The sequence below is a fragment of the Pelagibius sp. genome, assembly GCF_028289705.1.
GTDB lineage: Bacteria > Pseudomonadota > Alphaproteobacteria > Kiloniellales > Kiloniellaceae > Pelagibius.
This window is the reverse complement of the sequence record NZ_JANQOI010000104.1, coordinates 1-54,134: the sequence shown is the minus strand read 5'-3', so window position 1 is coordinate 54,134 and position 54,134 is coordinate 1. Positions and strand designations below refer to the sequence as shown.

At 65.3% G+C, this 54,134-nt stretch carries 60 protein-coding genes and 1 tRNA gene (1 of these 61 running past the window's edge); 26 read left to right on the top strand and 35 right to left on the bottom strand.

Annotated elements, in window-relative coordinates:
* Positions 1-745, top strand: the 3' portion of a protein-coding gene (locus tag Q0996_RS14225) for an MBL fold metallo-hydrolase (RefSeq protein WP_299620834.1). The gene continues 119 nt to the left of window position 1, outside the view; the window shows 745 of its 864 coding nt (coding positions 120-864); the start codon falls outside the window, past its left edge; it ends in the stop codon at positions 743-745.
* A gap of 166 nt (positions 746-911) precedes the next feature.
* Here Q0996_RS14225 and Q0996_RS14220 read toward each other — a convergent pair whose 3' ends face one another.
* Complete coding sequence (locus tag Q0996_RS14220; protein ID WP_299620831.1) at positions 912-1,682, bottom strand: class I SAM-dependent methyltransferase; 771 nt, start codon at positions 1,680-1,682, stop codon at positions 912-914.
* Positions 1,683-1,807: 125 nt separating this feature from the next.
* Here Q0996_RS14220 and Q0996_RS14215 point away from each other — a divergent pair, with 125 nt between their 5' ends.
* Both Q0996_RS14215 and Q0996_RS14210 read left to right on the top strand, forming a co-directional pair.
* Positions 1,808-2,713: a LysR family transcriptional regulator gene (locus Q0996_RS14215; RefSeq protein ID WP_299620829.1), complete on the top strand. Its 906-nt coding sequence runs from the start codon at positions 1,808-1,810 to the stop codon at positions 2,711-2,713.
* 155 nt (positions 2,714-2,868) lie between these two features.
* Complete coding sequence (locus tag Q0996_RS14210; protein ID WP_299620827.1) at positions 2,869-3,606, top strand: hypothetical protein; 738 nt, start codon at positions 2,869-2,871, stop codon at positions 3,604-3,606.
* Between the two features lie 118 nt (positions 3,607-3,724).
* Here the strand turns inward: Q0996_RS14210 and Q0996_RS14205 are convergent, their stop codons facing one another.
* Positions 3,725-5,026 carry a pentapeptide repeat-containing protein gene (locus Q0996_RS14205; RefSeq protein WP_299620825.1) on the bottom strand — a complete coding sequence of 434 codons (1,302 nt, stop codon included), beginning with the start codon at positions 5,024-5,026 and terminating at the stop codon, positions 3,725-3,727.
* Between the two features lie 167 nt (positions 5,027-5,193).
* Positions 5,194-5,373 carry a hypothetical protein gene (locus Q0996_RS14200; RefSeq protein WP_299620821.1) on the bottom strand — a complete coding sequence of 60 codons (180 nt, stop codon included), beginning with the start codon at positions 5,371-5,373 and terminating at the stop codon, positions 5,194-5,196.
* Between the two features lie 415 nt (positions 5,374-5,788).
* Between Q0996_RS14200 and Q0996_RS14195 the strand changes: the two genes are divergently transcribed.
* The gene (locus Q0996_RS14195; RefSeq protein WP_299620818.1) at positions 5,789-7,141 is read left to right on the top strand and encodes a tetratricopeptide repeat protein; all 1,353 of its coding nucleotides are present in this window, start codon (positions 5,789-5,791) and stop codon (positions 7,139-7,141) included.
* A gap of 372 nt (positions 7,142-7,513) precedes the next feature.
* Here the strand turns inward: Q0996_RS14195 and grxD are convergent, their stop codons facing one another.
* The 9 genes from grxD to Q0996_RS14150 form a co-directional block, all read right to left on the bottom strand.
* Positions 7,514-7,852: a Grx4 family monothiol glutaredoxin gene (grxD, locus tag Q0996_RS14190; RefSeq protein ID WP_299620815.1), complete on the bottom strand. Its 339-nt coding sequence runs from the start codon at positions 7,850-7,852 to the stop codon at positions 7,514-7,516.
* 105 nt (positions 7,853-7,957) lie between these two features.
* Entirely contained in the window at positions 7,958-8,197 is a 240-nt protein-coding gene (locus Q0996_RS14185; RefSeq protein WP_299620812.1) for a BolA family protein, read from the bottom strand.
* A 68-nt stretch (positions 8,198-8,265) separates the two neighbouring features.
* Positions 8,266-10,479 carry a phosphoribosylformylglycinamidine synthase subunit PurL gene (gene purL / locus Q0996_RS14180; protein WP_299620809.1) on the bottom strand — a complete coding sequence of 738 codons (2,214 nt, stop codon included), beginning with the start codon at positions 10,477-10,479 and terminating at the stop codon, positions 8,266-8,268.
* A complete protein-coding gene (gene purQ, locus Q0996_RS14175; protein WP_299620806.1) occupies positions 10,476-11,165 on the bottom strand; it encodes a phosphoribosylformylglycinamidine synthase subunit PurQ in 690 nt (229 codons plus the stop codon). Before purQ ends, purL begins: the two co-directional genes overlap by 4 nt.
* Before the next feature lie 58 nt (positions 11,166-11,223).
* The gene (locus tag Q0996_RS14170) at positions 11,224-11,871 is read right to left on the bottom strand and encodes a putative glycolipid-binding domain-containing protein (protein WP_299620803.1); all 648 of its coding nucleotides are present in this window, start codon (positions 11,869-11,871) and stop codon (positions 11,224-11,226) included.
* Complete coding sequence (gene purS, locus Q0996_RS14165; RefSeq protein ID WP_299620800.1) at positions 11,864-12,106, bottom strand: phosphoribosylformylglycinamidine synthase subunit PurS; 243 nt, start codon at positions 12,104-12,106, stop codon at positions 11,864-11,866. Before purS ends, Q0996_RS14170 begins: the two co-directional genes overlap by 8 nt.
* 139 nt (positions 12,107-12,245) lie before the next feature.
* Entirely contained in the window at positions 12,246-12,803 is a 558-nt protein-coding gene (locus tag Q0996_RS14160) for a lipid-binding SYLF domain-containing protein (RefSeq protein WP_299620797.1), read from the bottom strand.
* A gap of 103 nt (positions 12,804-12,906) precedes the next feature.
* A complete protein-coding gene (locus Q0996_RS14155) occupies positions 12,907-13,461 on the bottom strand; it encodes a YSC84-related protein (RefSeq protein WP_299620794.1) in 555 nt (184 codons plus the stop codon).
* Between the two features lie 266 nt (positions 13,462-13,727).
* Positions 13,728-14,231 (bottom strand): isoprenylcysteine carboxylmethyltransferase family protein, encoded by a 504-nt coding sequence (locus Q0996_RS14150; RefSeq protein WP_299620792.1) that lies wholly within the window; start codon positions 14,229-14,231, stop codon positions 13,728-13,730.
* 329 nt (positions 14,232-14,560) lie between these two features.
* On the opposite strand from Q0996_RS14150, the gene Q0996_RS14145 reads away from it, so the two are divergent.
* A complete protein-coding gene (locus tag Q0996_RS14145) occupies positions 14,561-15,724 on the top strand; it encodes an IS110 family transposase (protein WP_299620789.1) in 1,164 nt (387 codons plus the stop codon).
* 470 nt (positions 15,725-16,194) lie between these two features.
* On the opposite strand, the gene purC is transcribed toward Q0996_RS14145, so the two are convergent.
* Entirely contained in the window at positions 16,195-16,956 is a 762-nt protein-coding gene (gene purC, locus Q0996_RS14140) for a phosphoribosylaminoimidazolesuccinocarboxamide synthase (protein WP_299620786.1), read from the bottom strand.
* A gap of 167 nt (positions 16,957-17,123) precedes the next feature.
* Entirely contained in the window at positions 17,124-17,960 is an 837-nt protein-coding gene (locus Q0996_RS14135; RefSeq protein ID WP_299620783.1) for an NRDE family protein, read from the bottom strand.
* 236 nt (positions 17,961-18,196) lie between these two features.
* Here Q0996_RS14135 and Q0996_RS14130 point away from each other — a divergent pair, with 236 nt between their 5' ends.
* The gene (locus Q0996_RS14130) at positions 18,197-18,520 is read left to right on the top strand and encodes a DUF1476 domain-containing protein (protein ID WP_299620780.1); all 324 of its coding nucleotides are present in this window, start codon (positions 18,197-18,199) and stop codon (positions 18,518-18,520) included.
* Positions 18,521-18,602: 82 nt separating this feature from the next.
* Here the strand turns inward: Q0996_RS14130 and Q0996_RS14125 are convergent, their stop codons facing one another.
* The 3 genes from Q0996_RS14125 to radC all read right to left on the bottom strand — a co-directional run bounded on the left by Q0996_RS14125 (position 18,603) and on the right by radC (position 21,167).
* A complete protein-coding gene (locus Q0996_RS14125) occupies positions 18,603-18,995 on the bottom strand; it encodes a GFA family protein (RefSeq protein WP_299620777.1) in 393 nt (130 codons plus the stop codon).
* 44 nt (positions 18,996-19,039) lie between these two features.
* Positions 19,040-20,359: an adenylosuccinate lyase gene (purB, locus tag Q0996_RS14120; RefSeq protein WP_299620774.1), complete on the bottom strand. Its 1,320-nt coding sequence runs from the start codon at positions 20,357-20,359 to the stop codon at positions 19,040-19,042.
* A 112-nt stretch (positions 20,360-20,471) separates the two neighbouring features.
* Positions 20,472-21,167 carry a DNA repair protein RadC gene (gene radC / locus Q0996_RS14115; RefSeq protein WP_299620772.1) on the bottom strand — a complete coding sequence of 232 codons (696 nt, stop codon included), beginning with the start codon at positions 21,165-21,167 and terminating at the stop codon, positions 20,472-20,474.
* A 159-nt stretch (positions 21,168-21,326) separates the two neighbouring features.
* On the opposite strand from radC, the gene Q0996_RS14110 reads away from it, so the two are divergent.
* From Q0996_RS14110 to Q0996_RS14100, 3 genes are all read left to right on the top strand, one after another.
* Complete coding sequence (locus tag Q0996_RS14110) at positions 21,327-21,542, top strand: hypothetical protein (protein ID WP_299620769.1); 216 nt, start codon at positions 21,327-21,329, stop codon at positions 21,540-21,542.
* A gap of 699 nt (positions 21,543-22,241) precedes the next feature.
* Entirely contained in the window at positions 22,242-22,472 is a 231-nt protein-coding gene (locus Q0996_RS14105; RefSeq protein ID WP_299620766.1) for a hypothetical protein, read from the top strand.
* A gap of 26 nt (positions 22,473-22,498) precedes the next feature.
* Complete coding sequence (locus Q0996_RS14100; RefSeq protein ID WP_299620763.1) at positions 22,499-23,518, top strand: hypothetical protein; 1,020 nt, start codon at positions 22,499-22,501, stop codon at positions 23,516-23,518.
* Between the two features lie 79 nt (positions 23,519-23,597).
* Here the strand turns inward: Q0996_RS14100 and map are convergent, their stop codons facing one another.
* Positions 23,598-24,425, bottom strand: a complete 828-nt coding sequence (map, locus tag Q0996_RS14095) for a type I methionyl aminopeptidase (RefSeq protein ID WP_299620760.1) — start codon at positions 24,423-24,425, stop codon at positions 23,598-23,600.
* Positions 24,426-24,511: 86 nt separating this feature from the next.
* Complete coding sequence (sfsA, locus tag Q0996_RS14090; protein WP_299620757.1) at positions 24,512-25,213, bottom strand: DNA/RNA nuclease SfsA; 702 nt, start codon at positions 25,211-25,213, stop codon at positions 24,512-24,514.
* A 225-nt stretch (positions 25,214-25,438) separates the two neighbouring features.
* Between sfsA and Q0996_RS14085 the strand changes: the two genes are divergently transcribed.
* The 6 genes from Q0996_RS14085 (at position 25,439) to Q0996_RS14060 (ending at position 31,682) form a co-directional block, all read left to right on the top strand.
* Positions 25,439-26,029, top strand: a complete 591-nt coding sequence (locus tag Q0996_RS14085; protein WP_299620754.1) for a hypothetical protein — start codon at positions 25,439-25,441, stop codon at positions 26,027-26,029.
* A 5-nt stretch (positions 26,030-26,034) separates the two neighbouring features.
* Positions 26,035-26,871, top strand: coding sequence for a molybdopterin-binding protein (locus Q0996_RS14080; protein WP_299620751.1), 837 nt, complete (start codon positions 26,035-26,037; stop codon positions 26,869-26,871).
* Between the two features lie 100 nt (positions 26,872-26,971).
* Positions 26,972-27,310 (top strand): hypothetical protein, encoded by a 339-nt coding sequence (locus Q0996_RS14075; RefSeq protein ID WP_299620748.1) that lies wholly within the window; start codon positions 26,972-26,974, stop codon positions 27,308-27,310.
* 22 nt (positions 27,311-27,332) lie between these two features.
* Positions 27,333-28,229 (top strand): pirin family protein, encoded by an 897-nt coding sequence (locus tag Q0996_RS14070; RefSeq protein WP_299620746.1) that lies wholly within the window; start codon positions 27,333-27,335, stop codon positions 28,227-28,229.
* Positions 28,230-28,351: 122 nt separating this feature from the next.
* Complete coding sequence (locus Q0996_RS14065) at positions 28,352-29,905, top strand: hypothetical protein (protein WP_299620743.1); 1,554 nt, start codon at positions 28,352-28,354, stop codon at positions 29,903-29,905.
* Positions 29,906-30,134: 229 nt separating this feature from the next.
* Entirely contained in the window at positions 30,135-31,682 is a 1,548-nt protein-coding gene (locus Q0996_RS14060; RefSeq protein ID WP_299620740.1) for a hypothetical protein, read from the top strand.
* A 3-nt stretch (positions 31,683-31,685) separates the two neighbouring features.
* Here Q0996_RS14060 and Q0996_RS14055 read toward each other — a convergent pair whose 3' ends face one another.
* Complete coding sequence (locus Q0996_RS14055) at positions 31,686-32,312, bottom strand: glutaredoxin domain-containing protein (protein WP_299620737.1); 627 nt, start codon at positions 32,310-32,312, stop codon at positions 31,686-31,688.
* Between the two features lie 921 nt (positions 32,313-33,233).
* On the opposite strand from Q0996_RS14055, the gene Q0996_RS14050 reads away from it, so the two are divergent.
* On the top strand, positions 33,234-33,449 hold the full coding sequence (locus Q0996_RS14050) for a hypothetical protein (RefSeq protein ID WP_299620734.1): 216 nt from the start codon (positions 33,234-33,236) through the stop codon (positions 33,447-33,449).
* Between the two features lie 48 nt (positions 33,450-33,497).
* A complete protein-coding gene (locus tag Q0996_RS14045) occupies positions 33,498-34,193 on the top strand; it encodes a hypothetical protein (protein ID WP_299620731.1) in 696 nt (231 codons plus the stop codon).
* 30 nt (positions 34,194-34,223) lie between these two features.
* Here Q0996_RS14045 and Q0996_RS14040 read toward each other — a convergent pair.
* A tRNA-Leu gene (locus Q0996_RS14040) sits at positions 34,224-34,310 on the bottom strand.
* Positions 34,311-34,784: 474 nt separating this feature from the next.
* Here Q0996_RS14040 and Q0996_RS14035 point away from each other — a divergent pair.
* Entirely contained in the window at positions 34,785-35,597 is an 813-nt protein-coding gene (locus Q0996_RS14035) for an SDR family oxidoreductase (protein ID WP_322096714.1), read from the top strand.
* A gap of 85 nt (positions 35,598-35,682) precedes the next feature.
* Here the strand turns inward: Q0996_RS14035 and Q0996_RS14030 are convergent, their stop codons facing one another.
* From Q0996_RS14030 to Q0996_RS14005, 6 genes are all read right to left on the bottom strand, one after another.
* Positions 35,683-37,788 carry a methyl-accepting chemotaxis protein gene (locus Q0996_RS14030; RefSeq protein WP_299620728.1) on the bottom strand — a complete coding sequence of 702 codons (2,106 nt, stop codon included), beginning with the start codon at positions 37,786-37,788 and terminating at the stop codon, positions 35,683-35,685.
* Between the two features lie 292 nt (positions 37,789-38,080).
* A complete protein-coding gene (locus Q0996_RS14025) occupies positions 38,081-38,392 on the bottom strand; it encodes a hypothetical protein (RefSeq protein WP_299620725.1) in 312 nt (103 codons plus the stop codon).
* A 95-nt stretch (positions 38,393-38,487) separates the two neighbouring features.
* A complete protein-coding gene (locus Q0996_RS14020) occupies positions 38,488-39,657 on the bottom strand; it encodes an AbrB family transcriptional regulator (protein ID WP_299620722.1) in 1,170 nt (389 codons plus the stop codon).
* A 64-nt stretch (positions 39,658-39,721) separates the two neighbouring features.
* Positions 39,722-40,351, bottom strand: coding sequence for an HAD family phosphatase (locus tag Q0996_RS14015; RefSeq protein WP_299620719.1), 630 nt, complete (start codon positions 40,349-40,351; stop codon positions 39,722-39,724).
* The gene (gene argE, locus Q0996_RS14010) at positions 40,344-41,567 is read right to left on the bottom strand and encodes an acetylornithine deacetylase (RefSeq protein WP_299620715.1); all 1,224 of its coding nucleotides are present in this window, start codon (positions 41,565-41,567) and stop codon (positions 40,344-40,346) included. Before argE ends, Q0996_RS14015 begins: the two co-directional genes overlap by 8 nt.
* Positions 41,568-41,592: 25 nt before the next feature.
* The gene (locus Q0996_RS14005; RefSeq protein ID WP_299620712.1) at positions 41,593-42,567 is read right to left on the bottom strand and encodes a transcriptional regulator GcvA; all 975 of its coding nucleotides are present in this window, start codon (positions 42,565-42,567) and stop codon (positions 41,593-41,595) included.
* Positions 42,568-42,727: 160 nt separating this feature from the next.
* Between Q0996_RS14005 and Q0996_RS14000 the strand changes: the two genes are divergently transcribed.
* Positions 42,728-42,970 carry a DUF1127 domain-containing protein gene (locus Q0996_RS14000; protein WP_299620709.1) on the top strand — a complete coding sequence of 81 codons (243 nt, stop codon included), beginning with the start codon at positions 42,728-42,730 and terminating at the stop codon, positions 42,968-42,970.
* Positions 42,971-43,049: 79 nt separating this feature from the next.
* Here the strand turns inward: Q0996_RS14000 and Q0996_RS13995 are convergent, their stop codons facing one another.
* Positions 43,050-43,511 carry a hypothetical protein gene (locus Q0996_RS13995; RefSeq protein ID WP_299620706.1) on the bottom strand — a complete coding sequence of 154 codons (462 nt, stop codon included), beginning with the start codon at positions 43,509-43,511 and terminating at the stop codon, positions 43,050-43,052.
* 251 nt (positions 43,512-43,762) lie between these two features.
* Here Q0996_RS13995 and Q0996_RS13990 point away from each other — a divergent pair, with 251 nt between their 5' ends.
* From Q0996_RS13990 to Q0996_RS13980, 3 genes are read left to right on the top strand one after another with little or no spacing between them, the layout of a single operon-like run.
* Positions 43,763-44,206: a hypothetical protein gene (locus tag Q0996_RS13990; protein WP_299620703.1), complete on the top strand. Its 444-nt coding sequence runs from the start codon at positions 43,763-43,765 to the stop codon at positions 44,204-44,206.
* Positions 44,207-44,265: 59 nt separating this feature from the next.
* The gene (locus tag Q0996_RS13985; protein ID WP_299620700.1) at positions 44,266-44,733 is read left to right on the top strand and encodes a flavodoxin family protein; all 468 of its coding nucleotides are present in this window, start codon (positions 44,266-44,268) and stop codon (positions 44,731-44,733) included.
* Between the two features lie 16 nt (positions 44,734-44,749).
* Positions 44,750-45,103, top strand: a complete 354-nt coding sequence (locus tag Q0996_RS13980) for an MmcQ/YjbR family DNA-binding protein (protein WP_299620696.1) — start codon at positions 44,750-44,752, stop codon at positions 45,101-45,103.
* On the opposite strand, the gene Q0996_RS13975 is transcribed toward Q0996_RS13980, so the two are convergent.
* Together Q0996_RS13975 and Q0996_RS13970 are read right to left on the bottom strand one after the other, a co-directional pair.
* Positions 45,100-46,503: an amidohydrolase family protein gene (locus Q0996_RS13975; RefSeq protein WP_299620693.1), complete on the bottom strand. Its 1,404-nt coding sequence runs from the start codon at positions 46,501-46,503 to the stop codon at positions 45,100-45,102. The two genes, Q0996_RS13980 and Q0996_RS13975, sit on opposite strands and share 4 nt — an antisense overlap.
* A 90-nt stretch (positions 46,504-46,593) precedes the next feature.
* Positions 46,594-47,085, bottom strand: coding sequence for a DUF523 domain-containing protein (locus Q0996_RS13970; RefSeq protein WP_299620690.1), 492 nt, complete (start codon positions 47,083-47,085; stop codon positions 46,594-46,596).
* A gap of 128 nt (positions 47,086-47,213) precedes the next feature.
* Here Q0996_RS13970 and Q0996_RS13965 point away from each other — a divergent pair, with 128 nt between their 5' ends.
* Positions 47,214-47,567 carry a VOC family protein gene (locus Q0996_RS13965; RefSeq protein WP_299620687.1) on the top strand — a complete coding sequence of 118 codons (354 nt, stop codon included), beginning with the start codon at positions 47,214-47,216 and terminating at the stop codon, positions 47,565-47,567.
* A gap of 28 nt (positions 47,568-47,595) precedes the next feature.
* Here the strand turns inward: Q0996_RS13965 and Q0996_RS13960 are convergent, their stop codons facing one another.
* Entirely contained in the window at positions 47,596-47,892 is a 297-nt protein-coding gene (locus tag Q0996_RS13960; RefSeq protein WP_299620684.1) for a YciI family protein, read from the bottom strand.
* 101 nt (positions 47,893-47,993) lie between these two features.
* On the opposite strand from Q0996_RS13960, the gene Q0996_RS13955 reads away from it, so the two are divergent.
* Positions 47,994-48,860 carry a LysR family transcriptional regulator gene (locus Q0996_RS13955; RefSeq protein ID WP_299620681.1) on the top strand — a complete coding sequence of 289 codons (867 nt, stop codon included), beginning with the start codon at positions 47,994-47,996 and terminating at the stop codon, positions 48,858-48,860.
* Here the strand turns inward: Q0996_RS13955 and Q0996_RS13950 are convergent.
* A complete protein-coding gene (locus tag Q0996_RS13950) occupies positions 48,857-49,624 on the bottom strand; it encodes an NAD kinase (RefSeq protein WP_299620678.1) in 768 nt (255 codons plus the stop codon). The genes Q0996_RS13955 and Q0996_RS13950 overlap by 4 nt on opposite strands.
* Positions 49,625-49,879: 255 nt before the next feature.
* On the opposite strand from Q0996_RS13950, the gene Q0996_RS13945 reads away from it, so the two are divergent.
* On the top strand, positions 49,880-50,395 hold the full coding sequence (locus tag Q0996_RS13945; RefSeq protein ID WP_299620675.1) for a hypothetical protein: 516 nt from the start codon (positions 49,880-49,882) through the stop codon (positions 50,393-50,395).
* A 52-nt stretch (positions 50,396-50,447) separates the two neighbouring features.
* Here the strand turns inward: Q0996_RS13945 and moaA are convergent, their stop codons facing one another.
* On the bottom strand, positions 50,448-51,440 hold the full coding sequence (gene moaA / locus Q0996_RS13940) for a GTP 3',8-cyclase MoaA (protein WP_322096716.1): 993 nt from the start codon (positions 51,438-51,440) through the stop codon (positions 50,448-50,450).
* 219 nt (positions 51,441-51,659) lie between these two features.
* Here moaA and Q0996_RS13935 point away from each other — a divergent pair, with 219 nt between their 5' ends.
* Entirely contained in the window at positions 51,660-51,977 is a 318-nt protein-coding gene (locus tag Q0996_RS13935) for a hypothetical protein (protein ID WP_299620669.1), read from the top strand.
* A gap of 5 nt (positions 51,978-51,982) precedes the next feature.
* On the opposite strand, the gene Q0996_RS13930 is transcribed toward Q0996_RS13935, so the two are convergent.
* Both Q0996_RS13930 and Q0996_RS13925 read right to left on the bottom strand, forming a co-directional pair.
* Positions 51,983-52,846 carry a C40 family peptidase gene (locus tag Q0996_RS13930; RefSeq protein WP_299620666.1) on the bottom strand — a complete coding sequence of 288 codons (864 nt, stop codon included), beginning with the start codon at positions 52,844-52,846 and terminating at the stop codon, positions 51,983-51,985.
* A gap of 43 nt (positions 52,847-52,889) precedes the next feature.
* The coding region (locus Q0996_RS13925) for a 4Fe-4S binding protein (protein WP_299620663.1) at positions 52,890-54,134 on the bottom strand (1,245 nt) is incomplete at its 5' end.

Sequence of the window (54,134 nt, the reverse complement as noted above, 5' to 3'; positions counted from 1 at the left end):
TCGCTTCCAGAACAACTTTCACTTTTCGGTCTTTCTGGTGACCGAGGAGGGGGTGATCGTCACCGATCCCATCAACGCCGAGGCCGCCCGCTGGCTGAAGGACCAGATCGCCGAGCGCTTCGGCAAGCCGATCCGCTATTTGGTCTACAGCCACGATCACCGCGATCACATCGCCGGCGGCGAGGTCTTCGCCGAGGCCGGCGCGGTCGTCGTCGCCCATGAGCGGGCCAAGGAGGTGATCATCGGCGAGCAGCGGCCGACGGCGGTGCCGGACCTGACCTTCAGCGACCGCATGACCCTCACCCTGGGCGGCAAGACGGTGGAACTGATCTATGTCGGGCCGGGTCACTCCGACAACTCCGTCGTCATGCTGTTCCCCGATGAGCAGGCGCTCTTCGCGGTCGACTTCATCACCGTGAAGCGGCTGCCGTTCCGCACCCTCTCCGATTCCTACTTCCCGCAGTGGATCGATGCGATCCGCCTGGTCGAGACCATCGACTTCGACATCCTGGTTCCCGGCCACGGGCCGGTGGGGGTCAAGGCCGATGCCGCCGACCACCGCGCCTATCTCGAAGCGCTCTACACGGAGGTGCTGGCGGCTCTGCGCGCCGGCAAGACGGTGGCGGAGATGAAGACCGCCATCACCCTCGACGCCTTCAAGGACCTGGGCCAGTACGAAGCCTGGCGCGAGGAGAATATCGAGGGCATGGCCGCCAACATCTCCCTGCACCGGCGCGGGAACTGACGGCTCTGATTGTCCGAGTCTGGGGCCTCATGCTTCGAGACGACCGCTGCGCGGTCTCCTCAGCATGAGGTCAACCAGTCAAACACGCTGCCTCGTCCTGAGGAAGCCCGAAGGGCTGTCTCGAAGGGCGAGCCAAGCGCCTTCGGAGATGTCCTTTACCAGCGTCCTAAGACGCGGCCGCCGCGAAGCCGGCGACGTCCAGGGTGTAGCTGCCGTCTTCGCCGATCTCGAAGTGGGCGGCGACCTCCTGCGGGGCTTGGCGCTGGAGGGAGCGGATGGCCTCGACATGCTCCGGCGCGGTCTGCATGCGCTCGATCCAGGGGGCGAAGTCGATGCGGATGCGAAAGCGCTGCACGTTCTGGACCGTGAAGCCGGCGGCCTGCAGGGCTGCCACCCACTCCTCGATGGCGTAGTCGCGCACGTGGGAGGGATCGCGCAACAGCTCGATGGTCTGCAGGTGGGTGTCCAGAAGTGCCGAACCCGGAGAGACGGCATCGGCGAAAACCGCCGTGGCGCCGTCCTTCAGCACGCGCCGGCACTCGCGCAGCGCGGCGCCGAGATCGCCCCAGTGATGGGCGCTGAAGCGGCTGGCCGCGCAGTCGGCGCTGGCGTCGTCGAAGGGCAGGGCCTGGATGTCGCAGACCTGGGTTTCGATATTCGCCAACCCACGCGCTTCGGCCGTTGCGGCGACGGCGGCCAGCATCTCCGCTGAAAGATCGCAGGCGATCACCCGTTCGGCCTGGGCTGCCAGGGCGTAGCTGACATGCCCGCCGCCGGCCCCCAAATCCAGGGCGAGGTCTGGCCGCGTTCCGGCGACCTGTTCGGCGATCCACTGCAGGTCCGGCCCCCGGCTGTGCACGGGGCTGCCGACGTAGGCGGCGGCCCGCGGCCCGAACTGGCGCTCCACCAGGCCGCTGAGGTTGCTCTGGCGAACCATGTCTGTCTGTTCCTTCCGGTCCTTGATGAAATGAGTTGAACTCTTTAAGAGACCCCAATCTCCACTGTAGGCTATAATTTCCCTCAGCTTAAATGAACAGTTGTGCAGAAACTTGAGTTTATCTCATGTATGAGCGCCCCAGCCTGAAGTCCCTGCGGGTGCTGCTGGAGGTCCACCGGGCCGGCGGCTATGCCGCCGCCGCCCGGCGCCTGGGCGTCACCCCCTCGGCGGTCTCTCATCTGGTGGCTGCCCTGGACCGGGAGCTGGGCGGGGACCTCTTCGAGGACCGCCGGCGCGCCCGGCTCGGCCCCCGGGGCCTGCGGCTGGTGGAGAGCCTGGAGCCGGCCTTTCAGGCCGTCGACCACGCCGTCGGCCAATATCGCGCCCAGCGCGCCAGCATCCGCGTTTCCACCCTCTCGTCCTTTGCCGTGCTGTGGCTGATCCCGCGCCTGGGGCGTCTGCGTGCCCGCCTGCCCAAGGTGGACATCCTGGTCTCCACCGACCTGCGGGCCGTGGACCTGCAGGCCGAGCCCTTCGACTGCGCCATCCGCTGGTCCGAGCGCGAGACGCCGCCGCCGGGCCTGGACGCGCTGCCGCTGTTCAAGGAACGCCTCGCTGTCGTCGCCAGCCCGCGCCTGCTCGACAGCGGCGCGGCGGTCGAGATCGCAAAGCTGCCGCGCCTCATGGCGCAAGCGCGCCTGCAGGACTGGTCTCACTTCCTCGGCGCCGAGGAACTGGCGGCACCCTCTGCAGCGGTCACGGTCTTCGAGACCCGCAGCCAGATGCTGGAAGCGGCGGTGGCGGGCCTCGGCGCCGCGGTCATCGACCTCCATCTCGCCCAACAGAGCCTCGCCGCCGGCCACCTCGTACAGGTTGGCGCGCGCGAGGTGGAGCAGGCCGTCGGCTACACCTTCCTCTGCCGCCGCACCGCCCTGGACGACCGCCCGATCCGCATCTTCCGCGCCTGGCTGGCGGAGGAGACGCAGACCCGGGCTGTGGATGTGGGGTCGGCGCGCCGTCCGGCCGATTAGCGGGCGTCCCCACTGCTGTGGCGCCGCCGCACCAGATCAGGCGGCTGCACCTTCTTCCGGCCAACAATTCTCTTTACGGTTGATAGAAAAAACTGTTCGATTATGCGCGTTTGCGTCTCGGGGTTGTATCAAGAAGCACAGGGAGAAACTTGATCATGCATTGCTTTCGCGCCCTCGCCATGGGGGCGGCTCTGGTTGCCTTGGGCAGTTGCTCTTCCATCGTTCAAGGAACCGACCAGAGCATTGTCGTGAATACGAACCCTCCGGAAGCAACCTGCAAGCTGGAGCGCGAGGGTCAGCAAATCGGCGCCGTGCTGGCCACGCCGGCGTCCGTGACAGTCAGCAAGACCAAGCACGACATCACGATCACCTGCGAGAAGGACGGGCACAATCCTGCCACCTTCGTCGCCGACAGCGGCTGGGAGAGTGGCTCGGGCGCGGCTGGGATCGCGCTCGATGTCGTCCTCACGCTTGGCATCAGCAGTGTCATCGATTCGGCAACCGGCGCGGACAACAGATATCAGAGCCCGATCAACATCACTTTGGTGCCGGCGAACGTCCAAGGATCGGTTGGCGTGGATGAGACAAGGCCTCTGTCCGATGGCGAATGGTTCGGCCAAGACGGGGACTGGCAGCTCTCCCTCACAGTGCAAGGCGACCAGGTGACTGGCGAGGCGAGCGGGGGAGATACCGAAGCGCTCGCGGTAAATGGCAGAGTGCTTCTGGACAACGTGGTGGATGCCCGCGTTAAGAGAAACAAGGATGCGGCCTGGGCCACGCTGAGCGGTTTCTTTCCGAGGGTTTTGCTAATACGCAACGGACAGATCGAGGCCACTTTCGAGCTCGAAGAGAAGGCTTCGGGCAGCGCCGAGGATGCGGCGCCGGCAAGTTGATTGGGGAGAGGGGATCCGCCGCTCTGCTTTCCGCAGCGATGCGCACTGGTGACCCTGGACGACGGCCACGATGGCAAAGGATGGCGACCGCTTCCCTGGGCTATCGCTCAAGGCAGGGTCATTCGAAGGGACGGCCGAAGTAGGTGAGCACCCACAAGGCCAGAAGGTAGACGCTGATCAGCGATTGAACGCCGGAGACGACGCGGACCCAGCCCTGGCCGCGCAGCGCATAGTCGCGGGGCTGAAGGCGCGCCAGCCATGAACCGACGTTCAGATCCCGCCAGCCCAGGTGAAAGGCCGAGAGCAGACTGAAGTAGAGCGCCAGCCCCAGAGCCGGGAGGCCGCGCGGGCTCAGCCGCTCCACGATCACGTCCTCGGCAGCGGCCGGCGCCGGGCCGCTTTGCGTGATGCGGCCGGCCGGCCAGATGCGGTAGATGCCGCTGCCGTCTGGTCCCGCCGGCGTGATCAGGAGCACCGGCAGATAGACCAGGGCGAAAACCAAAACGAGACCCAGGAGGATCAGGATCGGCCGCCCATAGGCGAGGCCATAGCCGCTCGTCCACTCGAAGAGCAGGAGACGGAACGCGCCTTCGACCGCCGCCCAGCGGTCCTGCCTCAGACGGCCGCAGGAGTTCTCCAGGTCGGGGTCCCAACGGGCCAGGGCATAGGCCGTCCGGTGCCGTTCGATGGCGAAGGTCGCCTCGCGCTCCAGCGCTCTGAGGCCGCCGTCCCTGAACAGGGCGCGCAGGCGTACCATGGCGCCCTCCTCGTCCTCACAGAACCAGACGCGCGAGACGCCGTTCAAAGCGACCAGCCATTCCGAGGCGGGCTGGCCTCTGGGTTCGAACTGCGCGCCCGCCAGCCGCGCGTTTTCGAGCTTCGCATCCGTCAGCACGGTCCGGAAAAGGATCGCGCCTTCCAGGTTCGCGCCCTGAAGGTTGGCGCCGGTGAGGTCGGCCCCGGTCAGGTTGGCGTCCCGGAAATCCACGTTGATGAGATCGGCGCCGCGAAACCGCGCCGCCACGAGGAAGGTTCGGTCAAGCTTCGCATAGGACAGCTTTGCACCCGTCAGGTCCGCGCCTTCCAGGACCGCCCCGCTGAGATCGGACCGCGTCAGCAACGCGCCGCGGAGGTTTGCGTAGGCGAGGTTGGCACCGCGCAGGTCCGCGCGCGCCAGATCCGCATTGCAGAGCCCGGATGCGCCGCCGATGAGCAGTTGATCACCGCGGTCCCTGGCCCCCAGGAGTTCGTCGTAGCGCTCGCTTACGCGTTCCGCGTGCTTCGCCAGGGCCGCCGGCAGGTCCTCGATGACCGCGCCCCTTTCGCGCGGACAGGTGTCAACGCCGTCTTGGCCGTAGCCGGGCGCCACCACCAGAAGCGTCGGCAGGGCAACCCATAGAACGAGTCTCAGGAACGGCATGGCCTCTGCCTTTCCGATAGGGCTCAGCCAACACTACCGCGTTCCGTCCGAGACTCTATACCCACTACCCCTAATGAACATCCGGCGGTTGCCGCCCTACACCGTGAAGGCAGTTGGGCAGCGTCCCGAAGAGGTGGCCCCTTGTTGTCGCTGTCCGGCGCTTCGGCTTACGCCGCCGGCTTCGCGTCGATGCCGTTGGTTTGGCGGAACTCGGAGAGTTCGCCAGTCTGGAACATCTCACGGACGATGCCGTGGTCGCCAGCCACCTGGTTCGCGTAGAGCCCAAAGCGGCGGGGCGGGCCGTAGGCTCGTCTTCCTCTGTCACTGTCCGCCCTGGACGACCTCATTGTCCGCATCTTCCGGAAATGGATTCCCGAGGAAACGCGTACTCAGGCGACGGCAGGCTAAACGACCCGTTACGATCAGGCCAGATTTCGCTTTGAAGACGCGAATTCAAGCGACTTCCAGCCACACGACATAACCTGACCAACATGAAGCCACAGCAACCGTATTGGTTGGTTATGGACGACGATAAACACACCAAGGATTGAAGACCATAACATGCCAGCAATTCAAGATATGCCGGCAGAAAGCAGCTAGTAATCCTTCAAATAATGGTGGTTCGCTGTGTAGTGGGAGAGCGCTATAGGTGTTCTAATGCGTTACTGATTCAAGAAAGTTTTGTGAATACCCAAGAGTTCTTGTTTGTGGCATAATCGTTAATCCCATAGTGATCAATTTGATGATGCAGGAGGAGGAGTGATGAGTGACCATCTCCGTTCTATGGGTCGTAGGACTATTCAAGATCCGCTTATCGCATTGATTGGAATTGTTACAATCATAGTTGTCGGAGGTCTCGGGCTTATTCTCATATCCATTTCCGCAAGCGAGCTCTCTGAGGCTCCTGGCACATTTGTACGGGTGCTGGGATCTTGTATCCTTTTAGCAACTGCGGTTCACCTAGCAGGAGGGCTTTTAGGTTTCTTATTTGGCATTCCCCGAAGCGTTCAATATCCTGAAGAGTCGGAAGTTCGTGATCGACAGAACGATTCTATTGAATCAGAACAAGCCATACGGTCGGTGAGAATCAAGGGTGGCGTAAACACGAATCTCGAGCAGATTTCAGATTGGCTGACGAAGATTCTGGTTGGTGTCGGCTTGACTCAAATCAGAGAGCTCATAGATCTGTTCGGTAATCTAAGTACATATGGGGCGTCATCTTTTCGAGATCTCGAAGGTAGTCAAACGATATCGGCGTCGATCATTGCTTTGTTTGGGATCACTGGTTTCCTGGCGGGCTACTTACTGACCCGTCTCTATCTCCAAGGCGCTCTCATTAGAGCCGATACCGTTGTATTCGGAGCCGACGAGGCTCATGGTATTGACGTGATTTATGACTTGCGGCTTGATGACCAGTTTCCGGGACAATCTATTGTTCCAGAGTCACTTTCACGCGAAGCACGGGCCGTTAGGAATCTGCCGTTTTCCACGCTGTCCACTGTTCCAGAACTCATTGCTTGGGCAAGGGCCCAGGTTCAAGCAGGAAATTTCAGCAAGGCAAGAGATGCGTATGACAAAGCCCTATCAGTTGATTCGGGCAACGTTGAACTAAGGCAAGAGTATGCGCGTATGTTGATAAAGGCAGGAGACCCAGATGCGGCAATAATTCAATTGACCATCGCGACCAGATCGGAATCAGCAAAGAAGCAAGATAACCTGGGGCGTTCTGTATCTTTGGAGTTAATGAATGCTTACCTTTACGATAGCTATCCGGGGGGATTTGAGAGGGCGATAGAAGCAGGTGAAGAACTAAGACGAGACCCAGAAATGGGATCCAATCCAACGTACTGGCTCATTAGGTGTGCTGCATTCGGTCAGAAGTACTCGTGGTATCGGGATAAGGGGAAGTCGGTCGATGAACTGAAACCGACGAGAGATGAGGCTTTTGAGGCTGTGAAGAAGACCCTTCAGCTTAGGCCATCATGGCGGAAACACCTCCAAATGCTCTGGGACCCAAATCATCCCCGCAAGGTTCCAGGGGAAGATGATTTGGAGGGATTCTTCGAGGATAAAGATGAGGAGTTCTCGCAACTATTGGGCAATGATATCAAGTAACACTAATGATTCAGACAAAGGAACGCTAGATTACTTTCTTGCTCACGTAATAACCGTTCACGTGAAGTGTTGATTGTAATTCAACTATGTTGACGCCAAGAGGTGGTCTCTAGGCTCCCATCCGTTTCTTGCGATATACGAGCATCTTTGTATATGACTCTTGGTGAATTTCGTGACGGGAGAAATGGTTTGCTGAACTGTTTTGTCTAGATCTTATTCGTGATGTCAGTGGTACGAAAAGTAGAGGCCGCGCCTGCAGGTAGCGAATGTTCAGTATCTCTCTGGCCAGAACTCGCTATTCGTTATGAAAAAAACGAAAGGGCCGCGTCCCGGAGGAGGCGGCCCTTTGTTTGCGCTATCCGGCGCGCCGGCTTACGCCGCGGGCTTTGCGTCGATGCCGTTGGTTTGGAGGAACTCGGAGAGTTCGCCGGTCTGGAACATCTCGCGGACGATGTCGCAGCCGCCGACGAACTCGCCCTTCACGTAGAGCTGGGGGATGGTCGGCCAGTTGCTGAAGTCCTTGATGCCCTGGCGGATGCCCGGGTCCTGCAGCACGTCGACACCTTTGAACTTCACATTGAGGTGCGAGAGGATCTGCACCACCGCGGCGGAGAAGCCGCACTGCGGGAACACCGGCGTGCCCTTCATGAACAGCACGATCTGGTTGTCGTCGATCTCCTGCTGGATCCTTGCGGCTACGGTTTCGTCCATAACCTTCACTCCTTTCTTTGCGGCGCCCCCGCTTCGGGGCGCCCGGTTCTCTGGGCGCTCACGCGCCGCTTCGTCTCGTTGCCGCGCCGACGGCTCAAGCCACGCTCAAGCCTCGGGCGGGGTCGAGGTCTGCAGCGCCAGCGCGTGGAGCTCGTTGCCCATGCGCCCCTGCAGGGCCTCATAGACCATCTGATGTTGCTGCACCCGGGTCTTGCCGCGGAAGGCCGCGGACACGATGTAGGCGGCGTAGTGGTCGCCGTCGCCGCGCAGGTCCTCGATGCGGACCTCCGCGTCCGGCATGGCCGTCTTGATCATGCCCTCGATTTCCGCCGGATTCATCGGCATGCTCGGTTTCCTTCCCCGGCCCGCTCACCCGGGCCTCTCGTTGATCTCTCCAGGGAAGAGGCCGCGCCTCAGCCCTGCCCCTCCATGTAGGCCCCCAGCCAGCCCTCGTGCGCCTGGCGCAGCTCCGCAAGGGATATGGCCTCCCCCGGCGCCAGGATCAAGCGATCCCCGCCGCTGGTGCCCAGAGCCCGCGCCGGCACCCCGGCCTCCTCGGCCGCTGTCAGCAGGGCCTCGGGCGCCCGGGTGGTCACAAGATAGCGTGCCTGGTCTTCCCCAAACAACCATGCGGCAAGAGGGGGATTGTCCGGCACGGCACCCGCGATATCGGCGCCGCAGCCCCCGGCCAGGGCCATTTCCGCCAGGCCCACCGCCAGGCCGCCGTCGGAAAGGTCGTGGCAGGCCGTGACGGCGCCGGCCCGGATCTGGGCCCTTACGAAGTCGCCGTTACGGCGCTCGGCCGCCAGATCCACCGGCGGGGGCGGGCCCTCGCCGCGGCCCTCGATATCGCGCAGATAGACCGAGGCGCCGAGATGCCCCCGGGTCTCGCCGATCAGGACGATGGTCTCGCCCGCGCCCGGCAGGCCGGTACCGACGGTCCGGTCCAGATCGTCGATCAGGCCGACGCCGCCGATCACCGGGGTGGGCAGGATCGCCTGGCCGTTGGTCTCGTTGTAGAGTGAGACGTTGCCGGAGACAACGGGGTAGTCCAGGGCATCGCAGGCGGCCTTCATGCCGGCGATGCAGCCGACGAACTGGCCCATGATCTCCGGGCGCTCCGGATTGCCGAAGTTCATGTTGTCGGTGACGGCGAGGGGCCGGGCGCCGCTGGCGGTGAGGTTGCGCCAGCTCTCCGCCACCGCCTGGGCGCCGCCGCGCTCCGGGTCGGCCTCGCAGTAGCGCGGCGTGCAGTCGCTGGCCATGGCAAGACCCCGGTTGGAGCCGTGGATGCGCACCACCGCGGCATCGCCGCCGGGCCGGGCCACGGTGTCGGCCATGACCATGTGGTCGTACTGCTCCCAGACCCAGCGCTTGGAGCAGAGGTCTGGGGTGGCCATGAGCCGCTTCAGTGCCTCGGCGGCACCGAGCGCGGGCGTGAAGTTCGGATCGACGTCGGCACGCGGCGGGGTCGGCTGCCAAGGCCGGTCGTATTCGGGGGAGGCCTCGGCCAGGGGGTCGATGGGCAGTTCGCCGACGACGGCGCCGTGCATCTTCAGCACCATGCGGCCGGTATCGGTGAGCCGGCCGATGACCGCGAAGTCGAGGTCCCACTTCTCGAAGATGCCGCGGGCCAGGTCCTCCTTGCCGGGCTGGAGCACCATCAGCATGCGCTCCTGGCTCTCGGAGAGCATCATCTCGTAGGGCGTCATGCCGTCCTCGCGGCAGGGCACCTTGTCGAGGTCCAGTTCGACGCCGGAGCCGCCCTTGGAGGCCATCTCGAACGACGATGAGGTGAGGCCGGCGGCGCCCATGTCCTGGATGGCGACGATGGCATCGGTGGCCATCAACTCCAGGCAGGCCTCGATCAGCAGTTTCTCGGTGAAGGGATCGCCCACCTGCACCGTGGGGCGCTTCTCCTCCGAGTCCTCGGCGAACTCCGCCGAGGCCATGGTGGCGCCGTGAATGCCGTCGCGCCCGGTCTTGGAGCCGACGTAGACGACTGGTTTGCCGACGCCGGCGGCGGCGGAATAGAAGATGCGGTCGGCCGGGGCGATGCCCACGGTCATGGCGTTGACCAGGATGTTGCCGTTGTAGCGGGCGTCGAAGTTCACCTCGCCGCCGACGGTGGGCACGCCCACGCAGTTGCCGTAGCCGCCGATGCCGGCCACCACGCCGGCCAGCAGGTGGCGGGTCTTGGGATGGTCGGGCGCGCCGAAGCGCAGGGCGTTGAGGTTGGCGACCGGCCGCGCACCCATGGTGAAGACATCGCGCAGAATGCCGCCCACGCCGGTGGCCGCGCCCTGATAGGGCTCGATGAAGGAGGGGTGGTTGTGGCTTTCCATCTTGAAGATGGCGGCCAGGCCCTCGCCGATGTCGACCACACCGGCGTTCTCGCCCGGCCCCTTGATCACCTGAGGGCCCTTCGTGGGCAGGGTTTTCAGCCATTTCTTGGAGGACTTGTAGGAGCAGTGCTCCGACCACATCACCGAGAAGATGCCGAGCTCCAGCAGGTTCGGCTCGCGGCCCATGATATCGAGGATCAGGTCGTACTCGGCATCGGAGAGGCCGTGCTCGCGGACGACGTCCGGCGTCACCGGGCGCTCGTTGGCCATGGCCGCGGTCATGCCAGCGCCTCCACCAGGCCGTCGAAGACGCCGCGCCCGTCGCTGCCGCCCAGCTTCGGGTCGGCCAGGCGCTCGGGATGGGGCATCAGGCCGAGCACGGTCTTGGTCTCGTTGTAGACCCCGGCGATGTTGCGCTGGGAGCCGTTGGGGTTGGCCTCGGCCGTGACCGCGCCCTCGGCATCGCAATAGCGAAAGGCGATCTGGCCGCGGTCTTCCAGACGCTGCAGTCCGGCCTCGTCGGTGAAGTAGTTGCCGTCGTGGTGGGCGACGGGGATGCGGATCGGCTGGCCCTGCTCGTACTTGTGGGTAAAGAGGCTCTGGCTGCTCTCCACCCGCACGGTGACGTCACGGCAGACGAACTTCAGATCGGCGTTGCGCATGAGCACGCCGGGCAGCAGCCCCGCTTCGGTGAGCATCTGAAAGCCGTTGCAGATCCCCAGCACCGCCACCCCCTTGTCGGCGCGGGCCACGACCTCCTTCATCACCGGGGAGTTGGCGGCCATGGCGCCGCAGCGCAGATAGTCGCCGTAGGAGAAACCGCCGGGCAGGACGATGAGGTCCACCGGGTCGAAGTCGGTTTCCTTGTGCCAGACCATCAGCGGCTCTCGCCCCATGGACTGCCTGAGCGCGACCTGCACGTCGCGGTCGCAGTTGGACCCGGGAAAGACGATGACCGCGGCCTTCATGGGCACGCTCCCTGCTGTGCTCGGGGTCTGGCGGCGGCGACCGCGCCGCTGCGGCCGTTCACCACGTCGGCCAGCTCCGGCGGAAGGCCTCGGGGTAGTCCTTGACCAGCCCGTCGCCGTCGACCTTCAACTCGGCGGTGATGCCGCTTTCCAGGTTTTCGTACGCGAAGGCACCGCCCAGGGGCCCCAGCGGCTCCAGGCAGGTGTAGCGCTGCCGCACCAGCCTCGGCTCCAGGCTGGGCAGCGGCACGTAGACCGCCCCGATTTCTGCGGACTGGCCGGGCCTCAGATTGAGGCGGCGGATCGGCACGGTGTTGCTGAAGGGGCTGACCTCGATGTCGACGTCGCGGCAGCCTTCGAACTGCGGGGCCTCCTGTTCCATCAGGCGCCAGCGGCCCTCTCCGTCGCCTTCCAGCACCACCTTGCGGGGCCGGTCCTCGTCGGCGGTGGCAAGGGCAACCATCACGCGCCGGGTGTTCCACAGGGCATCGGCGTGATAGCCGATGCGGATGCGCACATGCTGGTCGCCCAGCGGGCGCAGGATCAGCCCGAAGGCGGCGATCCGGTCGCCGTAGTCGGTCATGTGCAGGTGTTCGACGCCGGGCCCTTCCCAGGGCGTCCAGTAGACGTCGCGCACCGTGTTGCCGGCGGCCGCCTGCTCTGCCGGCTGCGACCCGGCGGCACCTGCGGGCGCGGTCTCAGGCATCCAGCTCGATGGCGTAGTTTTCGATGACCGTGTTGGCCAGCAGCTTCTCGCACATGGCCTCGACATCGGCCTGGGCCTTGGCGCGATCACTTTCCTGCAGGGAGAACTCGATCACCTTGCCCTGGCGGACGTTGTCGACCCCGCCAAAGCCGAGGGCCGCGAGGGCCTGTTCAATGGCCTTGCCCTGGGGATCGAGCACACCGGTCTTCAGAGTGACGTGGACTCGTGCTTTCATGGGGGCCTTCATGGGCCGGATCGTTCCGACTCGCGGGGTGGAAAGGTGGCCGGACATTAGCCTTGCCGGCTCCCCAAAACAAGCCGGCCACGAACGGAAAGAGGGCCGCAATTCGCTTGGTGTGGAGTCTTAGTCAGCGCTAGGGATCGATCGTGGTGATCTTGGTGCCCTCGATGGTCAGTCCGGCCATCAGCCCCTTCTGGTCGAAGAAGAAGACGTAGATGTTTCCGCGCGCGGAGGTCGTGGTCAGCGATGCCCCCGCGCCTGAGTCCACCACCACGACGTTGGGGGCTGTGCCGATCTCCCAGCCGTCGCTGTTGTCGAGGTAGTTCAGGCCGTCCTCGTTCAGGAAAAAGATCGCATAGCCGAAGGTCTGGAGCCCGGCCTGCAGGCCCAGGGAAGCCGCGGCGGTGCTGTAATAGCCGGACAGGGCCTCGTTCTTGAAGAGGGCGCCCTCGCCGTACTGGCCGCCGACGATCAGGCCACCCTTGACGATCTTGGGAAACACCAGGATGCCGGCGGCGTCGACGGCCAGCCGCTTGGCTGCCTCCGAGTTCTCCTTGAGCAGGGTGAAGGCGTCTCGGGCGTTGGTCTCGATCGTGGTGGCGCGTTCCGACTGTGCGAGCGCCGGCTCGGCGAAGGCCGCAGTCACCGCCACCGCCAAAGCCGCAAGAACCGTCAAAAACTTTGGGCGCATCGTCATCTCCTTCCGGATCGGCATCTCGAACCGACTCGGATTCTACCGCTTTCCGCGGGACAGGGGCCAGAGCGATCGATGCCCTAAGCACATCGCCCAGGCCCTAGTCAGGGTTGAGGGTGGTGATCTTGCTGCCCTGGATGCTGAGCTCGGCCATCAGGCCCTTCTGATCGAAGAAAAAGATATAGATGTCTTCCTGGGCCGAGGTGGTGCTGAGTGTGGCGGCGGCGCCCTTGTCCACCACGACGACGTTGGGGGCGGTGCCGATTTCCCAGCCGTCGCTGTCGTCCAGGAACCCCAGGGCGCCCTCGTCGAGGAAGAAGACGGCGTAGCCGTAGGTCTGGAGACCGGCCTGCAGGCCAAAGGAAGCGGCCGCGGTGCTGTAGTAGCCCGCCACGGCCTCGTCCTTGAACAGGGCGCCTTCGCCGTACTGGCCGCCGACGATCAGGCCGCCCTTGACGATCTTGGGAAACACCAGGATGCCGGCGGCGTCGACGGCGAGCCGCTTGGCGGCCTCCGAGTTGCCCAGGAGCTGCGCCAGAGCGTCGCGGGAGTTCTTCTCGATGGTCCCGGCCTTCTCGGCGCTGGCGGGGGCGCCATCGATGGTGGCGGCAATCACCACCATGACAGCCAAGATGGCGGGGAAGCGGAAGCGCATCGCTGTCTCCTCTCAAGTCGACCAAGCCCGAATGCCCTGCAATCTAGCACAGTCTTGTGTCAGGGCATGTACCACCAAGGCTGGAGGCCGCGCGCCGTGTCAAGGAAGCAAGGGTGGTGCCGCCAAGGGATCTGGCAAGGGTTCCAGGTTATCGACTTACGTCGAATTCGGTGCCAGCCCGCGCCCCCTCCCGGCCACCCACCAGGATAATGCCCATGGGTGGCCGGGAGGGGGCGCGGGCCGGTGCCGTCAAGACATGAAAGCCCCTAAAGCCAGCGCCGCACCCGGGACTTGTAGGCCAGATAGCTCTCGCCGAACTTGCGCTCGAGATAACGCTCCTCGCGCCGGATCACGCCGACCTGCATGACCCCCAGGACGATGGGCAGAAGGGCAAGGGCGGCGAGGCTGGAGAAGGCCACGGCCAGGCCCAGATAGATCAGGGTCAGGCCGAGGTAGATGGGGTTCCGGCTGAAGCGGTAGAGCCCCTCGGTCACCAGGGCCGTCGTCGGCCGGTGGGTGGGGATGTTGGTTCCGGCGCGGATAAAGCGGGCCGCGGCGGCGAACAGGAGCACCGCGCCGAGAACGCCCGGGACCGCGGCCAGCGCGTGTCCGGCAATCCCACCCGGCAAGGGCAGGGCGGGAAGGGCCAGCCCCCAATCGCATGCGAGACCGATCAGCAGAGCCCCCAGGTAGATCAGCGGCGGGTGGGCGATCACCCCGGCGTTGTCGTGATCGCCTGAGCTTAAAGACTTCTCGGCTTTGCCCACCATCGTCCCGCCGCCCTCAGAGTTCAAGTCGAACCAAAGTCTTTCAGATCAATGGGTTGCCCGTCTCATCTTAATCCCCATCGTCACTCTCGGGCTTGTCCCGAGAGTCCATGGAAAGACCGAGACCCGGACCGCGATGGATTGCCGGAACAAGTCCGGCAATGACAATTTGGGGGAGCAACGCACGGCAACCCTTTGACAAGAAATACTTTATTCCCTCTCCGGATTGTTGCCCTCGGCCTTTACCCGTGGATCAAGATGCTATGTGGGTTGGCGGCGACGGGATCGGCTATCTTTTAGGTCGGCAAACCAGGAAAGATAGGAGCGATCCGATGACAGTGTCTTGCGTCTCGCACGAGCCCGTAGCCGCCTTTGAGCAGGCTAGCACATTGGTGGTTGCCTTGGAATTGAGTGGCAAGTCGTGGCAATTGGCTGCAGTTGTTCCAGGACTTTCGCGTCGACCGCGTCGCAGTCTTGCGCCACGCGATATGCCGGGTCTTTTGGCTATGCTGAAAAGCTGGCAATGCAAAGCCTTATCGGCTGGCCATGAGGTGCGCCGGATCGTCTTGACCTATGAGGCCGGCCGGGATGGTTTCTGGATCGCCCGCCATCTACGCTCTCAGGGGATCGAGGTCGAGATCATGCATCCGGCGAGCATCCCGGTGCCACGTCGGGCTCGGCGCGTGAAGACCGACCGGATCGATCTGGACATGCTTCTTAGGACCTTGCTGGCCTGGATGCGTGGTGAGCCGGGTGTCTGTTCGATGGTGCGCATCCCCAGCGAGGCGGAGGAGGATCAACGTCGGCCGGGGCGTGAGCGTGAGCGGCTGGTGAGCGAACGGGTCAAACTGGAGAACCGGATCGAAAACCTGCTGTGCCTGCATGGCACTTTCGGCTTTAAGCCGCGCCTCAAGAGAGCGCAGGCCCGGCTTGAGGAACTGCGCAGCTTTGCCGGCGAGCGCCTGCCACGACACCTGATGGCCGAACTGAGACGCCTGATGGCGCGCCACCGCCTGGTCTCGGATCAGCTCAAGGAGATCGAGGCCGAGCGGGATCGGGTGCAAAGCGTGAGGCAGCCGGATCACAACGAGCGCAAGATCCAACTGTTGACCCATTTCTACGGCTTGGGCGTGGAAACCGCGACCACCTTGGTGCGCGAGCTGTTCTGCCGCTCGTTCCGCGATCGCCGCGCGCTGGCCAGTTTCGTTGGTCTGACCGGCACGCCGTTCCACAGTGGCGGCAGCGAGCGCGAGCAGGGGATCGGCAAGGCCGGCAATGCGCGTGTGCGTCGGATTGTCATGCAACTGGCCTGGCGCTGGCTGCGCTTTCAGCCCAACAGCGCGCTTAGTCTCTGGTTCGCCGAACGCAGCGGCGGCGCCAAAGGGCGGATCCGCAAAATCATGGTCGTGGCCATGGCCCGCAAGCTGCTCATCGCCTTATGGCGCTATCTGGAGACCGGCGAAGCGCCGCAAGGCGCACGCTTCAAGCCAGCATGACCAGAATGAGAGGAATTCGCCGAGAAGACGCAAGAGCGAATAGACCTTAGGCGATAGGCACGCGGCAATTGGCGCCAAGGCCTCGAGCCGACCTGGGTGGGCGGGAGACCGTCCCGGACTAGGGCTGTAACAAGCCGCCATCAAGATTGGTCCCGCCCTCCCAGGCTCCCGAGCAACCCCGCGAATGGGGCATAATGGTCCGGAGCCACTGGCTCCACCGGATACGAGTTTGCAGGCCCTACGGTCTGAGCCCAAGGGAGCCGCCCAGGACGGTGAGACAAAGAGCTGATAAACCTCGTGACCCGACACCCAAGGCGAAAACCAAAGCAAAACCGATCAGAGAACCCAGAAAACAAAGCCTGAAAGATCAATATCCCAAACCGATACCCGGCCTTGACAACAAAATCACCATACGAGTCCGGCAAGGACGGTTTGGGAGGACAAGGGACGGCCGCGCGCCGCCGCCCGCCTCACTGCATCAGGCGGGGCCCCTTGATGTCGATGGGGCCGGCCTCGGGCAACACGCCCAGGCGGCGGGCGACTTCCTGATAGGCCTCCTCGACGCCGCCCAGGTCGCGGCGGAAGCGGTCCTTGTCCAGCTTCTCGTTGGTGGCGATGTCCCAGAGGCGGCAGGAGTCCGGGCTGATCTCGTCGGCCAGGACAATGCGCATCTCCTCGTCCTCCCAGAGGCGGCCGAACTCCAGCTTGAAGTCCACCAGCTTCAGGCCGACGCCGAGGAACAGACCGCAGAGGAAGTCGTTCACCCTGAGCGCATACTGCAGCATCTCGTCGAGGTCCTGGGTGTTGGCCCAGCCGAAGGCGGTGATGTGCTCCTCGGAGACCAGCGGGTCGCCCAGTTCGTCGTTCTTGTAGTAGTACTCGACGATGGAGCGGGGCAGGGGCGCGCCCTCCTCCATGCCCAGGCGCTTCACCAGGGTGCCGGCGGCGACGTTGCGCACAACGATCTCGACGGGGATGATCTCCACCTCCCGCACCAGTTGCTCGCGCATGTTGAGCCGGCGCAGGAAGTGGGTGGGCACGCCGATGCTCTCCAGCCGGGTCATCAGGTACTCGGAGATGCGGTTATTCAGCACCCCCTTGCCGGTGATGATGCCGTGCTTCTGATTGTTGAAGGCCGTCGCATCGTCCTTGAAGTACTGGACGATGGTCCCAGGTTCCGGCCCCTCGAAGAGGGTTTTGGCCTTGCCTTCGTAGATCTGTCTGCGTCGCATCGATTGCATCCAGGTTAGGACAAATATCCCAAGCCGAGGAGCGGGTTCGCCCCCGGCTCATTGCTGCCCCATGGTCCTCAGACTGGCACCGAGGCGCCAAAAGGGCCAGTCATATAGCAGGAGAAAGGGGGCAAAAACAATCGCGCCCCCGGCAGTCTTTTTGCGCCCTAGAATTCCTCCGGAAATCCGCCTTCTCCGGGCCCGCCGGGAGCGCCGGCGGCCACCGGCGTCGCCAGGGCGACAGGCCGGAAGGGATACCGGTCCGGGCGGCCCTCGGCGAACAGCCAGACCGGCTGCGACGGCTCTTCCAGGAGGGTTTCCGGGGTCGCCGGCAGGGCGATCAGGGAGGAAGAGACGGTCTGGAAATCCCCCAGCTCCACGGTCATCGCCGCTTCCGGGCCGGAGGCCGGGTCGCTGGCGGCCGAACGGGCGAGGATCGCCTGCCAGCTCTGCCAGTCCCCGCGCTCCGGATCCGGGGCTGCGGCCTGCTCGAAGTCGGCGCAGTGACGCGTGATCCGTGGGCTCTGCGGATCGTTGAGGTCATAGGCCGTCAGCATCGAGAGCCCGGGCGGAACCGGCCGGATTTCCACAGTTTTCGCCGGGCTGCCGTCGCCGGGGTTCTTGATCCAGTAGGCATCGCGGTTGTCGGCGACCACCAGATTGAAGCTGCGGTAGGCGGCAGGGTTGAGCTCGGCCAGGGCCTCGGCGGCGGCCAGGGCATCGGCGTGATCCAGGGCCTCCAGCACCAATTCGCCGCGGCTGCGCTTGTCGGCCGCCGGGCCGAGCGAGCCGCGGCGGTTCAGGATGGCGGCCACCAGGCCGTGATCGTTCATCCCCAGCCAGGAGCCGCCGGCCGTGCGGTCCAGCCCCGCCACCACCTCCGGCCGGTCGGCCCAGTGCCGGCCCGGGCCGGCCCAGGGCCGGTTCGCCATCTCGTCGCGGTTGGCGGCCAGCAGCAGCGGCCAGCGGTGGTCGGGGCGGCGCAGCAGAACGAGGGTACACATTGCGGCGGATCAGATCCCTGGTTGGGCGTGGGGAGAGGTCCGGACCCGGGTGTTTCCGGCATGGAACGCCTGTTTTCCAACGCCCCGGGCCCGCCAGCAAGCAGTTTCGCGCGGCCGCGAAGGAGGCTATAAATCCTGTTGAGGCCCCCAGCCGCTTGACGCGGCAGGCGAGAGCCGCCACGTGATAAGAACGCATCGAACTTTCGCACTGATTTTTCTGGGAGACAGACGGTCCGATGACCACCTTCAACGAACGCGAAAAGGCATTCGAGGATAAATACAAGCACGACCAGGATCTGCAGTTCCGCACGGAGGTGCGGCGCAACAAACTCCTGGGGCAGTGGATCGCCACGGAGCTGCTGGCCTTGGAAGGGGAAGCGGTGGAAGCCTATGCCAAGGACGTCATCGCCTCCGACCTCGACGAGCCGGGCCCGGACGACGTGGTCCGCAAGGTCATGGGTGACCTGCAGGCCAAGGCGGTCGACTTCAGCGAGCACCGCCTGCGCCACCGCATGGACGAGCTTCTGGCCGAGGCCAAGAAGCAGATCATGGAAGAATAGGCCGCAGCGCCTTCAAGCCTGACGCGAAAAAGGGCCGCCCCTAGGGACGGCCCTTTTTTGGTTTTCCGGTCCTTCCCGCAACCTACTCTTCGGAGCGGCCCCCGGCGTCGCGGTTGCGGTCGTAGCGCCGCTTGAGCGGAAAGGCCGGCAACCAGACCTCGCGGCGGACGGTCCAGAGTTCGTAGGTCGGCCTCAGTTGGTCCGGGGCATCCAGGGACCCCAGATTCACTTCGATTTCGTCTGCGCTGCGCCCGAAAACGGTGGAGCCGCAATGCGGACAGAAGTGCCGTCCCTCGTACTCGCGCGTTTCGCCGTCGATCGTCACGGCATCCTCAGGGAATATGGCGGAGGCGTGAAACAGGGCCCCGTGGTGCTTGCGGCAGTCGAGACAGTGACAAAGGCCGACCCGGTAGGGCTGACCCGAGGCCACAATCCGCACCTTGCCGCAGAGGCAACCGCCGGTAAAGCGGTCCATGCTTTGTCTCCTCTAAGATCAGCGGCTGGGTGCGCGGGGCGTATTCACTCCGCCGCCTTGGCCGCCGCGTCCTTGCCGAACACCCGCGCGAAGATCGTTTCCACGTGCTTGGTGTGGTAGGCGGGATCGAAGCAGGCCTCCAGCGCCGCCGGGTCGATTTTGCCCGAGACCTCCGGGTCCGCCTTCAGCAGCGCCGGGAAGTCGCCCTCGCCGGCCCAGACCTGCATGGCGTTGCGCTGGACCAGGCGATAGGCGTCCTCGCGGCTGACGCCGGCCTGGGTCAAGGCCAGCAGAACCCGCTGGGAATGGATCAGGCCGCCGAGCTGGTCCAGGTTCTTCTGCATTTCCTCGGGGTAGACCAGCAGCTTCTCGATCACGCCGGCCAAACGGTTCAGGGCGAAGTCCAGGGTGACTGTCGCGTCCGGCCCGAACATCCGCTCGACCGAGGAGTGGGAAATGTCGCGCTCGTGCCAGAGGGCCACGTTCTCCAGCGCCGGCACCACCGCCGCCCGCACCACCCTGGCGAGGCCCGTCAGGTTCTCCGTGAGGATCGGGTTGCGCTTGTGGGGCATCGCCGAGGAGCCCTTCTGGCCCGGGGCGAAGTATTCCTCCGCCTCGCGCACCTCGGTGCGCTGCAGGTGGCGGATCTCGGTGGCCAGGTTCTCCACCGAGGAGGCGACGACGGCCAGGGTGGCGAAGAAGGCGGCGTGGCGGTCGCGGGGGATCACCTGGGTGGAGACTGGCTCCGGGCTCAGGCCGAGCTTTCCGGCGACGTATTCTTCGACATAGGGGTCGATGTTGGCGAAGGTGCCGACGGCCCCGGAGATGGCGCAGGTGGCGATTTCCTTGCGCGCAGCCTCCAGCCGCTCGCGGCCGCGCTCGAACGCCGCGTAGTGGCCGGCGAGCTTGACGCCGAAGGTGGTGGGCTCGGCATGGATGCCGTGGCTGCGGCCGAGGCAGACGGAATGCTTGTGCTCCAGCGCCCGGGCCTTGAGGGCGGCCAGCAGCCGGTCCAGGTCGGCCAGCAGGATGTCGGCGGCCTGGGTGAGCTGCACCGCCAGGCAGGTGTCGAGGACGTCTGAGGAGGTCATGCCCTGGTGCACGAAGCGCGCCTCCTCGCCGACGTGCTCGGCGAGGTTGGTGAGAAAGGCGATGACGTCGTGCTTGGTCTCGCGCTCGATCTCGTCGATGCGCGCCACCTCGAAGGCGCCACGCTCCCACACCGCCTCGGCCGCCTCCTTGGGGGTCACGCCGAGCTCCGCCTGGGCATCGCAGGCATGGGCCTCGATCTCGAACCAGATGCGGAACTTGTTCTCCGGCTCCCAGATGGCAGTCATTTCGGGGCGGCTGTAACGCGGGATCATCGCTGTCCGGTCCTAAACGAGAGCAGGCCCCCGTAGGGGCCGCCCGCTGATGCACGAAGAGGCGCGGCGGAGCGCGCCGCTGCAAGGCCTGTCTTATAAACCCGCCGGGAGATCACAGCAAACCCATAGCCCGGAAGCTCGCGTGGCCGCCGCGGCCGATCACCAGGTGGTCGTGGATGACGATGCCGAGCTTTTCCGCCGCCTCGCGCAGCTCTTCGGTCATCGCGATGTCGGCGGCCGAGGGCTGCGGCTCGCCGGAGGGGTGGTTGTGCACCAGGATGAGGGCGGCGGCGCCCAGCTCCAGGGCGCGCTTCACCACCTCGCGGGTGTAGACCGGCGTGTGGTCGATGGTGCCCTGCTGCTGCACTTCGTCGGCGATGACGCGGTTGCGCTTGTCGAGGAACAGCAGGCGGAACTGCTCGACGGGTTCGTGGGCCATGGTGATGCGGCAGTAGTCCAGCAGCTTGTCCCAGGCCGAGATCTCCGGTGCCTCGATCATCTGCTCGCGCGCGAGACGGGCAGCGGCCTCCGGCACGATGCTGAGCGCGGCGACGGAGACCTTGCCCATCCCCGGCACCCTGGCGAGCGCCTCGGGGCTGGCGGTCAGCACCCCGGAAAGACTCCCGAACTCGGCCAAGAGGGTCTTGGCCAGCGGTTTGGTGTCGCCGCGCGGCTGGGCGCCGAACAGCAGGAACTCCAGCACCTCATAGTCGGACAGGCTGTCGCCGCCGCGGGTCAGCAGGCGGTCGCGCAGGCGATCGCGATGGCCGTGATAGTGGGGCTTATGATCTTCTTCCTTGCCGCTCACCCTGTGCCGCCTTGTCCCCGCCCGGAATGAACCGCAATTAGAGAGCAGAGGGGCGTGCCATTCAACCGGACGATCCGGCTCGCCAAAGACTTTTTTAACCCCATAAGCCGCTATAATTGCGGCCTCGATTCGTTGTTGGGTACACCGAGGAAACTGCTGATGTCCGATGCCAACGTGCTCGCGTTTCCGGGCCATCTAGTGCAGTCCAGCGGGGCGGATGCCTATCGCGACTGGCTGAGCTGGGCCGAGTGCGAACTGTCGATTCTCGGCTTCACTCTCTCCGAGAGCCGCTACGACTGGCATGCCGCCTATAAGAAGGGCCTGCGGCCGGAAGAGGCCGCGGAAGAGGCGGCGGACGGCTTCAAGGCGGGCTAGAGATTTTCTGAACCGGACCGAAGGGCAGGGGACGGCTCCCCTTCCTTCCGTCCTGCGCGAACGCCGTGATCCGCAATCAACGCGACGCGTTCCCAACGCGCGTTCTTTCCACTTCCGTCTGCCAAACACCCCCATTGTGCGGCCGGATTCACCCCCCGATTGATGGACAAGGCGCACACGTGGGAGTAGCGTTCAAGCAACTGCTCATGACCGCGCAGAGCGTTTCCAGGACCGTCCGAGGTGGCGTTTCCCGTTCGCCGGTCGAGCCATCACCTGCGTCAGCAGGACCCGCATCGAACGCGCGCGCTGATCACGCAACAGGCTGACAAGGCGGGTATTCCGGTTCCGGGGGGACTGCAGAACCTGGAATCCGAAGCGGCGGATCGACCTTTGGGTTGTGCCATCGCGGCCAGGACCAACGCCGCAGTCTGGCAATGGTCCCCTGGCGGGTGTTACGGAGCTACAGGTAGTATGGCGCCGCGGCCGCGGTGCCTTCGATCACATTGCAGCAACGCGCAGTAAACGCTGCCATGAACAGCAAACCTTTTTGGCGTTCAGCTTAGGGAGGGACGATCCGGGCCCTTCGCGGCAACCGGCTTTGGCCGGCTGTCCGCAAGACGGCGCGCTGCTTCGGTGGCCGGTCCTGCAGACCTGCGGGAGCGCCGGTAGAATGACCGGGGCACTGCCAAGACAGTGGAGGTGACGCTCGTGGATATCGAAGCCGTACTGAGAGAACACGAAGACGCCCTGCTGGCCCTTCCCAACGTCAACGGCGTTGCGATCGGCGAACGCGCGGGCCAGACGGTGATCAAGGTCTTGGTCATCAAGAAGGTGCCGGAATCGTCCCTGGAGCCCGATCAGATCGTCCCCAAGACGCTGGAGGGCTTTGCGCTTGACGTCGAGGAGATCGGCGAAATCACGGCCCATTAGGCCGTGCCCATCTGGGAGAAACGATCATGATTGATCCGCAAAAAGCGATTCTGGATCCCGCGACCGCTCAAAAGGCGCAGCAGGCCCTTTCCAAGCAGGTGGATGAGTTCCTGGAGCCTGAGAAGAGCCCCGCCAACGTGGTCGGCGTCGGCTATGGCGTGAAGTGGAGCAAGGGCGAGCCCACGGGAAAGGCGGCGCTTCTGGCCCTGGTCTCCCAGAAGCTCGACAAGCAGGAACTGACCGCGGGTGACATGGTGCCGAAGAAGATCGGTGACATGGACACCGATGTCCTGGCCGTGGGCCAGCCCTTTGCCGGCCAGGCGGAGCCTTTGGAGGTCGGGGTTCAGACGCTGGCCGAACGCTCCCGCCCGGCACCAGGCGGCAGCAGCGTGGGGCACAGGAACATAACCGCCGGTACCCTGGGCACCTGCGTCTACGACATGGTCGGGACGCCGGGCGACCCGGTGGGCATCCCCGGCCACTACTACATTCTCTCCAACAACCACGTGCTCGCCAACAGCAACAGCGCGACACCCGGCGACGCGGTGCTGCAGCCCGGCCCCTTCGACGGCGGCACCGACCCGGCGGACCGCATCGCCACGCTCAGCCGCTTCGTGCCGATCACCTTCGAGCCGCCGGTGCCCCGGGCCTTCCATCGCAATCTGGTGGATGCCGCCGTCGCCGAGGGCGAGTTCCACGACCTGAAGCGGGAGATTCACTGGGTCGGCCATCTGCGCGGCTGGCGCTCGCGCCAGCAGGTCACGGTGGGAACGATGCTGCACAAGACCGGGCGGACCACCAACTACACGACCGGCCGCATCACCTCCACCAACGCGACCATCGATGTGAACTTCGGCAACGGCAGGATCGCCCGCTTCCGCGACCAGATCCTGACCACGCCGATGTCCGCCCCCGGCGATTCCGGTTCGCTGGTGGCCGACCGCGACAATTTTGCGGTGGGGCTGCTCTTCGCCGGCTCGCCGCAGGTGACGATCCTGAACCACATCCAGCACGTGCGCTCGCTGCTGCGCGTTGAAATCTTCTAGGCCGGCTGCCTGGGGCAGCCCATCAGGTGCCGGGCGGAGCCATCCGCCCGGCATCGCCGCCAACTGCTCTGCGGGGGGCTTAGGCCGAGTAAGGCGGCGCGTGCCAGCCCTTGGGGGAGAGAGTGAAGATCTCGTAGCCGCTGGCCGTCACCGCGATGGAGTGCTCGAACTGGGCCGAGAGCTTCATGTCGCGGGTCACCGCCGTCCAGCCGTCCTGCAGCACCTTCACCTCCGCGCGGCCGGCGTTGATCATCGGCTCGATGGTGAAGAACATGCCCTCTCTCAGGGCGATGCCTTCGCCGGCGCGTCCGTAGTGGACGACGCTGGGGGCGTCGTGAAAGACGCGGCCGAGGCCGTGGCCGCAGAAGTCCCGCACCACCGAAAAGCGCTGCTTCTCCGCGAAGCTCTGGATGGCGTGGCCGATGTCGCCCAGGGTGGCCCCCGGCTTCACCACCTCGATGCCGCGCATCATCGATTCGTAGGTCACCTCGACGAGGCGGCGGGCTTTAATCCTGGGTTCGCCGACGAAGAACATGCGGCTGGTGTCGCCGTGCCAGCCGTCGACGATCACGGTGACGTCGATGTTGAGGATGTCGCCGTTTTCCAGCCGCTTGTCGGTGCTGGGAATGCCGTGGCAGACCACGTGGTTCACCGAGGTGCAGATGGACTTGGGAAAGCCGCGGTAGTTCAGCGGCGCGGGAATGGCGCCGTGGCCCTCGATGAAGTCATGGCAGAGCCGGTTGAGGTCTTCGGTGGTGACGCCGGGCTTCACCTCGGGCGTGATCATGTCGAGGGTTTCGGCCGCCAGACGGCCGGCGCGGCGCATGCCCTCGAAGCCCGCCTCGTCGTGAACCACATAGCCGCCGTCCTGGGGACTGACGCGCTCTGCGCTGAAACCTTGCTTCATCTCTTCGACCCCCGCCCGGGGGCCCCACCTAGCCAAGCCGTTGGTCCTGAGGCGGGGGCGACTCCTGCCGCTCCGCCGGCGCCCGCTTATAGCGCCAAAGGCAAGGCTGCGTCCAATGCAACCGCCTCTGGTGATACCTCGCAACTATAGCATAGGACTTCAACCCCCTGGGCCATAGCCTTGTTTAGCGAGTCGGCATAGGCGGGATCGATGTCGGCGGCCACGGCAACCGCCTGGCAGTCGCCGCGCTGGACCAGGAACAGCAGCACCGCGCGCTCGCCGCCCCGGGCGATCCGGGCCAGCTCCTCCAGATGGCGGGTGCCGCGGGCGGTGACGGAATCGGGGAACTCCGCCAGCGGGCCGTTGCGCCGCAGGGTGACCGACTTGACCTCCAGGTAACAATCGGGCGCGCCCTCGCGCTCAAGCAGGAAGTCGACACGGCTGCGCTCGCCGAAGGGCACCTCGCGCCGCACCGTCCGGAACGGTCCAAGCTCTGCCAGCCGGCCCTGGTCCAGCGCCTCGGCCACCAGGGCATTGGCGCGCCCGGTGTTGATGCCGACCAGAGCCCCCTCCGTTTCCACCAACTCCCAGGAAAACTTCAGCTTTCTGGCCGGGTTGGTGGCTGCCGAGAGCCATGCAACCAGACCGGGAGTCGCCAGTCCCATCATGGATCCCGGATTGGCGCAGTGGGCGGTTACGACCGTACCGTTGGCCATCTCAACATCGCTGAGAAAGCGTTTGTATCTTCTAACGAGGCGGCCTTCGATCAAGGGGGCTGGAAATCGCATTCGGGCGCTCTAGGTGCTCCTTTATGACACGCAACCCCCAGGTGTGATACGCGTACGAAGCTTTGACGACACGGGCTTGCAACTTGCTGTCCGGGGCGCCACTGTACCGGGGCCACCACAGGGGGGCCAGTCCCGCAGTGGATCCTGGCCCTCTCGACCGAAGGCTTTTCCGGCCAAGGCTGTTCCGGCCTGGCCCTGAGAGCCCTCCGCCCTAAGGAACGTTCGATGCCTGCCCAGCTTCTCCGCCGCACCGACCTCACCATCCCGCTCTGCGCAGCCGGCCTGCTGTTGCTTGCGGCCTGTTCCTCCGACTTCGCGGGTCTCGGCGGCGAACCCAGCGGCGCGGCGCCGCCGCCGGGCAGCGAGGACAGCGGTGCGGCAAGCGCGATCGAGGCGGGGCGGGCCTTGCCGCCGCCGGCCACGGACGGCGATGCGGGCGTGCCGGCCGGCTCCTCCCAGGCTGCTGCACCGTCTGAGGGCGAGGGCGGCACCGAGGCGGGCGATAGCCCGGTGATCCTGAAGGGCCCCGACGGCACCACCTGGTCGGTCCAGCGCGCCGAAGACGAGGAAGCCTATCGGGCCGACATAGAGGACTGCCATGCCTACGCCCTGGCCCAGACCCGCCGCGACGCCCAGATCACCGACGACCGCAATGCCGGCATCGACACCCTGACCAGCGAGTCCCGCTATTCGGCGCTGCGCCAGCGGGTCGACGAGTTCGACCTGCGCAACCGGCGCGGTTCGCTGATGACCGGCTGCATGGAAGCCAAGGGCTACGTGCGCACCGACACCGTGCTGCCGCGGCTGGAATTCTGAGGGCGATGGCCGACAGCACCGTCACCGCCTGCCTGCTGATCATCGGCAACGAGATTCTGTCCGGGCGGACCCAGGACAAGAACCTGGCCTACATCGGGGAGCAGTTGAACGAACTGGGCGTGCGCCTGATGGAGGTCCGGGTCGTCCCGGATATCGAAGAGGTGATCGTGCGGACCCTCAACGACGTGCGCCCGGCCTTCGACTACGTCTTCACCACCGGCGGCATCGGCCCGACCCACGACGACATCACCGCCGACTGCGTGGCCAAGGCCTTCGGCGTGCCGCTGATCGTCAACCCGGAGGCGCGGGCGATCCTCGAAGCGCACTACAAGCCGGGCGAGCTCAACGAAGCGCGCCTGCGCATGGCCCGCACGCCGGAGGGGGCCAGCCTGATCGAAAACCCGGTCAGCAAGGCGCCGGCCTTTCAGATGGGCAACGTCTTCGTGATGGCCGGAATCCCGGTGATCATGCAGGCCATGTTTCAGAGCCTGCGTCACCGCCTTGCCGGGGGCGAACCCTTGCGCTCCAGGACCGTGACCGTGCCGCTGGGCGAGGGCACCCTTGCCCAACCCCTGGCAGTGGTCCAGGAGCGTTTCGCCGACGTAGAGATTGGCAGCTACCCCTTCACCCGGGAAGGTCGTTTCGCCGTGCGGCTGGTTTTGCGCTCGACCGACGAGGCGCGGCTCGACCAGGCGGCTGCGGCGGTCGACCGCTTGATTGAAGACCTCGGAAGCCGCGGCGTCTGGGAGCCCGCAAGTGGCGCGGGCGGCGATGGGCGGAGCGCGGCACGGCCGGATCAGCCTGGCCGGGTGACCGAAGAAAGGGCGACAGGGTCTGTGTGACGCGAGGGTCTGTGCGACGCGCTGGGCGGCGCAGTGAAACCGGAAGCGGGCAACCGAGCCCCTGGCGGCGGTGCCGGGGGAGAGAGAAGGGCCGAAGGCGATGGAAATCCTGCCGTTGCTTTTCATCACTGCCTTGGTGGCTTATGTGCTGGCCTTGGGAAGCCTCGATCTGGCGCGCACGACCATTCGGGTCCTGACGCTGTTTTGCGCCGCCTTCTGTCTGGTCGCCTGGGGCATCGCCTGCCTGCGCTACGAGGATTGGGGGCAGCCGGTCATCGACGAGTTCTATGCCACCGCTCTCATCGTGCGGCGCCTCGACCCTGAAACCGCGGGCCTGGCGCTCATTCTCGGCGCCCTGGTTCCGATCTGTTTCGGGCTCTTTGAGATGTGGCGCCTGAAGGTGACCCGTTCCGGTCAGCTCAAGGAAAACGAGCGCTGACCCTTTCACGGGAGAGACAGCGATGAGCGAAGCGGGTCTTGCCGCTGGCGAAAACCCTGTCGAGCTGGTCATCGCGGCGCGCTCGCGGGACCTGGGCGGCTTCTCGGTTCGCCGCATCCTGCCCTTCGCCAAGCGCCGGCTGGTCGGACCCTTCATTTTTCTCGACGAGATGGGCCCCGCTGCCTTTCCCGCCGGCCACGGCATCGACGTGCGCCCGCATCCGCACATCGGCCTGGCGACGGTGACCTATCTCTTCGAAGGCGAGATCATGCATCGCGACAGCCTCGGCTTTGCCCAGGCGATCCAGCCCGGCGCCGTCAACTGGATGACCGCCGGCAGGGGCATCGTGCATTCCGAACGCAGCGGAGACGGCGAGCGCGCCAGGGACGCCCGCCTGCACGGCATGCAATCCTGGATCGCCCTGCCGCTGGCCCATGAGGACGCCGAGCCCAGCTTTGCGCACACCCCGACGGCCGCGTTGCCGGAGATCGAACGTCCAGGCGTGTGGATGCGCCTCATCGCCGGCTCCGCCTACGGCCAGTGCTCGCCGGTGAGCGTCTTCTCGGAGATGTTCTACCTCCATGCGGAACTGGCCGAGGGCGCAAGCCTCCGTCTGCCGGACGACCATGCGGAGCGGGCGATCTATGTGGTGAGCGGCGAGATCGCCGTTGCCGGGGAGGTCTATGCGGCCAACAGCATGGCGGTGTTCAGGACGGCTGCGCCGGTCGAGATCACGGCGCCGGCGGCCAGCCGCGTGATGCTGCTGGGCGGCGCGCCCATCGACGGCGAACGGCACATCTGGTGGAACTTCGTCGCCTCGACGAAGGAGCGCATCGAGCAGGCCAAGGCGGACTGGAAAGCCGGGCGCTTCCCAAAGGTGCCGGGCGACGACGATTTCATCCCCTTGCCGGAAGGCTGACGGCGCCTTTCGAATTTTTTCCCTCTCCAAAGCGAGTTTTGAACCGGGTCTGCCTCTCCGGCGACTGACGGGAAAGGGCGGCTTCATCGGCCGTCCTACGTCTGCACGGAGAGGATCGTTCCATGTCGCCCCCATCCATCGTCCGCCGCCCGCATCTCTTGATCGCGGCCGCGGCCCTGAGCGCATTCCTGCCCGCTGCCGCCCTGGCCGACAGCCAGGAAGCCACTGTCACCGACCTGCAGACCCAGAAAATCGCGGTTGCCAGCAACGGCACCAGCTACACGCAGATGGTGCCCCAAACCAGCCTGGCCGCCGACGTCCGTGTCCAGGCCGATGCCGGTGTCTGGGGCCGAGTCGAGGACTGGAGTGTCTATCTGATTCTCCAGCACGAAAGCGGCACGCGGATTCATCTCTCGGATGCAGGCTTCAGCAAGGACTATCCCTGGAACGAGTTGCCCAAGTCTGTCGATCGCACGGTTACGCTTTCGGTCCCCGCAAACCTCTATGAGCATTTCGTCGTCGCCCGCTGCAACAAGCTGGCCGACGACCTGCGCGCCGACGACGTCAGCGACGACACGATCTTTGGCCAGGACCGCAGCCTGGAGCTGGCTGTCAGGCCGTCCCTGAAGGTGAACTTCCTGGGGCCCGACACCATCATCGGGCCGCTGGAGCAGGCGGACGGCTGGGGCGACTGGGAGAAGGTCGAGGTGGTTTGCAAGAAGTGGTCGGGGCCGGCAATCCCGCAGGCCGCCAGCGGCTTGACCTACGAGCCGGCCCAGTTGGTCGATCACGGTCTCTCGCTGGTCGAGGTGTCCACCGTGAACGGTGCCTGCAAGATCCGCCTCGACGGCTGGATCACCGCGAACCAGAAGAACGCCAAGATCAGCTTCCGCTACAAGAGCCTGGACGGCCAAGTGAGCCAGATCCACGAGGTGAACAGCGGCGAGTCCAAGACCGCCACCTTCAGCCACTGGTACGACGTGCCGAACAATCCCGGCGGCGGGGAGTACGGCCATGTCTGGATGGAGGGCGTCAGCCACGACTTCCAGAGCGCGTTCGCCGGCTACAGCCTGAACTGCGTCGAGGGCGGGCCCGACGGCCTGGTGTCCAACGATCCGCCGAAGCTGAGTTTTGCCGTGGTCCCGCAGGGCCAGGTGATGGTGCACGGCCGGATCTGCCCGGCGGTGGTGAAGCTGGTCGGCGTGTTGACCGGGCAGGGCAATTTCTCCGGCCAGGCCCTGTTTTACGGACCCGGCTACCTCTCGCCCTTGCGGGACTACAGCGTCACCCACGGCCAGAAGGTCATCGTCGGCGCCGAGGCTGCCCTGGACTGGGACGACCTGCCGGCCCCGCCGGCGGCGGCCCCGCTCGCCCAAGCCCGGGAGTTCGCCTTCAACGTCACCAACGAGAACAACGTGGTGATCGCGTCCCTGCCCAAGAAGACGGTGTTCCTGGAGTGCAAACTGCCAATGGTGACTCCGGGGCTTCAGGTCGACAGCGACCTGACCCTGGCGCCCGGCAATTCCGCTGCCGTGGTGAGGGGAACGACCGGCTTGAAGGCCCCTAGCGCCGTCGCCCCGTTGCAGATCCTGAAGGCGCCGGCTGCGTCCAAGATGCCGCAGAGCCTGCGCCGGACGCTGATAGAAGGGCGCCGGCTGAAGCGGCCAGGCACCTGAAAGGCGGCCCGGTCGACTAAGGTCCGAGCCCACGGGGAGGGCGCCAGCGATTAGGAAATCGCCGGCGCCCTTTCACTCTTGCGGTTGCCGTTGGCTTGCAGAGAGCTTCGATAATTCACTGATATGTCTGACAAAAACACCTGGGGTGAACCTCTTTTGGGTCTGGAGCGACCAATGGGAAAGGGCCGGTTCCCCGGTCGCCACGCATCACTTCAGAGAGGGTGATCCCATGTTGCCGCAACCCATACTCAGTTGCCCCCGCCTGATCACCGCTGCCGCGGCCTTGAGCGTCCTGCTCCCGGGAACTGCCGCCGCCTGGGACTCCATGTCCGCGACGGTGACGAATCTGACCACCCAGTACATCGCCGTGGAGAGCGATGGCAGCCGCTATCACCAGGTGAACCATCTGGCCAATCTGGTTGCCGACGTCCGGGCGCAGGTCGACACCGGCGATGTCGGCCGGGTGAAGAGCTGGGGGATCAAGATCGGTCTGATGGATGAGGACGGCACGGACATCCATTTCCCCGAATACGGTTATTCGAAGAGCTATCCCTGGTACGACCGGCCGCGATGGGTCGACCGCACCGAGCGGCTGGTCGTGCCGGCGGTGGCCTGGGACGCCTTCGTCATGGACCGCTGCAACGCGCTGGCCGACGAACTGCGGACCCAGGGCAAGGACGACGACGAGATCTTCGGACAGGACCGCGGCATCGAACTGGCCGTGGTGCCGGACATCAGCGCCGACACCACCGGCGCCGGCAGCGGCAGCATCGTCGAAGAAGGCGTCACCTGGCCGGCCCATAGGAAGGTCATGGTGATCTGCAAGAAGTGGCCGCTCGCCGGCTTCCACGACGGTGTGGCCAGCGAACCCTCGATCCCCACCAATGTGGTGAACAAGGGGCTCTCCATCCTGGAGCAGTACGGCATCAGCGGGCTCTGCAAGATCCGCCTCGACGGCTGGATCACCACCGACCGCAAGAATGTCGATGTGAGCTTCCGCTACAGGAACCAGGAGGGCAAGACCAGCCAGCTCTGGACCGTCAACACCGGCGAGTCCAAGACCGCGACCTTCAGCCACTGGTACGAGATCGCCAACAACTACGACCCGGAAACCGGCATGGACTGGGCGGAGTCCGGTTTCGTGCGCATCGTCGGCGTCAGCCATGACTTCAGGACCGACTGGGCCGAGTACACCATGGAATGCGTGGAAGGCGGCCCCGACGACCTGACCGCCAACATCCCGCCGAGGCTGACGATGCGCTTTGTCGAGCAGGGCGAGGTGCGGCTGCGCGACTGGGTCTGCCCGGCGTCGCTGAAGCTTGTCGGCCTCCTGGAGGGGCGCGGGCCCTTCTCCGGCTACGCCGCCTTCGTCGGCCAGGGCTACATCTCGCCGCCCCGGGCCTACAGCATCACCCACGGCGAGAAGGTCCTGATGGGTGCCGACTATGCGCTGGAGTGGGACATCGCCAATCCATCGGCCCCCGCCCCGACCCCGCGGCTGCACGTGCGCCTGAACTTCAACGTCACCAACGAGGACGACGCCATCATCGCTTCGCTCACGAACCGGCTGTATGTGGCGGTCTGCCGCTGGCAGCCCTTCGACGAGGCGAGCCCGGACCGCCATGAGCCCGGCGCCGCCCCGCGCGCGGTCGGCGGGCTGAAGGCGCGGGAGCGTGCCGTCGAGCCGCAGGTCCTGCAGATGGTCCCCCGCCTGGCGCCGGTGCCGGCCCGCCCGCAGCCGCGCGGCCCGCGCCGCCTCGGCACGAAGGGCCGGTAATGCCTAGCCGGTGCCGGCGGCGGAGAGCCCGCCGGGGGAGAGCGAACACTGACCGCGTTCGGGGTTGGGCTCGACCTCCTGGTGGATCAGTTGGCTCAACTGGTCGGCGCCGCCGACGTATTCGCCGTCGATCCAGATCTGCGGCACGGTGATGGGCGTCTTGGGGCGCTTCACGCGGGCCAGCATCTCGTAGAGCGAGCGCGGCTCCTTCACCACGTCGTGGTAGCGGTAGTCGATGCCGGCGGCCTCCAGATAGCCCTTGGCGCGCACGCAGTGCGGGCAGGTCGCCTTGCCGAAGAGGTGGTTGCCGGAAACCGGCGCGCGGCGGGCATGGGCGTCGATGATGGCCTCGGTGAGGACGCCGCGGTTGAGGGCATGGCCCTGGCTGACGATGCGCCCCTCGACCATGACGATGGGGGCGTGCCAGCCGCCCTTGGGCAGCGGCTTCCACCACTCGCTCAGCCACTCGCGCACCTCCACCTCGACGGGGATGCCGTCGAGCTCGTGTTCCAGGGTGTCCTTGATGACGTCGAGGGTCAGCGAGCACTCGCCGCAGGGAATCTTCACCTTGAAGGGCCCCCAGGCCCCGGCCCAGCGGTAGAGAGTAAGGGTAACCGGTTGTGCGGCCATGATGTTCCCCTTCGCAGTCCCGCGCGTTCACCCCGCGCTGGCCAGCAGATGGGGGCAGGGCCGCGGCACGGCCAGACACAGCTTGGTGAGGGAGTTGTGACGACCGCCTGCGGTCCGCCGGATCGGAGGAGCCTTAACGGACTGGACTGTGGTGCGCTCAAGCGGAGAAACTTCGAACCGATTGTTTGAGACACTCGGAGCCTGACGCACGATCATATAAGGTCACAGTGTTCACTGATCGGCCAGACTCATTTTTCGCGATTCGGCCGGAACCAGGATTTCCGAATATTCGGCCGAACTGTTAGCGCTTTAGCCCTGCCGAACCCTTCCTTCTCGCGATGACTTGCTGACTGACGGCCTTTGCCTGCCGACCGCGTTGGGGCGGAGCAGGCAATCATTAACCGAGAAGAGGAACGCGCTGTCACAATGAACAGCGCTGCGATAACCGCCATCGGCGCCGAGTTGAAGGCCCACCCTGAACCAATTTACGGATGGCAAACAAACCCAGCCAAGCACTTCTGCCTTTTGTTAACCAAGGTTATCCAATGAGTATGTTGCCGCACCCTTCAGGGTCTAACGCTTACACTGGATCGTGATTTTCGGAGCTTCGATCTGGACGTAGAATATCAGCCGGTGAACATCTCTCCGGCACGTTGCTGAAAAGAGAAAACAATCCTTAGTTGTTTTTCTACAAAAAAACCGCATAGCATTCGCTTGCGGCCTTTGAAGTAGCGTCAGGGCGCATGTAACGTGCCATACTCAACTAAGTGTATAAAATGAGCGGCTCTTGACAACCCAAATACCGTTACCTAAATTGCAGTTAAAGAAACGTTAACCAGAATTCTGGGGGGATTAACCAAGAAAAAATACTGAGATTTAATCCAAGCAGCATAGTCTGGCCGGCAATTGGGGGGAAATAAGGTGCAAGCCACAGCTACTGATATGCCAACTCACAATATCAATAATAAAAAGAGAGCCTCGACTCTGCACGATTTCTTTCGTGAGAGAATAGCGGCTGTTTATGAGGTGCCCGTCGCCGAAGTTACTGATGAGTTTATACGTAAAAAGAAGCTTGAATTACTTGGTGAGTCAAACGAACAGGTTAAGGGCTCAGAGTCCAAATCCCCTCCTGATTGATCTATCTGACAAAGCAAAGAATCTAATCCGCTTAGAGTTCATCTAAGAATGCGCGACAGCGCTGAAGAAAACGGTGTCTTCTTGGAAGAACACCAACAAATTCTACTGGGCCTACTTCGCATATATGGCAGCTACGAGAAACTAACCGTAAGCTTGGCGCGCTCCGGTCTGGTGAATAAATCGGACTTCGACGCTATAGGGTTCTTAGATAAGCTCGCTGACGCAACGAAGAGCGGAGTCCCAGATAATCAAAGATCCCAGTCCTTTCAAAGAGCAGACCAATTGTTGCTAGAAGCGTATCTTCTACCGTTGAGAAGGCACGTCAGTATTTCTGATCGAATTAATGCTGATCTGGATAAATATGCATCCCGTAAGGAGCAATACTCTGGTCGGGAAAAAATTGATCGTGCGCCGGCAAGAAACGAGATACAAGAGTTGCTGGATGATACAATAGAACGTATCGGCAGGAAGCTGTCTCGAATCACCAGTGTCCTTGGTAATGACTTTGACCAGTTGCTTACAGAGCTGCACGATGATGTTTCCCATTTGCTGACTATTGAGAAAGATATCGAGAGTTTTTTGATACAAGCGGAAGAATATGAGAAAGAAAATAACAGAGATAGAATAAGTAAAATCAGATTATACTGTTCATTGTTTGGCGTATTGGTTGCCGCTATAGCTTTGTTTTTTGGTAGAGAGTATGTAAGCTACTTTTTTCATTGGGTGGTTTCTTTATTCATGTGATTCGTTCTGAACCAATATGTCAGTATGCCATGGTGCCCGCTGCCGGACTCGAACCGGCACGACCCTTCGGTCCCGAGATTTTAAGTCTCGTATGTCTACCAATTCCATCAAGCGGGCATTGCGACGGGATCAGGCGCTTTCCTTGTGCCTCACGGCCTGCCGGGAGGCAAGGGGAGGCGGTGCGCGGCAGCTCCGGCGCGCCGTCCTTGATGCGTACCGGCTGCCCGGCTTCTTCGGCCGGGCACATGGGCAGCGGCGCACCCCGGTGCCGGGATGAGACCGAGACGGCGGCCGGCGGCCAAGGCGGCCGCGTCTGCAGATCCGATTGAACCGCGGCGGCCTGGCGGACGACTGAAAGGAGCGCCGGGGAGGGCGCTGCCAGTCCTCCTCCCCGTTGCAGCGGCCGGCGGGGTGATCAGACTCTCCCACAGCTGAGCCCAGCCTGCCGGCCACCCCCGCGGGCCGCGGTTACCTCCACCACCCCACCGCGGCCCGCGGGGGCCTACTTTGGCTCCCCGGCACAGCGCCCAAGCGCTGGTGCCGTCCGCCGTGTTCTGGCATCAAGGCGGCTTCCAGTGAGGGGAGGCGCAAGTGGCGGATCAGAAGGCGGGACGGCTCGCGGGCAAGGTGGCCATGGTGGTGGGGGCGGGCTCCTCCGGGCCCGGCTGGGGCAACGGCAAGGCGGCGGCGGTGCTCTTCGCCCGCGAGGGCGCGAAACTCTTCTGCATCGATATCAATCTCGGCGCCGCCGAGGAGACGGTGGCGATCATCCGCGGCGAGGGCGGCGAGGCGACAGCGCATCAGGCCGACGTATCGGATGCCGCGGCGGTGGAAGCCATGGTCATGCGCTGCCTCGAGGTCTACGGGCGCATCGACGTGCTGGAGAACAACGTCGGCATCCTGGAGGTGGGCGGCCCCGTCGAGACCAGCGAGGCGGGCTGGGACCGGGTCATGGCCGTCAACCTCAAATCCATGTTCCTCACCTGCAAGCACGTGCTGCCGGTGATGGAGCGCCAGGGCGGCGGCGTCATCGTCAACATCGCGTCCATCGCCGGCATCCGAGATACCGGCGTGCCCTACATCTCCTATTCCACCAGCAAGGGGGCGGTCGTGCCCTTCACCCGTTCAGTGGCGCTGCAGTACGCCCGCAAGGGCATCCGCGCCAACGCCATCCTGCCGGGGCTGATGAACACACCGATGATCGTCGAGCCGCTGAAGGACGCCTATGCCGAAGGCGACGTGGAAGAGATGGTGCGCCGGCGCGATGCGCAGTGCCCCACCGGCAAGATGGGCGATGCCTGGGACGTGGCCTATGCCGCTCTCTTCCTGGCCTCGGAGGAGTCGAAGTACGTCACCGGCACCGAACTGATCGTCGACGGGGGGATCACCGCCAAGTTTGCGTGACCGCCGGCGCCGGCAAAGAGAAAGGGCGCCCGGCAGGCAATGCCGGACGCCCCTTCGGGCAGGTACAGATAGAGCCTGAGGGCTTCTACGCCGCGCGGACGCGGCCCAGGAACTCCTCGACCTTCTTGTTCAGCTCCACCGACTGCTGAGCCAGTCCGGTGGCGGCCTCGAGGGCTTGGCGCGCGGCGGATCCGGTTTCTTCCGCACCCTTGCGCACGTCGCTGATGTTGGTGGAGACCTCCTGCGTGCCGGATGCGGCCTGCTGGGTGTTGTTGGAAATCTCCGAAACGGCGGCCGTCTGCTCCTCGATGGCGGCCGAGATCGAGCCGGCGATCTCGTCGACCTTGACGATGGTCTCCTTGATCCGGCCGATGGCCGTGACCGCGGAGTCCGTGGTCGACTGAACGCCGTCGATCTGCTCCGAGATCTCCTCGGTGGCCTTGGCGGTCTGCTGGGCCAGGCTCTTCACCTCCGAGGCGACCACCGCGAAGCCCTTGCCGGCCTCTCCGGCGCGGGCGGCCTCGATGGTGGCGTTCAGGGCCAGCAGATTGGTCTGCTCGGCGATATCGGAGATCAGGGTGACCACCTCGCCGATCTTCTGGGCCGCCGCCGCCAGTTCGCGGACCACCGAGTCGGTGGATTCCACCTCGTTCTTGGCCTCGCCCGTGCTGCGGGTCGATTCCGTCACCTGGCGGGCGATCTCGCTGATCGAGCTGGCCATCTCCTCGGAGGAGGCGGCCACGGTCTGCACGCTGGAGGTGGCCTGCTCCGCCGCCGCGGCGACAGCGGTCGACTTGCTGGTCGCATCCTCTGCCGCTGCGGTCAGGTTCTGAGCGGAAGACTTGATCTCGTTGGAGGCCGAGGAAACCGAGTCGACCACTGCCTTGACCGAAGCCTCGAAGTCGTTGGCGAGCTGCATCATGGCGCGTTGCTTCTCTTCCTCCGCCTTCTTCTCCCGCTCGGCCTGCTCGGCAGCCATCCGGTCCACTTCCAGGGCGTTTTCCTTGAAGACCTGGACCGCACCGGCCATGGCGCCGATCTCGTCCTTCTGACCCTGGAAGGGCACGTCGATGGTCTTGTTGCCCTGGGCCAGTTCCGACATGGTCGTGGTGATGCGGTTGATCGGACGGGAAACGCCCATGCCGATGATCCAGGCAACCAGCACGCCGATCACGATGCCAACGACGGTGATGACCGTGTCGAGATAGACGGAGTTGGCCATGTCAGCCGCGGCCTGGGGACCGATCTCGTCCTGGCGGCTCTTCACCGAGAGCTTGTAGTCCTCGATCTCCTTGGCCACGGCCGGACCGATCTTGTCGAGCTTCTCGCGGATCACGCTGTTGCGCTCGTTGATGACCGTGTTGACCTCGTCGAAGGAGGCCTCATAGGTCTTGACGTTGGTGACCACCGATTGGGCGAGCTGACGCCGGCGCGGGTTCTGCAGGCTCGTCAGCAGTTCGCCGGAGCGCTCGTCAAGCTGAGTGAACTCCTGCTTCACCCGGTTGTAGGAGTCTTCCTGGTTGTCGACCAGGAACTTGGTGGCATAGAGCCGCGCGAGCAACAGGTTGCGGAGCACCATGCCGGCGTTGAAGGCGGCTTCGGCGTCACCGTCCCTGTAGGCGCTCTCCATGATCGCCGTCAGGTCCTTCTCGATCTGCGGGCCGGCCTTGTTCAGCACGTCGTGGACGATCTGACTGCGCTTGTCGTTCAGCGCGATGACGTCTTCGAAGTATCCCTTGTACTCATCCATCTCCGCCTTCATGCCTTCCAGCAGGGCGCGGCGCTCAGGGTCGGTGACCAGGGCGAGGGCCTCGTCGATCAGGGACGACGTCTTTTCCTCGAAATGAAAGACCTCGTTCTTGTCCTTGTCGGACTTGGTGATGATGAAGTCCTTCACGTTCATCCGGGTCATCAGCAGGTTGGCCTGCACACGGCCGACCGCGTTGGCCTGGCGCGCCAGGCTCCTGTACTCGGTGAAGATGCCGTTTGACTGGTCGAGCGAGAAGATCGAGATACCGCCGAGCAGGGCGAGCAGCGACAGGACGATCCCGAAGCCGCCGAAGACCCGCGACGAGATCTTGATGTTGCTCAGGAAGCCGAGAAATCCGGCGGCGGACCCGCTGGGGCCGGCCGCGGGGCTCTCGCTTTCCGCAGTACTCTTAGTTACACCAGATTGCTGTAGTTTTGGCATTTTTTTAATCCTCTTGAGATCGGACAATCCTGTCTGCGCACCCTCAAGTGACCGTTCCCGAGACTTAAGTAATCGGTAGGTACGGTGGTGTGGCGCCACACCGGCTATAATCCGAAAGGTTGTATTGACCTTCGTTGTTGCAGCTATTCAGCGATAGGTTGAGTGCGGAATTCTGTCATAGCCCTAGTCTATAGAACTAGGTGCTTAATGAAGCCTTGCTTTCGCGAATCTTCCATGAAGATCAATGGGTTGGCTCAATCCCGCGAGCCAAGCGCCGGATGTTCACACCGTTTCAGCGGTCGGTCGGCGGTGAGCTCTGTGGTTTCGGAGGATAGGGCCGCCAGGTGATGGCGCCTTCCAGGCCCTCGGCCTCCCGCTCCAGGGCCTCGACGGCGAGCTCGGAGAAGCGCCGTGCCGCGGCTTCGGCTTCGGGGCTCGGGGCGCTTTCTTCGGTCAGGTTCTCGCTGTCCGAAAGCGGCGGCAGCTGCAGCGCCGCCTTGTCCTCGACGGTGTCACGAGTCTCGAAGAGATCGTCGTCCAAACTGAGGCACAGCGGCAAGGCCAGGCAAAGCGCCAGCACTACGGCCAGGAAACGGTCGGACATGACAGCCTGAGGGCCCCCGTCAAGAAATCGGCCCAAGCCTGCCGCCGCCGGCGTGACAGGTGTGTGTCATCTCGGTACCGCTTTGTGGACGGGGCTCAGTCGTCCTTGGGCGGCCTGGGGGGCGGCCCGGGGGGCGGCCCAGGGAGCGGTGGTTCGGGGGACGGTTTGACTGCCGGGTTCGCCGGCCGCGGCATGATGCGCGCGGGCAGCAGCTGGAACAGCAGCGGGGTGCAGGCGACGATGAAGAAGATGCGCACGATGTGATGGGTGGCGACCAGGGCCGCGTCGACGGAAAGCGCCAGGGCGATGAGGCTCATCTCGGCGACGCCGCCGGGGGCGTAGGCCAGGAAGAGGGCGATGGTCGGCAGATCGGTGATCGGGCTCAGCAGCACTGCGAAAAGCAGGCAACTGCCGACCAGCAGAAAGGTGCTGCCCAGGGCGGCCAGCAGGGTTCGCCCCACCAGCTTCAGGCCGACGCCGGCAAAGCGGCAGCCGATGGTGGTGCCCACCACCACCTGGGCGGCGGCCACCAGTTCGTTGGGCGGCTTGGCGTCGCTCCAGCCGGCGAGATGGACCGCCGCCGAGACGATCATGGGGCCGAGGATCGCCGCCGCCGGCAGCCGGGCCAGCTTGGCCAGGACGAAGCCGACGAGCCCACAGACCGTCAGTACCAGCATGTCGCCGGCCTGGGCCTCGGCCAGGGGAATGCCGCCGGGCGGGCGCGGGCCCGGCGTGAAGCCGAAGATCCACTGCAGGACGAAGGGCAGGGTCAGCACCACCAGCAGAATGCGGGAGGTGTGGGTGAGGGAGATGATGCGCTCGTCGCCGCCCTTCTCGCCGCCGATGATCATCATCTCCGAGAGGCCGCCGGGGGCGGCGGAGAAGTAGGCGGTGATCGGGTCGTAGCCGGCGACCTTGCGCAGGAAGACGGCAACCACGGCGGTGGCGACCAGGGTGTAGGCCGCAAGACCCAGGAGCGAGAGGACCCAATCGCCGATGCGGTCGAGAATCTCCGGGGCGAAGCCGCTGCCCAGCATGACGCCGAGCACGGCGACCATGGCGGTGCGGAAGACGATGGGCAACGCGACGGGCAGGCCGCACATGGCGGCCACGGTGGTGGCGCACATGGCGCCAATCATCCAGGCCAGCGGACCCTGCAGCAGGCTCGCCAGCCAGCCGCCGAGGGCACCGATGGTGAGGGCCAGGAGGATCTTGTGAATCGGCGGCGGAGGGGCCTTGGGTTTCGGGGCTTTGGGTTTCGCCATCAGCGGTTCGCGACTCCGCCGGCTGGTGTGTCATGGCGCCGGCTCCGCGCCTTGAACCCCCGGCTCATGCCAGCAGGCCGAGGGACTGGAGGTCGACTTCCAGCTTCTCGGGCGACGCGAAACGCAGCGCCTGCCAGCCGGCATCGACGGCGGCCTGGGCATTGTCGGCCCGGTCGTCGATGAAGAGGGTCTGCGCGGGCCGCAGGGCGAAGCGCTCGATCAGCAGGTGGTAGATCCGCGGGTCCGGCTTCTTCATGCCTTCGGCGCCTGAGATCACCAGGCCCCTGAAGCGTTCGAAAAAACCGAACCGCTGGCGCGCGATGGGGAAGGTCTCGGCGGAGAAGTTGGAAAGCACGTAGAGCGGCAGGCCCGTGCCGTGCAGCCGCTCAAGGAGGGCCACGGTGCCGTGCAGGGCGTCCTTCATCATCTCGGGGAAGCGCGCGTAGTAGCTCTCGATGAGGTCGCGCTTGTCAGGGTGCTCGGCGCAGAGCTCCGCGGTGATTTCGGCGATCGGCCGGCCGGCATCGGCCTGCTCGTTCCAGGCATGGGAGCAGACCTCGGCGAGGAAGCGCTCCATCGCCGCCTCGTCGTCGAAGATCTTGCGATAGAGGTGGCGCGGGTCCCAGTCGATGAGCACGCCGCCGACATCGAAGACCGCGGCCTCGACGGGCGCGCCGCGCTGCGGGTCAGGCATCGGCGGGTTCCCCCTGGCGGACGCGGGCTTCCAGGCGCTCCATGAAGCGTTCGCAGAGCGCGATCTGCTCCAGAGTGACGAACTCGTCGGGCTTGTGGGCCTGGTCGATGGAGCCCGGGCCGCAGACCACGGCTGGGATGCCTCCCGCGTCGAAGAGGCCGGCCTCGGTGCCGAACGCCACCTTGCCGGTGGCGTTGCCGCCGGAGAGCGCCTTGGCCAGGTCGACGACCTCGGCATCCGGCGCCAGATTCAGGCCGGGAAAGCTGGACACCTCCTCCCAGGCGAAACCGCTGCCGGGGTCGACCGCCTGCATGGCCGGGGCGAGCTCTTCCGCGGCATAGCGTTTCACGGCGGCCAGCAACGCCTGGGGCGAATCCTCCGGCAGGTGGCGGAACTCGAACTCAAAGCGGCAATGGCCGGGGACGATGTTCAGTTGGGTGCCGCCGTGGATGACGCCGGTGTGGATGGTCGTGTAAGGGACGTCGTAGTCGCTGTCGAAGGGCCCTTCCTGCGCTTTCTCCTCGGCCATCTCGGTCAGGCGGGCGATCACCCGGGCCGCGGCCTGAACCGCGTTGACCCCGTGGGGCGCGAGGGAGGAGTGCGCCTCCTTGCCGCGCACCTGGCAGGCGATGGAGAGCTTGCCCTTGTGGGCGGTGACCACCTTCATCTCCGTCGGTTCGCCGACGATACAGAGCTTCGGGCGCACCGGCTGTTCGGCCAGGAAGGAGATCAGGGCGGGCACGCCGCGGCAGCCGACCTCCTCGTCGTAGGACAGGCAAAGGTGGATCGGGGTTTTCATCTCGCCCGCCAGGAAGCGCGGCGCGTAGGCCAGGGCAACGGCGAGGAAGCTCTTCATGTCGGTGGTGCCACGCCCGTAGAGGCGCCCGCCGGCCTCGCTGACCTGCCAGGGATCGACGCTCCAGTCCTGATCGTCGATGGGCACCACGTCGGTGTGGCCGGAGAGCGCGATGCCGCCGCGGTCCTCCGGCCCCAGGGTGGCGTAGAGGTTGGCTTTGCGGCCTTCCGGGTCGTGCACCAGGCTGGCCCGCACGCCCAGCCCCGCCAGGTAGTCGCGCACGTCGTGGATCAGGTCGAGGTTGGAGTTGCGGCTGGTGGTGTCGAAGGCGATGAGGCGCTCGATCATCGCACGGGTTTCCGGCCGGATCGCCGGCTCACCGGCATGCGGATCGGCAGGGGCGTTCACGTCGGCAGGCAAGGGATCTCCACTCCCGGGCAAGAGGTCACGGTTGCTGGACGGATTTGTCGGCGGGCCTTTGGGCGGGGCCCAAGGATGACAGAGCGGCACTTTCGGCGCCAGTCCTCTCGGCCTCCTCCAACAGCCACTCGCGGAACAGGCGGACCCGGCGCCGCTCGGCCAGGGCCGGCGGACAGACGATGTAGTAGGCGTGCTTGGAGGGGATGCTGGGCCCGAAGGGCTGGATCAGGCGGCCGCTCTCCAGGTCCGCCTGGGCGAGCCAGCAGTGGGCCAGGGCGACGCCGTGGCCGGCGGCGGCGGCCTCCAGCACCATGGAGGAGTCGCTGAAGCCGGGCCCGCGGCTCCAGTCGACGCGGCTGACCCGGGCGGCCTGCAGCCAGTTGCGCCAGTCCGGGCTCTCGTCCTCGCGGGAGACCTCGTCATGCAGCAGCGTGTGGTGGCGCAGGTCCTCTGGGGCCTCCAGCGGGGCCCTGTCGCTGATGATGCTGGGGCTGCAGACCGGAAAGACCTCGTCGCTGAGCAGCAGGTCGACCTGCAGGCCGGGGTAGTTCCCGGCGCCGTAGCGGATGCCCATCTCCACCGAGTCGTCGGAGAAATCGATCAGCTTGTTGTTGGCCGAGATCATCACGTCGAAGTCCGGGTGGCGGTCGCGGAAGCGCGACATCCGCGGCAGCAGCCATTTGGCGGCCAGCGACGGCAGTACGCTGACACGCAGGGGGCCGCTGTCCTCGTCCTTGTAAAGCTGGCTGGTGCCGGCGGCGATGCGGTCGAAGGCATCGCGCAGCACCGGCAGGTAGATCTGTCCAGCCTCGGTCAGCACCAGGCGCCGGTTTAGGCGGCGAAACAGGGACAAGCCGAGCCGGTCCTCCAGGATCTTCACCTGGTGGCTGATGGCCGCCTGGGTCACGTGAAGCTCGGCGGCGGCCTGGGTAAAGGACAGGTGGCGGGCGGCGGCCTCGAACGCCCGCAGGGCCTTCAAAGGCGGCAGTTTCCGGGCCATGTTTTCGCATTAGATTTGCTGATGATAACCATGAGATATCATCGTTTGCGGGCGGCCGCAATCTTCCTTAAATCTTTGGCTAAGAGATAAGGGGAAACCCAGGTTTCCAGGGGTTCAGGAGCGATTCCCGGCCAACTTTTTTCGAATAAGGAAAGCTACCATGTCAAACGCAGTCACAAAGGGAGCCGCGCTGCTCCCGTCCAGTCCCAAGGTGACCCACGGCGGGCTGCTGAAGGCCCTGCTGCGTGCGCCGGTCCTGCTGCTCGATCTGATGATCGACTGGCAGCTTCGTGCCGAGGAGCGGGCCTCCCTGACCCAGCTCAACGACCATCAGCTCCGCGATGTCGGCCTCACCGCCGAGGATATGCGCGCGATGGCCGCCAAGCCCCACTGGTCGCGCTGAACCTGCCAGCACCGACGCCAGAAAGCGGGCCGCCCCCGACGGGCGGCCCGTTTCTCGAGAACCGGGAGATTCGTGACAGCTAACTGTTCAGGGTGTAGCAGGCATCGCCCTCCAGCGCCCTCGGGTCGACCGCGATCATGGGCTCCCAGCGGCCGCGGTTTTGCTCGTCGAAGAATCCCTTTGCGAGGATGAACACCCCGTCGCGGCCTTTGTCGGTTCCTTCCTTGAAAAAATATACCGCAGCGATCTTGGGAGCCTGATGGGTGATGCTGCTGTCCTTGATCGTGACGTTGCTCTCGCTGCGGCTGGAGAAGTAGCTGCCCGATGCGAGATAGCCACTCAGCTCCTTCGGCTGCTTGAAAAAGCGCGCGACGGCATCGAGCGACTGGTCCGGACAGAAGACCTGATAGTTGCCGGTGTTCGCCACCGGCTCGTTGAAGACAACCTGCTGTGCGGCGACTTGTGCCGTCTCCTGACCCGTAGTCTGGCAGGCTGCCAGAGCAACAGCCATCACAGCCAAAACCAAACTGCCCTTAGGCATCGCGGTCTCCCTTCACGGACGATATGACTGCTCGGCAGGCTATCAGAACGATAGAAAACTGCGAAGTATCGATACCGCAGTGGTTGTTCTGGCCGCACTCGGCGATTCCGCTGGATGGCCGTTTCCGGTGGCCTATGGGGCGCTACATTTTCCGTTCCGGAGCGGGCGTCCAAACTGCAGGGGTCTGTAGCTTTCCGGGAAAACCCGCTAGTCTCGGCGCGGAGTCGCAAAGCCATTGCAAGGGGCCGATTATGACCGAACCGCTGCAGCGGGATGCTCTGCTCGAGCTGCTGTCGAAACTGGGCAGCGCGGACGACGAGGAGGTGCTGACCGCAGCCCGTCAACTGCATGCCGACGTGGAGGCGGCGGAGGTCTCCTGGGACGAACTGATCGTTCCCGAGCCGTCGGAAGAGGACTTCGCAGAGGAGGATGAGGAGGACGACGACGAGGAAGAGGCCCTCGACGAGACCGAAGACGAAGCGGAGGACGAGGACCTCACACCCGATCAGCGCAAGACCCGGAACTCGGAAGCCCTGGCCCTGATCGACAAGCTGCTGGCTGCGCCGGGCCGCTCCGACGCCCTGAAGGAAGAGCTGGAAGGCTACAAGGAGGACATCGCCGAGGGCGAGTTCACTGCCGCCGACCTGCGCTACGTCCGCGCCCTGGCGGCCCGCCTGGGCAAGCAGGCCGGCTGAGCATGGGCCGCATTCCACCGGAATTGCTCTGGAGCCTGACTGTCGGGGTCTGAGCTGCCATGAGCCAGAGGCGCCTGCTCATCGTCGCCCATGTGCCCTCGCCCAACACCCTTCGGCTGAAGCAGGCGGTGGCGGCGGCGGCGGAGACCTGCGAGACCGAGAGCCTGGAGGTCCGGGCGCTGACGCCCTTCGAGGCCGGCCCCGACGACGTGCTGGCGGCCCAGGCGGTCATCCTCGGCACCACCGAGAACCTGGGTTACATGAGCGGCGCCCTCAAAGACTTCTTCGACCGCAGCTACTATCCCTGCCTGGATAAGACGCAAGGGTTGCCCTACTGCCTCTACATCCGCGCCGGCCACGACGGCACCGGCACCCGCCGCGCGGTGGAGAGCATTACCACCGGCCTGCGCTGGCGCGCGGTGCAGGAGCCGCTGGTATTGCGCGGGGAGTGGCAGGAGCGCTTCGTCGAGGACTGCCGCGAGCTGGGCGCGGCCATGGCCTATGGCCTCGATGCGGGGATTTTCTGATGAGGGAGGGGGCGACGTGACGCGCGATCAGTTCGACCGCTTCTGCAAGGGGCTTCCGGCCACCACCCACGTGGTGCAGTGGGGCAATTCCTCGGTGTGGAAGGTGGGCGGCAAGATCTTCGCCATCTGCTCCCACCTCGGTCCGGGCGAGCAGCAGAAGATCAGCTTCAAGTGCAGCGAGCTCTCCTACACCCTGCTCTGTGAGCAGCCGGGCATCGCCCCCGCCCCTTACCTCGCCCGCGCCAAATGGGTGCAACTCCAGACCAAGGACGCCATGAGCGACACCGACATCAAGGCCTACGTCGAGCAAGCCCACAAAATCATCGCCGCCAAGCTGACCAGGAAGCAAAGGGCGGAACTGGGACTCTAAACAGGCGAGCCGCCGCGGGCTTTCAGGTTGGCGAGGAACTCCCTTCGCGTCTTCGGACCGAAGGTGAGGAAGTGCGGGTCCGGGGTTTCGCGGTAGGCCGTTCGGCGCTGCTCCACCCGGTCGTTGCGGGCGCGCTGCATCACCTCCTCGACGTCGATGCTGTAGGGGCGGGCGGCGTTCAGGCCGAAGACCTGGGCGCGCAGGCGGTCGGTGATCTTCGGATAGCCATGGCGCTCCTGCAGTTCCTCTGAAATCTGGAAGCTGCGCAGGGCCTGGATCTGGTCCTGGGGCGAGCCGTACCAGATGCAGTCGGAGCCGTAGAGCACGTTCTTCTCGCCGATGTGCTTCACCAGCTTGCCGACGATGTGGGCGGCGCTGTCGGGGTCGCGCATGGCAAAGCGCCAGGTGCTGCCGAGCTCGGCATAGACGTTGGCGTTGCGGCCGATGCCGTTGTCCTCCACCGAGCGGATCAGCGCGTCGACGCCTTCGCCGCGGTCGGGATCGTAGGGGCCTTCCGTCTGCCCGCTGATGAAGCCGGAGTGGTAGACCAGAAAGTTCACGTCGGGGTACATCTTGGCGACCACGCCGATGTCGCTGCAGATGGAGTGTTCGTAGGATTGCCGCCCGAAGGGCAGGCCCTTGTGGACGCAGATGTTCTTCACGCCCAGCGCCCGCGCCTTCTCGATCATCTGAAGCCCGATGTCGTCGTGCAGGAAGAAGCCGGGGGTGCCGCCCGGTCCCCACTGGGTGTAGCACTTCCAGGCCACCACGCCCCAGGTCTCGGCAAGCTCGTCCATGCCCTCCAGGTCGCCCGGCTGATTGGGGTTGGCCCGGCCGTGGATCAGAAGGCGCTTGGTGCCCTCCATCTCGTCGATGATGCGCCGGGTCTCGTCGGCCTCCTGGATGGACAGCAGCTCCTTCTCGCGCCGCGAGGGGATGAAGGAAAGCACCATCATGTCGGTGTCGGAGTCGAGGAAGATGTCCTTGATGAACTGCTTGGAATTCCCAAGACCGGTGCGCCCGATGCCGTTGGCACCGACGAAGTGGCCCTGGACGTCGAAGACGAACTCTCGCCCGCCCAGGCGCTCCGCCGCGATCTCCGGATCGAGGGCCACCGTTTGCTCCAGTTCGAAGTAGCCGCCGGTCCGCCCCGCCGCGGCGTTGGCGGCGTTGAAGGCGAGCAGCGTGCTGGCCGCGCCACAGGTCGAGACCATGAAGTCGCGGCGGCTAAGGCCGCGCCGCTTCGCATGCTCCCCCGCCCAGTCCTGGGCCAGGCGGTTGGCGCGGCGGTTCACCGCATCCAGCGGAACCGGCACGAACTCGCCGTTTGAGGTGGAATCGAGCTTGATCGGCAGGCGTTTGCCTTCGGGATCGGCGTTCGGATGAGAGCTCTTCGGCATCGTCACTCTCCCTGTTTTTCTGCGACGCGGGGGCGCCGGGCTTTCACTAGAGATGGCGCCGAGGGGGAGCGATGTGAAGGGTCGTAGTTTCTATCCGTTCGTGTCCAGCGCTTGCGCCAGCGCGTTGATCTGTTTCTCGGAGAACACGGTGATCCCATGTTCCTGCAACAGAGCGGTCACTACGCCGAAGCCCGCCACAGTTCGCCCGTCGAAGGCGCCGCTGTGGATGAAGCCGGAGCCGCAGGAGGGGCTGCCGTCGGTCAGCAGGGCGTAGCGGCAGCCGCTTTCGACGGCCGCGTACAACGCTGCTTGAGCTCCGGCGCGGAACTCCTTTGTAACATCGCCGCCGCTGTCTTCGAGGATGCGCGCTTCGCCCGCCAGCACCGCCGCGCCGTTGCGGCCGCCTTCGATCTCGGCGGGCGGGCGCGGTGTGGGCAGGCCGGCCATCACTTCCGGGCAGACCGGCACCAGCCGGCCCTCTGCGTTCCAGGTTTCCAGCAGTGCGTCGTCCAGCCGCTTGCTGCCGCCGTCGTAGCGGACGGGCCGGCCGAGGAGGCAGGCACTGACCAGGATTTTCTCCATGCTCCTCCCATAGCCGCATTCCCCGCGGTTTGCATCCGAAACCACTGGAAGGGGCGTGGGCTGGTTCCGTCAAAACATGAAACACTTTAGGATTCCAGGGGGGCTACCTCTCGACCCAAGGAGACCGTATGACCGTCAAGCGCATCGTCGCCAATGTCGCTGCCGCCGACCCGGCCCGCGCCCGCGCCTTCTATGAAGAGCTGCTCGGTCTCAAGGTCGTCATGGACTTCGGCTGGATCGTGACCCTGGCCTCCGACGGCGCGGCCGCCCCGCAACTGAGCTTTGCCAGCGAGGGCGGGTCGGGCACCAGCGTTCCCGATCTCTCCATCGAGGTCGACGACGTGGACCGCGTCTATGAGCGGGCGAAGGCGGCGGACATGGACATCGTTTACGACATCGTCGACGAGCCCTGGGGCGTGCGGCGGTTCTATGTCCGCGATCCCTTCGGCCGGGTTCTCAACATCCTGGCCCATTCCGGCTAGTGCCGGTTCCGTCACGACATGATCAGTTCTAGACCAACCGATGCCCGGCGGCGAAGACCTGCTTCCAGACGGCAATGCGATAGGAGCGCCGCAAGCCGGTTGGCCAGAAGGGGTCGTCCTTCACCAACCGTTCGACGGCCTCCCGGTCTCTCGCCTCGACCAGCCAGAGACCGCCCTCGGCGGCGCTCGCGGCGGAGAGCAGGGGGCCGGCCGCGGTGATGCGATCCTTGGATCGCTCAAGGAACTCCAGGTGGGCCGGCAGATGCTCCCGGCGCAGTTCAGTGCCCCGCTCCTCGTTGTCTTCGAACAGCACCACGTAAAGCATGCGGTCTCTCCCGATAGGCTTGTCTTGACCGCCAAGCCTATAGCTGCATTCTTGCAGGAGCTATCCGAACTTCTGAGATAGAAACTGCAGAATTGCAGAATGTGAACTGGAACGATCTGCGCTATGTCCTGGCCGTCGGCCGTGCCGGGCGGCTGGCCGCCGCAGCCCGGCAGCTCGGCGTCGACGCCACGACCGTGACGCGCCGGCTGACCGCACTGCAGGCGGCCCTTGGGCAAAGGCTCTATCAGAGACAGCTGGACGGCCGCCTCGAACTGACGGAGGCAGGCCGGTCCCTCTGCGCTGTCGCTGAGCGTATGGAGCGCGATCTCGCAGAGATCGGGCCCGGCGATGTCGGCGTGGACGAAGTGACCGGCGTGGTGCGGCTGACGAGCGTTCCTTACATCACCAACCGAGTGCTGATCCCGGAAGTGCCGAAACTCGCCGGACGTCATGCAGGTCTCGGGCTTGAGCTGATCGCGGAGAGCCGCGACCTCAGCCTCACGCGGCGCGAGGCCGACATGGCACTGCGTTTCGCGCGGCCGCGCGGCGGGGGCATGCAGGTCAAGACACGCCTTGTCGGCCGGCTGGACTTCGCTGCCTACACGGCTGCGGAGCAGTCAAACGACGCGGCGCGATCCCAGCCCTGGATTACCTACGACGAGACCATGGCCCACCTCCCCCAGGCGCGCTGGCTGGAGGCGGCGATCCGCAAGGAAGGCTCAAAGGCCGCGCCCTTGCGGGTCAACGACGTGGAGACAGCCCATGAGGCGGTCGCCGGCGGCTGCGGACGGTCCTTGTTGCCGTCCCTGGTCGCGGCCCGGGATCGGCGCCTCAGGAAACTGCCATTCCCGAGGGGCATGAAAGGGCCGCAGCGCGAAGTCTGGCTGCTGGTCCATGCGGAGCTCGCCGTTCTGCCGCGGATCAAGGCGGTGGCGGCCTGGGTCGAGGCTGTCTTCGCGCGCTCCTAGGGCTGGAACTGTTCCTTGATGATGCGCTCTTCCAGGTCGTGCTCGGGGTCGAAGAGCAGGTGCAGATCGACGCTCTTGTCCTCGCGTACCCGCACCCGCTTTACATCGCGCACCTCGGTGAAGTCCGCCGTTGCCGAGACCGGCCGCTTGGCGGCTTCATGCACTTCGAAGATCACCTCGGCAGAGGCGGGGAGGAGGGCGCCGCGCCAGCGCCGCGGGCGAAAGGCGCTGATCGGCGTCAGGGCCAGAAGCTGCCCGCCGATGGGCACGATGGGGCCATGGGCGGAGAGGTTGTAGGCGGTGCTGCCGGCGGGGGTGGCCACCAGAACGCCGTCGCAGATCAGCTCCTCCATGCGCTGGACGCCGTCGATCGAGATACCGACCTTGGCCGCCTGGCGCCCCTCGCGCAGCAGCGAGACCTCGTTGATGGCGATGGCATCGCAGGTCTCGCCGTTGGAGCGCTCCACCTCCATGCGCAGGGGATGCAGGGTCGCCTGCTCCGCGGCCGCCAGCCGCTCGGGCAGGTCGTCCTCGTGATACTGGTTCATCAGGAAGCCGACGGTGCCGCAGTTCATCCCATAGATGGGCAGGCCCCGGTCGAGGAAGCGGTGCAGCGTTTCCAGCATCAGGCCGTCGCCCCCCAGGGCAACGACGACCTCGGCCGTCTCCGGGTCGCCGGTGCCGTAGCGCTTCTGCAGGCGCTGCAAGGCCTCCGCCGCTTCAGGCGTATCGCTGGCGACGAGCGCAAATTTCGGATCCGTCACGGCCGGGCTGTCCTCTCGGGGGAAAATGGTCGGGGAATGGGTATCTGCGCTGATGAGTCCTGATGGGTCTGGTGTCCGGGCGCCTGGCCGGTAGAGCAGGAGTATAGCGCCGCCTGCGGGGCGCGCCAGCCCGCGCAGGTGCGGCCGGTTCGGAGTGAACCCTCGTCCCCGTGCGATGCCGGCCTTGCCAAAGCCGCGGGTCTCCCGCAGGCTGCGGATCAATCAAGAACGACGCTGCGAACTGGGAGACAGTCTATGCACATCTGGCGACGGCTCGGACGGCAATGGCGGGCGGCGGCGAGGAGCCTGCCGGCCCTGGCCGTGATTCTGGGAAGCCTCGCGGCGGGACCGGCGCAGGCGGCCGACCGTCATGCCGGCTACTACTATCCCGAGCCGACCTCCCGCGAAGTCTATGAGGCACGCGCCTACACCCTGCCGGAAGCCTCCCGCAAGGCCCGCATCGCCTTCGTCACCGGCATCACCAGCGAGCAGAACAAGGCGCCCTATCCGCCGACGGCGGCCATCTTCGCCAAGGGAACCGAGGCCGAGAAGCTGATCATCGTCGCCCTGAGCGACGAGCGCATCGACACGGTCTACCGCGCCCGGGCGATCTTCGCCCAGATGACGGCGGTGGCCCGGCTGCTGCCGATCTTCACCGAGCTCGGCGTGGAGGACTACTTCACCTTCTTCGATCTGGTGAAGATGATGGGCTTCAAGCAGATCACCATCTCCAACGGCCGCGAGTTCGCGCACCAGGTCTCCATTCAGTAGGGAGGCGGGGCCAGTAGGGAAGGTGGGCGAATAGCGAAGCGGCGGGAGCCGATCAGCCGCCGGTGACGCTCATGTGGCGGGAGACGGCGGGCTGCTTGCGGCGGCGGTCGATGACGAAATCGTGGCCCTTGGGCTTGCGGGCGATGGCCTCGGTGACAGCCGCGTCGAGCAGCGCGTCGTCGTCGCTGGCGCGCAGGGGCGCGCGCAGGTCGGCGGCATCTTCCTGGCCCAGGCACATGTAAAGCGTGCCGGTGCAGGTGAGCCGCACCCGGTTGCAGCTTTCGCAGAAGTTATGGGTCATCGGCGTGATGAAGCCGAGGCGCCCGCCGGTCTCCTTGACCCGCACATAGCGGGCCGGACCGCCGGTCTTGTAGTCGATCTCGTCCAGCGTCCACTTCTCGGCCAGTTCGCCGCGTAGCATGGACAGCGGCCAGTACTGATCGACCCGGGTCTCGCCGCCAATGTCGCCCATGGGCATCACTTCGATGAAGGTGAGGTCATAGCCTTCGTCGCCGCACCACGCGATCAGCCGGTGCACCTCGTCGTCGTTGACGCCGCGCAGGGCCACGGTGTTGATCTTGATCTGCAGACCGGCGCGCCTGGCGGCCTCCAGTCCCTCCATCACCTGGTCGAGTTTGCCCCAGCGGGTGATGGCGGTGAACTTGTCGGGGTTCAGGGTGTCGAGGGAGACGTTCACGCGCCTCACGCCGATGTCCGCCAGCTCATGGGCGAAGCGGCCCAACTGGCTGCCGTTGGTGGTGAGGGTCAGCTCCTCCAGGGCGCCGCTCTCCAGATGGCGCGCGAGGGAGCGGAAGAGGGTCATGATGTCGCGGCGCACCAGCGGTTCGCCGCCGGTCATGCGCAGCTTCTTCACGCCGCGGCGCACGAAGGCACTGCACACCCGGTCCAGCTCTTCCAGGCTGAGGATCTCCGCCTTCGGCAGGAAGGTCATGTTTTCCGCCATGCAGTAGACACAGCGGAAATCACAACGATCCGTCACCGATACGCGCAGATAGGTGATCGCCCGCCCGAAGGGATCGATCATCTCGGCCATCAACGCTCTCCCAACCCTCTCGTTCCAACGCAGACCGGCCCAACCTGAGCCCGGTCGGGCCGGAGTTCATTGCTCCTTAACAAAATAATAGCAAGGGGCCGCCACGTCGCCCCCAACTTTTGTACGGGCAAACACCATTCGGCGAGGTGCCGTTCAGCGCTGTAAATCAGCGGCTTGCGGGTCTTCTCCGGGCCCGTTAGCGTCGGGCGAATGGCCGAATCTTCCGAACAGGTCTCTTTTCTAGACCGTCCCGCAGCGCGCGTCGTCGCGCTGGGCGTGGCGCTGCTGATGGCCGCCGCCTTGGCCTGGATGCACCGCGACGACCTCTTCCCGCCGCCCGAAAGCGCGGCGCCGGCGGCGAACGATCCGGTGGCGCGCTGCCTGGCCGAGCGGGCCGCCGACATCGACCGCATGGCCGAGGAGGGAACCATCACCCAGGCGCAGGCGAGCCTGTTCAAGAGCCGGGCCGAGGCTCTCTGTGAGGCGCAGCAGGGCGGTGGCGGTCCGCCGCCCTTGCCGGCGCAGTAGGGCTTTCAGCGATCTGAGGGAATACGCCGCACCGCGGTGAAGCCGCCGCCGGTCTCCGCGCGCACCCGCCCCTCCAGCGCCGCCAGCGTTTCGACGGCCACGCTCATGGTGAAGGCGTTGGCGTGCACGACCCGCTCGGCGTCCAGCATGATGGCCACGTGCCCCGGCGAATAGACGAGGTCGCCGCGCTCAAGCGCGATCTCCCCGGGCAGACCGTTGAGCGCTTCGCCCACGGTGCTTGCCTGCTGGTAGGAGTCGCGACGTAGGGCAATGCCCGCACAGGAGAGAGAAAGTTGAACCAGGGTTGAGCAGTCCAGCCCGACGCTGCTGCGCCCGCCCCAGTAGTAGGGCGTGCCGAGGAACCGCAAAGCCGTCGCCACGAAGTCAGGCTCCATATCTTCAAGCGGCGCGATGTGCTTGCCATAGACGAAGCCGCCGCCGGCCAGGACCGCATAGTCGCCTTCCATGCCGGTCACGGAGAGCGGCGAGGCGATGCTGAGGCAGTCCAGCGGCGGCGCCTTCAGGTTCGGTTCGGGGAAGAGATAGCTGCGCAGGGCGGTGACCCGATGGGTCGGCTCGGGTGGCGCCGCGCCCAGGGTGGCGCTTTCCAGGTAGCCGACATAGCCGTCGGTTTCGTTCTGCACCCAGGCCCAGCCGTCGGCTTCGTCGTAGACCGTGACCGCCTCGCCAAAGAGGAGCTGGGTGTCGAGGCCGGCGCGCGCGTCCGGCGCCCGCCGCAGATCGACGATACCGCGCGCGATACCGGCCGGGCGGCCTTCGGTGAAGCGCGAAGCCGGCACCCGGCCTTCGAGGGCTACTGCCGCCAGGTCGGCGCGATAGGCGTTGAGGCGCGGGTCGAGCTCGGTCATGGGCAGAGCCTAGCGCGCCGCCCGTGAAAAGGCGATTAACCCGTCAGCCGTCCTGCGAGCCGCCGTTCTTGGCGGCGGCGCGTTCGGCCAGGAGCTTCTGGCGCGCCTCCTCGATCTCGCGCTCACGCAGGTAGTCGTCGGTGGTGCGCGGGGTCGGGCGCGGGCCGGCGCCGAAGGGGTCGTCGGGGCTTTCGAACTGCACCACGACGCGGCAGTCCTCGCACATCATGATGCGCTCGATCTGGTCGCTGCCCTGGAACATGTGGTGCTTGCCCGCGAGCTGTTCGGCGATGCGCTCGATGGACTGGCGCACGCCGAAGGGCTTGCCGCAGCGGATACAGTGGAAGGGCTCGGCCTCGTTCAGCATCACCGCACTCATGGCCTCGGCGGTGAAGTTGAGCCGCGGCTCCAGGCTGATCACCGATTCCGGGCAGGTGGTGCGGCAGAGCCCGCACTGCACGCAGGCATCCTCCTTGAACCCCAGCCAGGGTTTGGTCTCGTCGTCCAGCAGGGCGCCGGTGGGGCAGGCGCCGACGCAGGCCAGGCAGAGGGTGCAGCCTTCGGTGTCGACTTTCACGGCACCGAAGGGCGCGCCCGGCGGCAGGGGCAGCAGGTCGACCGGCTGCGGCGCCTTCTCGTGCAGGTGGCGCAGCGCCAGAAAGGCGCGGCTGCGCTTGCCACCGAGGGGCAGGAAGTTGCCCCCCGCCATGCTTTGCTCCGGCGGCGCCAGGGTATAGAGCTGCGCTTCCACCGCTTCCGGATCGTCCGCCTCGATCACCTGCAGGCGTCCGCCGCCGTAGCCGAGGCCGCTGAGCACGGTCTCGGCGAGGCCGATCTGCCCGGCGAGGCCGCCCAGCTCGTCGCGCTTCTTCGGGTCGGCCAGGACGACCACCTGCTCGGCGCCGTAAGCGAAGGCGGCGGCGAGGAAATCGATCCCCACCTGGGTCACCTCGTTCAGCGGGAACGGCAGGACGCGGGCCGGCAGGCCGCGGCCCAGGCGCGCGGAAAGCGCGATCACCTCCGCCCCATGGGTATCGTCGTGGAGCAGCAGCAGCGGTGCCGCTCCTCCGGCCTTGCGGTAGGCGCCCAGGAGGCTGCGCAGCCGCTCGAAGAGGCTGTCGCCGGCGGGGAGCTGATAGGTGGCGGCGCCGGTGGGGCAGACCGAAGCGCAGGACCCGCAGCCGGCGCAGACCAGCGGATCGATCTCCACCGTGTCGCCGGCGGAGGTGATGGCCGAGGTTGGGCAGACGTCCAGGCAGCGGGTGCAGCCGGTCTTGCGGCTGCGGCC

Bases quoted from the DNA above. Each gene is read 5' to 3' on its own strand.
- Q0996_RS14220 (WP_299620831.1), bottom strand. From the start codon at position 1,682: ATGGTTCGCCAGAGCAACCTCAGCGGCCTGGTGGAGCGCCAGTTCGGG.
- Q0996_RS14215 (WP_299620829.1), top strand. From the start codon at position 1,808: ATGTATGAGCGCCCCAGCCTGAAGTCCCTGCGGGTGCTGCTGGAGGTC.
- Q0996_RS14210 (WP_299620827.1), top strand. From the start codon at position 2,869: ATGCATTGCTTTCGCGCCCTCGCCATGGGGGCGGCTCTGGTTGCCTTG.
- Q0996_RS14205 (WP_299620825.1), bottom strand. From the start codon at position 5,026: ATGCCGTTCCTGAGACTCGTTCTATGGGTTGCCCTGCCGACGCTTCTG.
- Q0996_RS14200 (WP_299620821.1), bottom strand. From the start codon at position 5,373: ATGAGGTCGTCCAGGGCGGACAGTGACAGAGGAAGACGAGCCTACGGC.
- Q0996_RS14195 (WP_299620818.1), top strand. From the start codon at position 5,789: ATGAGTGACCATCTCCGTTCTATGGGTCGTAGGACTATTCAAGATCCG.
- grxD (WP_299620815.1), bottom strand. From the start codon at position 7,852: ATGGACGAAACCGTAGCCGCAAGGATCCAGCAGGAGATCGACGACAAC.
- Q0996_RS14185 (WP_299620812.1), bottom strand. From the start codon at position 8,197: ATGCCGATGAATCCGGCGGAAATCGAGGGCATGATCAAGACGGCCATG.
- purL (WP_299620809.1), bottom strand. From the start codon at position 10,479: ATGACCGCGGCCATGGCCAACGAGCGCCCGGTGACGCCGGACGTCGTC.
- purQ (WP_299620806.1), bottom strand. From the start codon at position 11,165: ATGAAGGCCGCGGTCATCGTCTTTCCCGGGTCCAACTGCGACCGCGAC.
- Q0996_RS14170 (WP_299620803.1), bottom strand. From the start codon at position 11,871: ATGCCTGAGACCGCGCCCGCAGGTGCCGCCGGGTCGCAGCCGGCAGAG.
- purS (WP_299620800.1), bottom strand. From the start codon at position 12,106: ATGAAAGCACGAGTCCACGTCACTCTGAAGACCGGTGTGCTCGATCCC.
- Q0996_RS14160 (WP_299620797.1), bottom strand. From the start codon at position 12,803: ATGCGCCCAAAGTTTTTGACGGTTCTTGCGGCTTTGGCGGTGGCGGTG.
- Q0996_RS14155 (WP_299620794.1), bottom strand. From the start codon at position 13,461: ATGCGCTTCCGCTTCCCCGCCATCTTGGCTGTCATGGTGGTGATTGCC.
- Q0996_RS14150 (WP_299620792.1), bottom strand. From the start codon at position 14,231: ATGGTGGGCAAAGCCGAGAAGTCTTTAAGCTCAGGCGATCACGACAAC.
- Q0996_RS14145 (WP_299620789.1), top strand. From the start codon at position 14,561: ATGACAGTGTCTTGCGTCTCGCACGAGCCCGTAGCCGCCTTTGAGCAG.
- purC (WP_299620786.1), bottom strand. From the start codon at position 16,956: ATGCGACGCAGACAGATCTACGAAGGCAAGGCCAAAACCCTCTTCGAG.
- Q0996_RS14135 (WP_299620783.1), bottom strand. From the start codon at position 17,960: ATGTGTACCCTCGTTCTGCTGCGCCGCCCCGACCACCGCTGGCCGCTG.
- Q0996_RS14130 (WP_299620780.1), top strand. From the start codon at position 18,197: ATGACCACCTTCAACGAACGCGAAAAGGCATTCGAGGATAAATACAAG.
- Q0996_RS14125 (WP_299620777.1), bottom strand. From the start codon at position 18,995: ATGGACCGCTTTACCGGCGGTTGCCTCTGCGGCAAGGTGCGGATTGTG.
- purB (WP_299620774.1), bottom strand. From the start codon at position 20,359: ATGATCCCGCGTTACAGCCGCCCCGAAATGACTGCCATCTGGGAGCCG.
- Q0996_RS14110 (WP_299620769.1), top strand. From the start codon at position 21,327: ATGTCCGATGCCAACGTGCTCGCGTTTCCGGGCCATCTAGTGCAGTCC.
- Q0996_RS14100 (WP_299620763.1), top strand. From the start codon at position 22,499: ATGATTGATCCGCAAAAAGCGATTCTGGATCCCGCGACCGCTCAAAAG.
- map (WP_299620760.1), bottom strand. From the start codon at position 24,425: ATGAAGCAAGGTTTCAGCGCAGAGCGCGTCAGTCCCCAGGACGGCGGC.
- sfsA (WP_299620757.1), bottom strand. From the start codon at position 25,213: ATGCGATTTCCAGCCCCCTTGATCGAAGGCCGCCTCGTTAGAAGATAC.
- Q0996_RS14085 (WP_299620754.1), top strand. From the start codon at position 25,439: ATGCCTGCCCAGCTTCTCCGCCGCACCGACCTCACCATCCCGCTCTGC.
- Q0996_RS14080 (WP_299620751.1), top strand. From the start codon at position 26,035: ATGGCCGACAGCACCGTCACCGCCTGCCTGCTGATCATCGGCAACGAG.
- Q0996_RS14075 (WP_299620748.1), top strand. From the start codon at position 26,972: ATGGAAATCCTGCCGTTGCTTTTCATCACTGCCTTGGTGGCTTATGTG.
- Q0996_RS14070 (WP_299620746.1), top strand. From the start codon at position 27,333: ATGAGCGAAGCGGGTCTTGCCGCTGGCGAAAACCCTGTCGAGCTGGTC.
- Q0996_RS14065 (WP_299620743.1), top strand. From the start codon at position 28,352: ATGTCGCCCCCATCCATCGTCCGCCGCCCGCATCTCTTGATCGCGGCC.
- Q0996_RS14060 (WP_299620740.1), top strand. From the start codon at position 30,135: ATGTTGCCGCAACCCATACTCAGTTGCCCCCGCCTGATCACCGCTGCC.
- Q0996_RS14055 (WP_299620737.1), bottom strand. From the start codon at position 32,312: ATGGCCGCACAACCGGTTACCCTTACTCTCTACCGCTGGGCCGGGGCC.
- Q0996_RS14045 (WP_299620731.1), top strand. From the start codon at position 33,498: ATGCGCGACAGCGCTGAAGAAAACGGTGTCTTCTTGGAAGAACACCAA.
- Q0996_RS14030 (WP_299620728.1), bottom strand. From the start codon at position 37,788: ATGCCAAAACTACAGCAATCTGGTGTAACTAAGAGTACTGCGGAAAGC.
- Q0996_RS14025 (WP_299620725.1), bottom strand. From the start codon at position 38,392: ATGTCCGACCGTTTCCTGGCCGTAGTGCTGGCGCTTTGCCTGGCCTTG.
- Q0996_RS14020 (WP_299620722.1), bottom strand. From the start codon at position 39,657: ATGGCGAAACCCAAAGCCCCGAAACCCAAGGCCCCTCCGCCGCCGATT.
- Q0996_RS14015 (WP_299620719.1), bottom strand. From the start codon at position 40,351: ATGCCTGACCCGCAGCGCGGCGCGCCCGTCGAGGCCGCGGTCTTCGAT.
- Q0996_RS14005 (WP_299620712.1), bottom strand. From the start codon at position 42,567: ATGGCCCGGAAACTGCCGCCTTTGAAGGCCCTGCGGGCGTTCGAGGCC.
- Q0996_RS14000 (WP_299620709.1), top strand. From the start codon at position 42,728: ATGTCAAACGCAGTCACAAAGGGAGCCGCGCTGCTCCCGTCCAGTCCC.
- Q0996_RS13995 (WP_299620706.1), bottom strand. From the start codon at position 43,511: ATGCCTAAGGGCAGTTTGGTTTTGGCTGTGATGGCTGTTGCTCTGGCA.
- Q0996_RS13990 (WP_299620703.1), top strand. From the start codon at position 43,763: ATGACCGAACCGCTGCAGCGGGATGCTCTGCTCGAGCTGCTGTCGAAA.
- Q0996_RS13985 (WP_299620700.1), top strand. From the start codon at position 44,266: ATGAGCCAGAGGCGCCTGCTCATCGTCGCCCATGTGCCCTCGCCCAAC.
- Q0996_RS13975 (WP_299620693.1), bottom strand. From the start codon at position 46,503: ATGCCGAAGAGCTCTCATCCGAACGCCGATCCCGAAGGCAAACGCCTG.
- Q0996_RS13970 (WP_299620690.1), bottom strand. From the start codon at position 47,085: ATGGAGAAAATCCTGGTCAGTGCCTGCCTCCTCGGCCGGCCCGTCCGC.
- Q0996_RS13965 (WP_299620687.1), top strand. From the start codon at position 47,214: ATGACCGTCAAGCGCATCGTCGCCAATGTCGCTGCCGCCGACCCGGCC.
- Q0996_RS13960 (WP_299620684.1), bottom strand. From the start codon at position 47,892: ATGCTTTACGTGGTGCTGTTCGAAGACAACGAGGAGCGGGGCACTGAA.
- Q0996_RS13945 (WP_299620675.1), top strand. From the start codon at position 49,880: ATGCACATCTGGCGACGGCTCGGACGGCAATGGCGGGCGGCGGCGAGG.
- moaA (WP_322096716.1), bottom strand. From the start codon at position 51,440: ATGATCGATCCCTTCGGGCGGGCGATCACCTATCTGCGCGTATCGGTG.
- Q0996_RS13935 (WP_299620669.1), top strand. From the start codon at position 51,660: ATGGCCGAATCTTCCGAACAGGTCTCTTTTCTAGACCGTCCCGCAGCG.
- Q0996_RS13930 (WP_299620666.1), bottom strand. From the start codon at position 52,846: ATGACCGAGCTCGACCCGCGCCTCAACGCCTATCGCGCCGACCTGGCG.